This is a genomic window from Fusibacter sp. 3D3 (assembly GCF_001748365.1).
In the GTDB taxonomy this organism is placed as follows: Bacteria; Bacillota; Clostridia; order Peptostreptococcales; family Acidaminobacteraceae; genus Fusibacter_A.
Map to the genome: position 1 here is coordinate 1 of NZ_BDHH01000028.1, position 51108 is coordinate 51108.

Annotated in this window: 44 protein-coding genes, 1 pseudogene and 1 other annotated feature; of the genes and pseudogenes, 4 read left to right on the forward strand and 41 right to left on the reverse strand. The window is 37.1% G+C overall.

Features of this window, described 5'->3' with window-relative positions:
* Positions 1-10: 10 nt before the first annotated feature.
* The 21 genes and pseudogenes from F3D3_RS21120 to cysS form a co-directional block, all read right to left on the reverse strand.
* Positions 11-469, reverse strand: a pseudogene (locus F3D3_RS21120) (GTP-binding protein); the annotation flags it as partial.
* Positions 470-489: 20 nt separating this feature from the next.
* A complete protein-coding gene (gene fusA, locus F3D3_RS21125) occupies positions 490-2556 on the reverse strand; it encodes an elongation factor G (RefSeq protein ID WP_069876426.1) in 2067 nt (688 codons plus the stop codon).
* 52 nt (positions 2557-2608) lie between these two features.
* Complete coding sequence (gene rpsG / locus F3D3_RS21130; RefSeq protein WP_069876427.1) at positions 2609-3079, reverse strand: 30S ribosomal protein S7; 471 nt, start codon at positions 3077-3079, stop codon at positions 2609-2611.
* A gap of 145 nt (positions 3080-3224) precedes the next feature.
* On the reverse strand, positions 3225-3641 hold the full coding sequence (gene rpsL, locus F3D3_RS21135) for a 30S ribosomal protein S12 (protein WP_069876428.1): 417 nt from the start codon (positions 3639-3641) through the stop codon (positions 3225-3227).
* A 38-nt stretch (positions 3642-3679) separates the two neighbouring features.
* Complete coding sequence (locus F3D3_RS21140) at positions 3680-3928, reverse strand: ribosomal L7Ae/L30e/S12e/Gadd45 family protein (RefSeq protein WP_069876429.1); 249 nt, start codon at positions 3926-3928, stop codon at positions 3680-3682.
* Positions 3929-4027: 99 nt separating this feature from the next.
* Positions 4028-7531: a DNA-directed RNA polymerase subunit beta' gene (gene rpoC / locus F3D3_RS21145; RefSeq protein WP_069876430.1), complete on the reverse strand. Its 3504-nt coding sequence runs from the start codon at positions 7529-7531 to the stop codon at positions 4028-4030.
* A 32-nt stretch (positions 7532-7563) separates the two neighbouring features.
* Positions 7564-11241, reverse strand: coding sequence for a DNA-directed RNA polymerase subunit beta (gene rpoB, locus F3D3_RS21150; protein ID WP_069876431.1), 3678 nt, complete (start codon positions 11239-11241; stop codon positions 7564-7566).
* Between the two features lie 289 nt (positions 11242-11530).
* Positions 11531-11893 (reverse strand): 50S ribosomal protein L7/L12, encoded by a 363-nt coding sequence (gene rplL / locus F3D3_RS21155; protein ID WP_069876432.1) that lies wholly within the window; start codon positions 11891-11893, stop codon positions 11531-11533.
* Between the two features lie 36 nt (positions 11894-11929).
* Positions 11930-12427, reverse strand: a complete 498-nt coding sequence (rplJ, locus tag F3D3_RS21160) for a 50S ribosomal protein L10 (protein ID WP_069876433.1) — start codon at positions 12425-12427, stop codon at positions 11930-11932.
* A 17-nt stretch (positions 12428-12444) separates the two neighbouring features.
* Positions 12445-12575: a sequence feature (ribosomal protein L10 leader region), on the reverse strand.
* Between the two features lie 37 nt (positions 12576-12612).
* On the reverse strand, positions 12613-13305 hold the full coding sequence (rplA, locus tag F3D3_RS21165) for a 50S ribosomal protein L1 (protein ID WP_069876434.1): 693 nt from the start codon (positions 13303-13305) through the stop codon (positions 12613-12615).
* A gap of 67 nt (positions 13306-13372) precedes the next feature.
* Entirely contained in the window at positions 13373-13798 is a 426-nt protein-coding gene (rplK, locus tag F3D3_RS21170; protein WP_069876435.1) for a 50S ribosomal protein L11, read from the reverse strand.
* Between the two features lie 24 nt (positions 13799-13822).
* Positions 13823-14347, reverse strand: a complete 525-nt coding sequence (gene nusG, locus F3D3_RS21175; protein ID WP_069876436.1) for a transcription termination/antitermination protein NusG — start codon at positions 14345-14347, stop codon at positions 13823-13825.
* Positions 14348-14398: 51 nt separating this feature from the next.
* Positions 14399-14605: a preprotein translocase subunit SecE gene (secE, locus tag F3D3_RS21180; protein WP_069876437.1), complete on the reverse strand. Its 207-nt coding sequence runs from the start codon at positions 14603-14605 to the stop codon at positions 14399-14401.
* Between the two features lie 30 nt (positions 14606-14635).
* A complete protein-coding gene (rpmG, locus tag F3D3_RS21185; RefSeq protein ID WP_069876438.1) occupies positions 14636-14785 on the reverse strand; it encodes a 50S ribosomal protein L33 in 150 nt (49 codons plus the stop codon).
* 311 nt (positions 14786-15096) lie between these two features.
* Positions 15097-16287 carry an elongation factor Tu gene (tuf, locus tag F3D3_RS21190; RefSeq protein WP_069876439.1) on the reverse strand — a complete coding sequence of 397 codons (1191 nt, stop codon included), beginning with the start codon at positions 16285-16287 and terminating at the stop codon, positions 15097-15099.
* 215 nt (positions 16288-16502) lie between these two features.
* Complete coding sequence (gene sigH, locus F3D3_RS21195; RefSeq protein ID WP_069876440.1) at positions 16503-17141, reverse strand: RNA polymerase sporulation sigma factor SigH; 639 nt, start codon at positions 17139-17141, stop codon at positions 16503-16505.
* A gap of 107 nt (positions 17142-17248) precedes the next feature.
* Positions 17249-17989, reverse strand: coding sequence for a 23S rRNA (guanosine(2251)-2'-O)-methyltransferase RlmB (gene rlmB, locus F3D3_RS21200; RefSeq protein WP_069876441.1), 741 nt, complete (start codon positions 17987-17989; stop codon positions 17249-17251).
* A 51-nt stretch (positions 17990-18040) separates the two neighbouring features.
* Positions 18041-18799, reverse strand: coding sequence for an FAD-dependent thymidylate synthase (gene thyX, locus F3D3_RS21205; RefSeq protein ID WP_069876442.1), 759 nt, complete (start codon positions 18797-18799; stop codon positions 18041-18043).
* Positions 18800-18811: 12 nt separating this feature from the next.
* A complete protein-coding gene (locus tag F3D3_RS21210) occupies positions 18812-19114 on the reverse strand; it encodes a hypothetical protein (RefSeq protein ID WP_069876443.1) in 303 nt (100 codons plus the stop codon).
* Between the two features lie 60 nt (positions 19115-19174).
* Positions 19175-19624 carry a Mini-ribonuclease 3 gene (locus tag F3D3_RS21215; RefSeq protein WP_069876444.1) on the reverse strand — a complete coding sequence of 150 codons (450 nt, stop codon included), beginning with the start codon at positions 19622-19624 and terminating at the stop codon, positions 19175-19177.
* 9 nt (positions 19625-19633) lie between these two features.
* Entirely contained in the window at positions 19634-21031 is a 1398-nt protein-coding gene (gene cysS / locus F3D3_RS21220; protein WP_069876445.1) for a cysteine--tRNA ligase, read from the reverse strand.
* A 506-nt stretch (positions 21032-21537) separates the two neighbouring features.
* Between cysS and F3D3_RS21225 the strand changes: the two genes are divergently transcribed.
* Positions 21538-22077 carry an accessory gene regulator B family protein gene (locus F3D3_RS21225; RefSeq protein WP_175438443.1) on the forward strand — a complete coding sequence of 180 codons (540 nt, stop codon included), beginning with the start codon at positions 21538-21540 and terminating at the stop codon, positions 22075-22077.
* A gap of 85 nt (positions 22078-22162) precedes the next feature.
* Here the strand turns inward: F3D3_RS21225 and F3D3_RS21230 are convergent, their stop codons facing one another.
* From F3D3_RS21230 to F3D3_RS21245, 4 genes are all read right to left on the reverse strand, one after another.
* Positions 22163-23428, reverse strand: coding sequence for a sensor histidine kinase (locus F3D3_RS21230; RefSeq protein ID WP_069876447.1), 1266 nt, complete (start codon positions 23426-23428; stop codon positions 22163-22165).
* Positions 23429-23432: 4 nt separating this feature from the next.
* Positions 23433-24179 (reverse strand): LytTR family DNA-binding domain-containing protein, encoded by a 747-nt coding sequence (locus F3D3_RS21235; RefSeq protein WP_069876448.1) that lies wholly within the window; start codon positions 24177-24179, stop codon positions 23433-23435.
* A 226-nt stretch (positions 24180-24405) separates the two neighbouring features.
* A complete protein-coding gene (gltX, locus tag F3D3_RS21240; RefSeq protein ID WP_069876449.1) occupies positions 24406-25890 on the reverse strand; it encodes a glutamate--tRNA ligase in 1485 nt (494 codons plus the stop codon).
* 46 nt (positions 25891-25936) lie between these two features.
* On the reverse strand, positions 25937-26194 hold the full coding sequence (locus F3D3_RS21245; protein ID WP_069876450.1) for a cysteine-rich small domain-containing protein: 258 nt from the start codon (positions 26192-26194) through the stop codon (positions 25937-25939).
* 127 nt (positions 26195-26321) lie between these two features.
* Between F3D3_RS21245 and F3D3_RS21250 the strand changes: the two genes are divergently transcribed.
* Positions 26322-26651 (forward strand): hypothetical protein, encoded by a 330-nt coding sequence (locus tag F3D3_RS21250; RefSeq protein WP_069876451.1) that lies wholly within the window; start codon positions 26322-26324, stop codon positions 26649-26651.
* On the opposite strand, the gene ispF is transcribed toward F3D3_RS21250, so the two are convergent.
* The 4 genes from ispF to F3D3_RS21270 form a co-directional block, all read right to left on the reverse strand.
* On the reverse strand, positions 26646-27125 hold the full coding sequence (gene ispF, locus F3D3_RS21255; protein WP_069876452.1) for a 2-C-methyl-D-erythritol 2,4-cyclodiphosphate synthase: 480 nt from the start codon (positions 27123-27125) through the stop codon (positions 26646-26648). The genes F3D3_RS21250 and ispF overlap by 6 nt on opposite strands.
* Positions 27126-27164: 39 nt before the next feature.
* On the reverse strand, positions 27165-27878 hold the full coding sequence (gene ispD, locus F3D3_RS21260; protein ID WP_069876453.1) for a 2-C-methyl-D-erythritol 4-phosphate cytidylyltransferase: 714 nt from the start codon (positions 27876-27878) through the stop codon (positions 27165-27167).
* 188 nt (positions 27879-28066) lie between these two features.
* Positions 28067-29161 carry a PIN/TRAM domain-containing protein gene (locus F3D3_RS21265; protein WP_069876454.1) on the reverse strand — a complete coding sequence of 365 codons (1095 nt, stop codon included), beginning with the start codon at positions 29159-29161 and terminating at the stop codon, positions 28067-28069.
* Between the two features lie 201 nt (positions 29162-29362).
* Complete coding sequence (locus F3D3_RS21270; RefSeq protein WP_069876455.1) at positions 29363-29845, reverse strand: CarD family transcriptional regulator; 483 nt, start codon at positions 29843-29845, stop codon at positions 29363-29365.
* Between the two features lie 246 nt (positions 29846-30091).
* On the opposite strand from F3D3_RS21270, the gene F3D3_RS21275 reads away from it, so the two are divergent.
* Positions 30092-30487, forward strand: coding sequence for a DUF1573 domain-containing protein (locus F3D3_RS21275; protein ID WP_069876456.1), 396 nt, complete (start codon positions 30092-30094; stop codon positions 30485-30487).
* Positions 30488-30570: 83 nt separating this feature from the next.
* Here the strand turns inward: F3D3_RS21275 and radA are convergent, their stop codons facing one another.
* From radA to F3D3_RS21335, 12 genes are all read right to left on the reverse strand, one after another.
* Positions 30571-31929, reverse strand: a complete 1359-nt coding sequence (gene radA, locus F3D3_RS21280; protein ID WP_069876457.1) for a DNA repair protein RadA — start codon at positions 31927-31929, stop codon at positions 30571-30573.
* A gap of 10 nt (positions 31930-31939) precedes the next feature.
* Entirely contained in the window at positions 31940-34390 is a 2451-nt protein-coding gene (locus F3D3_RS21285; RefSeq protein WP_084389222.1) for an ATP-dependent Clp protease ATP-binding subunit, read from the reverse strand.
* Between the two features lie 227 nt (positions 34391-34617).
* The gene (fusA, locus tag F3D3_RS21290; RefSeq protein WP_069876459.1) at positions 34618-36696 is read right to left on the reverse strand and encodes an elongation factor G; all 2079 of its coding nucleotides are present in this window, start codon (positions 36694-36696) and stop codon (positions 34618-34620) included.
* Between the two features lie 165 nt (positions 36697-36861).
* Positions 36862-37680 (reverse strand): hypothetical protein, encoded by an 819-nt coding sequence (locus F3D3_RS21295; protein ID WP_069876460.1) that lies wholly within the window; start codon positions 37678-37680, stop codon positions 36862-36864.
* A gap of 113 nt (positions 37681-37793) precedes the next feature.
* On the reverse strand, positions 37794-40142 hold the full coding sequence (nrdJ, locus tag F3D3_RS21300) for a ribonucleoside-triphosphate reductase, adenosylcobalamin-dependent (RefSeq protein WP_069876461.1): 2349 nt from the start codon (positions 40140-40142) through the stop codon (positions 37794-37796).
* Positions 40143-40321: 179 nt separating this feature from the next.
* Positions 40322-41623 (reverse strand): glucose-6-phosphate isomerase, encoded by a 1302-nt coding sequence (locus F3D3_RS21305; RefSeq protein ID WP_069876462.1) that lies wholly within the window; start codon positions 41621-41623, stop codon positions 40322-40324.
* A 66-nt stretch (positions 41624-41689) separates the two neighbouring features.
* Positions 41690-42631, reverse strand: coding sequence for an ROK family protein (locus tag F3D3_RS21310; protein WP_069876463.1), 942 nt, complete (start codon positions 42629-42631; stop codon positions 41690-41692).
* Positions 42632-42664: 33 nt separating this feature from the next.
* Complete coding sequence (locus F3D3_RS21315) at positions 42665-45031, reverse strand: glycogen/starch/alpha-glucan phosphorylase (protein ID WP_069876464.1); 2367 nt, start codon at positions 45029-45031, stop codon at positions 42665-42667.
* A gap of 21 nt (positions 45032-45052) precedes the next feature.
* The gene (locus tag F3D3_RS21320) at positions 45053-47158 is read right to left on the reverse strand and encodes a TIM-barrel domain-containing protein (protein WP_069876465.1); all 2106 of its coding nucleotides are present in this window, start codon (positions 47156-47158) and stop codon (positions 45053-45055) included.
* Positions 47145-48233: a LacI family DNA-binding transcriptional regulator gene (locus F3D3_RS21325; RefSeq protein ID WP_069876466.1), complete on the reverse strand. Its 1089-nt coding sequence runs from the start codon at positions 48231-48233 to the stop codon at positions 47145-47147. The genes F3D3_RS21320 and F3D3_RS21325 overlap by 14 nt, the downstream gene beginning before the upstream one ends.
* A gap of 365 nt (positions 48234-48598) precedes the next feature.
* Positions 48599-49660, reverse strand: a complete 1062-nt coding sequence (locus F3D3_RS21330) for a DNA polymerase IV (RefSeq protein ID WP_069876467.1) — start codon at positions 49658-49660, stop codon at positions 48599-48601.
* Positions 49661-49985: 325 nt separating this feature from the next.
* Positions 49986-50219 carry a hypothetical protein gene (locus F3D3_RS21335; RefSeq protein WP_069876468.1) on the reverse strand — a complete coding sequence of 78 codons (234 nt, stop codon included), beginning with the start codon at positions 50217-50219 and terminating at the stop codon, positions 49986-49988.
* A 220-nt stretch (positions 50220-50439) separates the two neighbouring features.
* Between F3D3_RS21335 and F3D3_RS24315 the strand changes: the two genes are divergently transcribed.
* Positions 50440-50961, forward strand: coding sequence for a DUF6431 domain-containing protein (locus F3D3_RS24315; protein ID WP_175438246.1), 522 nt, complete (start codon positions 50440-50442; stop codon positions 50959-50961).
* The last annotated feature ends 147 nt before the right edge of the window (positions 50962-51108 follow it).

Below are 51108 nucleotides of genomic sequence, written 5' to 3' on the forward strand. Positions count from 1 at the left end.
CTCTTACTTACATCTCTACTAACTCTAAGAATTCGTCGTCGTCTGCCATATCACAGTTGTTTAAGAAAACAACGATGTAAGGAACGCCTACTTGTCGTGATAAGAGGATATGCTCTCTTGTTTGTGGCATTGGAGCATCTGCTGCGGATACAACTAAGATGGATCCGTCCGTTTGTGCTGCGCCTGTGATCATGTTTTTAACATAGTCGGCATGACCTGGACAGTCTACGTGAGCATAATGTCTCGCTGGTGTTTCATACTCAACGTGTGCTGTAGAGATTGTGATACCTCTTTCTCTCTCTTCTGGTGCTTTATCGATATTATCAAAATCTACTTTTGCGCCTAATCCGTATTTTTCGAATAATACTTTTGTAATTGCCGCTGTTAATGTTGTTTTACCGTGGTCTACGTGACCGATTGTTCCGATATTACAATGCGGTTTATTTCTTTCAAATTTTTGCTTTGCCATTTTAAATATTCCTCCTCGGGTTATTTTTTACCTAATACATCTTCAGCAATACTCTTCGGAACTTGTTCATAATGGTTAAATACCATTGAATAAGTGCCACGACCTTGTGTATTTGAACGAAGGTCAGTTGCATAACCAAACATTTGTGATAAAGGGACATAAGATCTAATGATCTGAACGCCATTTACCATTTCCATACCTTCTAAACGACCACGTCTAGAGTTTACGTCACCCATTACGTCTCCAAGATATTCTTCTGGAACAGTAATTTCGACTTTCATATAGGGTTCAAGTAAAATAGCATCACCTTTTCTCATAGCTTCTTTGAAAGCCATTGAAGCAGCAAGTTTAAACGCCATCTCGTTAGAGTCGACTTCATGATAAGATCCATCATGTAAATCTGCACTTACATCGACAACTTCATAACCACCCAAGATACCAGCTTTCATAGCGCCAGCAACACCCTCTTCGATCGCTTTAAAGTATTCTCTAGGAACGCTACCACCCGTAACGGTTGATACAAATGAAAATCCTTTTCCGGCTTCAACTGGTGCAAATCTAATCTTAACGTGACCATATTGACCTTTACCACCTGATTGCTTAGCGTATTTATAATCAATATCTGTAGCTTTCGTAATCGTTTCTTTATAAGCTACTTGAGGTGCCCCAACATTTGCTTCCACTTTGAATTCTCTTAAAAGTCTATCGACAATGATTTCAAGGTGAAGTTCACCCATACCTGCGATAATAACCTGTCCAGTTTCTTCATCCGTGTAAGTTCTAAAAGTTGGATCCTCTTCTGCAAGTTTAGAAAGCGCAATACCCATTTTTTCTTGTCCAGCTCTTGTTTTAGGCTCAATCGCCACATGAATAACTGGATCTGGAAATTCCATTCTTTCAAGAATGATAAGGTGATCTGGATCACACAAAGTATCTCCAGTAGTCGTAAATTTTAAACCTACAGCCGCTGCTATATCACCAGAATAAACTTTTGAAATTTCTTCTCGCTTATTAGCATGCATTTGAAGGATACGGCCAACTCTTTCTTTTTTATCTTTAGTCGAGTTTTGAACATAAGAACCCGCATCTAAAGTACCTGAGTAAACTCTAAAGAAAGTCAATTTTCCAACATAAGGATCCGTCATAATTTTGAATGCAAGCGATGAGAACGGAAGGCTATCATCAGCTGGTCTTTCAATTTCAACGCCATCTTCATCCACACCCTTAATTGCAACTACATCTGTAGGCGCTGGCATGTAATCCAAAACAGCATCAAGCATCAATTGAACGCCTTTGTTCTTATACGCTGATCCACAAAGTACTGGAACGATTTCATTGTTGATTGTTGCTCTTCTAAGCGCTGCTTTAAGCTCATCAATCCCCATTTCTTCGCCTTCCAAATATTTCATCATCAAATCTTCATCAGTAGTTGCAATTGCCTCTACCATTTTTTCTCTATATTCTTCTACTAATTCAGCGAATTCTTCTGGAATTGCAATTCTTTCGACTTTTTCGCCTAAATCATCTCTATAATATACAGCTTCCCTAGTGATTAAATCAATAAGGCCTTCGTAGTGATCTTCTGCTCCAATTGGTAATTGGATCGGAACTGCATTTGCTTTCAAACGATCTTTCATCATTCTGACAACTCTGAAGAAATCAGCACCAGTGATATCCATTTTATTTACAAAAGCCATTCTTGGTACATTGTATTTATCAGCTTGTCTCCAAACCGTCTCAGATTGAGGTTCAACCCCACCCTTTGCACAAAATACAGCTACTGAACCGTCTAATACACGAAGTGATCTTTCAACTTCAACTGTAAAGTCAACGTGACCTGGCGTGTCAATGATGTTAATTCTCTTACCTTTCCAGACACAAGTTGTCGCAGCAGAAGTAATCGTAATCCCTCTCTCTTGCTCTTGCTCCATCCAGTCCATTGTCGCGGCGCCTTCATGTACTTCACCAATTTTATAGTTGATACCTGTATAATAGAGGATTCTTTCTGTAGTAGTCGTCTTACCGGCATCAATATGAGCCATGATACCAATATTTCTAGTATTCTCTAAAGTATAATCTCTACTCATATCCATCCTCCTTTCACACTCTTCTTATTGTTTTTTTTAAAAAAAGAATAACTTACCATCTATAGTGAGCAAACGCTTTATTCGCATCAGCCATTTTATGTGTATCTTCTCTTTTCTTAACAGATGCACCCGTACTGTTCGCTGCATCCATGATTTCTTTAGCTAATCTGTCTTGCATTGTTCTTTCGCCTCTTTTGCGAGAGTACGTAATTAACCATCTAAGACCAAGCGTTTGTCTTCTTTCAGTTCTTACTTCCATAGGGACTTGATAGTTTGTACCACCAACTCTTCTCGCTTTAACTTCAAGAACAGGCATGATGTTATTCAATGCTTCTTCGAAAACTTCAAGTGCATTCTTGCCTGTTTTTTCTGCGATTTGGTCAAACGCACCGTATACGATACTTTGAGCTACACCCTTCTTACCGTCATACATGATTTGATTTACTAATTTTGATACTACCACACTTCCGTACATCGGATCTGGTAATACACTTCTTTTAGGTACATTTCCTTTTCTAGGCACTTTTCTTCCCTCCTTATAATACGTTTAGGTCATTCATCGGTACTCGACAAGCAAATGTCGTCTGTGCGATTTACTTATTGAATTTTCAATTGATAATATATTACTATATAAAGCCCCTCCCTTTCGGAAGAGGCTGATTAACTAACTACTTTTTCTTTGGTCTCTTAGCACCGTATTTTGATCTCGATTGCATTCTGTTATTTACACCAGCAGAATCAAGTACTCCCCTAACGATGTGATATCTACATCCAGGTAAGTCTTTTACTCTACCGCCTCTTATTAAAACAACACTATGCTCTTGTAGATTATGACCAACACCTGGGATGTAAGCAGTTACCTCTAAGCCATTCGTTAATCTCACCCTAGCAACTTTTCTTAAAGCTGAGTTAGGTTTTTTAGGAGTTACAGTTTTAACGCTCGTACAAACTCCTCTTTTTTGAGGTGAACTCATTTTAACTGGCTTTCTCTTTAAAGTATTCATGCTTCTTTGTAATGCAGGTGCAGTTGATTTTTCTTCAATTGCAAGTCTTCCTTTTCGTACTAACTGATTTATAGTAGGCATTCCTTTACAGCACCTCCTTTCTTTTATTTTATTTTCATCTATTTTTCAATAACCGCTGTCGCAGCACCAACGTCAATATTACAAGCCCTTCCAAGTTCTTTCATTGTTTCAACAAAAATAATTTCAACTTCCTGTTCTGTGGCGAGTTGAATAATCCGCCTCACAACATGTTGCTCAGCATCTTTCGCAATAAAAACAACTTTTGCATGACCACTGGTTAATATTTTGGTAGTTTGTTTCACACCAATGACCAATTTCGGGTTGTTAGATAGTTCATTTATTTGCATACGGTGTCCCTCCTTTTGAAGTCGCCAATATGCACTTCATCATTTTAACACCATAAATTTTGGCTGTCAACAAAATTTATGTTAAATACTCTTAAAGGATTATTCTATTTCCAATGAGAAAGTGTCTTTTGACCTGACTGCTATATCACGATAATATCGCATACCTGTTCCCGCTGGGATCAGTTTACCAATAATAACGTTCTCTTTAAGTCCAAGTAATCGATCTTCTTTTCCATTGATTGCAGCTTCCGTTAAAACTCTAGTCGTTTCTTGGAAAGATGCAGCCGATAAGAAGGATTCAGTTGCCAATGATGCCTTCGTAATCCCCAATAATGACCTTGAACCCGTGGCAAGAACACCACCGTCTTCTTCAATCTGATTATTGAGTCTGTTAAACTCTTTTAAACTAATGACACTGCCAGGTAGTACAAGCGAATCCCCTGACTCGTCAACTTTAACTTTAGAAAGCATTTGCTTTACGATAATTTCAATGTGTTTATCATTGATATCAACGCCTTGTAATCGGTATACTTTTTGCACTTCTTTAATAATGTACTCTCTTACACCTTTTACACCAACCACTCTAAGCAAATCGTGTGGACTAATAGACCCCTCTGTAAGCGGTTGCCCCGAATGTACTCTTTCATCTTCTTTAACTTTTAATTTAGAGCCAAAGACGACTTGAGCAGCAAATTGCTCTCCAGAATCCGCCGTAATAACAACTTCTTTCTTCTTTTTTGTTTCTTTGAATGAAATAACACCATCCATTTCAGCAATAACTGCAAGTCCTTTAGGTTTTCTCGCTTCGAAAAGCTCTTCAACCCTTGGAAGACCTTGCGTGATATCACCACCGGCTACCCCGCCTGTATGGAATGTTCTCATTGTAAGCTGTGTTCCAGGTTCGCCTATGGACTGTGCCGCAATAATGCCAACTGCTTCACCAATATGAACTGCTTTTCCAGTCGCAAGGTTCAGTCCATAACATTTAGAGCACACACCATATTGCGTTTCGCAGGTCAATACAGATCTAATTCTAAGCTTATCGTAACCTGATTTTACAATTTTTTCTGCAACTCTTACCGAAATAATTTTATCTTTTGAACAAAGAAGCTCTCCCGTTTCCGGATGCAAAACATCTTCAACTGGATAACGGCCTAAAATTCTTTCCTCCAACGGTTCAATAACTTCATTGCCATCACGGAACTCTACAACTTCAATTCCAGATTCGCTAGAACAATCCATCTCTCTAACGATCACTTCCTGACTGACGTCAACAAGTCTTCTCGTCAAATAACCTGAATCAGCTGTACGAAGTGCTGTATCGGCAAGACCTTTACGAGCACCTGTAGTCGAAATAAAGTATTCGAGAACGGATAGACCTTCACGGAAATTTGAGATAATCGGAATTTCAACCGTTTTACCCAGTGCGTTGGCCATCAGACCACGCATACCCGCAAGCTGTCTTATTTGGTTCTTAGAACCCCTCGCTCCAGAATCCGCCATGATTTTAATATTATTTAGTGTAGAAAGGTTTGCCATCAAGGCATCTGTAACTTCATCAGTGGTTTTTGTCCAAGTTTGAATGATTTTTTCATATCGATCTTCATCGGAGATTAAACCTCTTCTGTAGGCAACTTGATACTTACCCACTATTTCTCTTGCTTTTTCTATAAGCGCTTTCTTTTCTTCAGGTACAACCATATCCGATACGGATACCGTTATTGCTGCTTTTGTTGAATACTTGAACCCCATATCCTTTAAATGATCCAGAAGTTCAGCCGTTTTTGTATTGCCATGTTCGCTGAAACATCTTGCTATGATTTCTTCAAGATTTGTTTTTTTACACAAGAAGTCTACTTCAAGCGCGTAAGGGTTATTGTCTCTCTCAACAAAGCCTAAGTCCTGTGGGATGTTCTCATTGAATATAAATCGTCCAACGGTACTTTCCACAATCACATTTTTATTTTCGGTTTTGATAAATGCGCGCATTTTAACTCTTGTATGAAGGTCAACAGCACCGTTAAAATAGGCAAGTTGTAATTCTTCATAGTCTTTGAACGCCATCATTTTTTCAGGTTGATCTTCTTTTTCATAAGTTAAATAATACGCTCCAAGAACCATATCCTGAGATGGGGTCGTAATTGGGCGACCATCTTTTGGTGCTAATATATTGTTTACAGAGAGCATTAAAAATCTCGCTTCTGCTTGTGCTTCTACTGAAAGTGGTACATGGACTGCCATCTGGTCACCGTCGAAGTCAGCGTTGTAAGCTGTACATACAAGTGGATGTAGCCTAATTGCTTTACCTTCAACAAGTACGGGTTCAAATGCTTGTATACCAAGTCTGTGCAGTGTTGGTGCACGGTTTAGAAGCACTGGATGTTCTTTAATGACATCTTCAACAATAGCCCAAACTTCTGGTTTTACACGTTCAACCATTCTTTTAGCACTCTTTATATTGTGCACATAGCCATCTCTGACAAGACGCTTCATGACAAAAGGTTTAAAGAGTTCAAGTGCCATTTTCTTTGGTAAACCACATTGGTAAAATTTAAGTTCAGGTCCAACTACGATAACTGAACGACCTGAGTAGTCAACCCTTTTACCCAGTAAGTTTTGTCTGAAACGCCCTTGTTTACCTTTTAATAGATCTGATAAAGACTTAAGCGGTCTATTTCCAGGTCCCGTAACAGGACGTCCCCTTCTGCCATTATCGATAAGCGCATCCACTGCTTCTTGAAGCATACGCTTTTCATTTCTTACAATAATATCGGGTGCACCGAGTTCTAAAAGTCTTTTCAATCGGTTATTTCTATTGATCACTCTTCTATAGAGGTCATTTAAATCTGCTGTGGCAAAACGGCCACCATCTAATTGAACCATAGGTCTGAGATCTGGCGGAATAACCGGTACCACATCCAAAATCATCCATTCAGGATCATTGCCGGAATGTCTAAAAGCTTCAACAACTTCAAGTCTTCTTACAATTCTCACTTTTTTCTGTCCAGAACTATCCTTTAATTGAGCTTTTAGTTCCGTTGCAAGCGTATCAAGGTTCACTTGCTGTAAAATTTCTTTAACAGCCTCAGCGCCCATCATCGCTCTAAAAGTGTTCCCATATTTTTCTCGATATTGTCCGTATTCACTTTCAGTTAACAATTGTTTTCTTTCAAGGCTAGTTTCACCTGGTTCAATTACAATATACGAAGCAAAGTACAGTACTTTTTCCAAAGATCTTGGAGACAAATCAAGCAAAATACCCATTTTTGAAGGAATCCCCTTGAAATACCAAATATGAGATACAGGTGCAGCAAGTTCTATATGGCCCATGCGCTCACGTCTAACTTTAGACTTTGTGACTTCAACACCACATCTGTCACACACAACACCCTTATATCTTACTTTCTTATATTTACCACAATGACACTCCCAGTCCTTTGTTGGACCAAAGATCTTTTCACAGAAAAGACCCTCCTTTTCAGGCTTAAGTGTTCTGTAATTGATCGTTTCCGGTTTTTTCACTTCACCTTTTGACCAAGATCTGATTTTATTTGGTGAAGCTAAGCCTATTCTAATGGAATCAAAATTATTGAATTCTATCAAGGGCTACATCTCCCTTCTAATAATAATCACTATTATTCTTCATAGTCGTCGTCATCATCCGCCAAGAAAATTTCATCTGGTTCTTCTTCTATTGTTTCTTCTTCCCCAGGTGTTTCTTCAATAAATGCGCCTGAATCTACATCATTGGATATTTTTGCTTCTCTAAGAGCTGCATTGTAGTCAAGTGCATCATCATCATCTTCATCCGCAAGTTCAATCTCAATTTCACCTGCATCATCTCTTAAAACTTTGACATCAAGTGCTAGCGCTTGTAATTCTTTGATTAATACTTTAAAGGATTCAGGAATACCAGGTTCAGGAATATTTTCGCCCTTAACAATGGCTTCGTATGCCTTAACACGACCAACAACATCATCCGACTTAACGGTCAAGATTTCTTGAAGCGTATGCGCTGCTCCATATGCTTCGAGCGCCCAAACTTCCATCTCTCCAAAACGCTGACCACCAAATTGTGCTTTACCACCAAGAGGCTGTTGCGTTACAAGAGAATAAGGTCCAGTACTCCTTGCATGAATCTTATCATCGACAAGATGATGCAGTTTCAACATATACATATAACCCACTGTAACTTGGTTATCAAAACTTTCACCTGAGCGACCATCTCTTACTGTAAGCTTACCATTTGCTGGATAACCTGCTTTGGCAAGAATCTCCATAATTTGAGACTCTTTTGCACCGTCAAATACTGGCGTTGCAACTTTCCAACCGTTTTTCTTAGCCGCAAGTCCTAAATGGACTTCAAGAACCTGACCAATGTTCATACGCGAAGGTACACCCAGTGGGTTGAGTACAATTTGAAGCGGCGTTCCATCATCTAGGAAAGGCATATCTTCAACTGGTAATATTCTAGAGATAACCCCTTTGTTTCCATGACGTCCAGCCATCTTATCGCCAACACTGATTTTTTTCTTTTTAGCGATATAAACTCTGATCAGTTTGTTGACACCAGGTGATAACTCATCGCCATTTTCACGTTCAAATTTCTTGACATCTACGATGATCCCAGATTCGCCATGTGGCACTCTAAGCGAAGTATCTCTGACCTCTCTTGCCTTTTCTCCAAAGATTGCTCTTAAGAGTCTTTCTTCTGCAGTCAGCTCAGTTTCACCTTTAGGCGTTACTTTTCCGACTAATATGTCTCCAGCGTTTACTTCCGCGCCAATTCGAATAATCCCCTCAGCATCTAGATCTTTTAGAGCCTCTTCGCCGACATTCGGAATATCCCTAGTGATTTCTTCTGGCCCGAGTTTTGTGTCTCTCGCTTCGGACTCATATTCTTCAATATGAATTGAACTCAGCTTATCTTCCATAACAAGTTCTTCACTTAAAAGAATGGCATCCTCGTAGTTATACCCTTCCCAAGTCATGAACCCAATGAGCAAGTTCGTTCCAAGTGCGATTTCGCCGTTATCTGTAGAAGGTCCATCCGCAATTATATCATCAAATTTAACCGCCTCGCCTTTTTTGACAAGTGGTTTCTGATTAATACAAGTCCCTTGATTGGATCTTTTAAACTTTAACAGTTTATGTCTGTATTTTTTCTTATCTTCTTTGCCTCTGATGACAATTTCATCAGCTGAAACATATTCAACAATACCATCAACTAGTGCTTTGATTACAACGCCAGAATCTTTTGCCGCAATATGTTCTATACCAGTTCCAATGATAGGTGCTTCCGCTCTAACGAGTGGTACCGCCTGACGTTGCATGTTTGATCCCATAAGTGCGCGGTTTGCATCATCGTTCTCAAGGAACGGAATCATTGCCGTGGCAACAGAGACCATTTGCAGAGCCGAAACTTCAAATAAGTCTACTTCATTCGCTGGAAATTCTTTGATATCGGATCTTCTACGCGCTACAATTCTAGAACTGACAAATTTATTGTCTTCTGTTAAAGGTTCATTTGCAGGTGCAACAATATACTTTTCTTCGACGTCAGCTGTGATATAAATAATATCATTTGATATAACACCTGTTTTTTTATTAATTTTTCTATATGGAGATTCAATAAAACCGTATTCATTAATTCGAGCAAATGTACTCAACGAACCAATAAGGCCGATATTCGGACCCTCTGGCGTTTCAATTGGACACATTCTACCATAGTGAGAATGATGCACGTCTCGAACCTCAAAACCAGCTCTTTCTCTAGAAAGACCCCCTGGTCCAAGTGCGGATAATCTTCTCTTGTGTGTTAACTCTGCAAGCGGATTGGTTTGGTCCATAAATTGCGAAAGCTGTGAACTGCCAAAAAACTCTTTAATCGCAGAGACAACAGGCTTAATATTGATAAGTGCTTGCGGCGTAATAGCCTCCATATCCTGAATCGTCATTCTTTCACGAACAACTCTCTCCATTCTCGAAAGACCAATTCTAAATTGATTTTGTAAGAGTTCTCCTACAGATCGAATTCTACGGTTTCCCAAATGGTCAATATCATCCACAAGACCAACGCTTAAATTCAAATTCAAGATATAACTAAATGAAGCAATAATATCTGCATGCGTAATATGTCTTGGCACAAGTTCAGACATACGATCTTCAATTGCAACTAAACGCTCTTCATCAGAGTCATAAGTGTCTAATATTTCCTTTAAGACAGGGTAATACACTTTTTCTTTAACTTTAAGTTTCGGGTGTGTGAAATGAACATTCAAATCAACAAAATGATTGCCAATTACACGAACCATTTTGTCTTCATCACCATATACATCAACACGACAAACACCAGCGTTTTCAATTACACTTGCCATTTCAATTGTAATTTTCTCATCTTTTTCAACTAGAATTTCGCCTGTTTCTGGGTTGACAATGTTTTCAGCAGCCACTTTTTCTTCAATACGATCGGAAACACCTAATTTTTTATTGAATTTGTAACGGCCAACCTTTGCAAGATCATATCTTTTTTCATCAAAGAACAAAGAGTTGATTAAATTGCTTGCACTTTCCACCGTAGGCGGTTCACCAGGTCTCAATTTCTTGTAAATTTCAATAAGACCTTCTTCATAATTAGAAGTACTATCTTTATCAAGCGTTTTGATCAACTTTTCATCTTCACCAAATAAATTTAAAATTTCAGTATTGGTTTGATAACCGAGTGCTCTGATCAAGGTTGTTGCAGGTAATTTTCTTGTACGGTCAATTCTAACAGAAACAATATCATTTGAATCTGTTTCATACTCCAGCCATGCACCACGATTGGGAATAATTGTACTTGAGTAAAGTTTAGTTCCTACCTTGTCAATTTTTACATCGTAATAGGGTCCTGGTGATCCAACCAATTGGCTTACAATAACTCTTTCGGCACCATTTATAATAAAGGTTCCTTTTTCAGTCATCAATGGGAAATCACCCATGAAAACTTTTTGTTCTTTGATTTCGCCTGTTTCCTTATTAATGAAACGAACTTGCACTCTTAATGGTGCTGCATAATTGACATCTCGTTCTTTACATTCTTCGACATCATACTTAGCTTCTTCATCGAGTTCATAATCAATAAACTCAAGTCTTAGATTACCAGTATAGTCTTCAATTGGAGAAATGTCCTTGAAAGCTTCTTTTAAGCCTTCGTCTAGAAACCATTCATAAGATTTGCGTTGAATCTCAATTAAATTGGGTTTCTCAAGTAGCTCATTAATTCTAGCGAAACTCATTCTTTCCGTTTTTCCGAGCATTACAGGTTGTGGCATTAAAATTTTCACCCCTTGTGTAATAAAAATATTGTATCATAAAAGGAACAAATCCTTTTTTACCTTCTCTACTACAAAAGTTTTAAAACGCAAAAACTCCATTTTAAACATACTTATAGCATTATAGAATAATATCACACATTGAATCACGTGTCAACATCATTTTATAGGTTTGTTTAAAATAGAGTTTTTCATTTTTGTCATATTTAACTTTTAGTAGTCTGATCTTTGCTTCTCTTAAATTAAATAGCCACCAAACTTTTGGTGGCTATTTATATGCAGTTCAAAATTATTTTAATTCTACAGCTGCACCAGCTTCTTCTAATTTAGCTTTTACTGCTTCTGCTTCATCTTTAGAAACGCCTGATTTAACAGGTTGTGGAGCGCCATCTACTAAATCTTTAGCTTCTTTTAAGCCAAGACCAGTGATTTCTCTAACTACTTTGATTACGCCGATTTTTTTAGCGCCAGCATTAGCTAGTATTACATCAAACTCAGTTTTTTCTTCTACTGCTTCTGCAGCAACTGCTACAGCAGCTCCAGCTGGAGCAGATGCAGATACACCAAACTCAGCTTCACAAGCTTCTACTAATTCTTTAATTTCTAAAATACTCATGCCTTTAATAGCTTCAATAATTTGCTCTTTAGTCATTGTTTTACACCTCCGGATTTTTAACAAGCCTTTAATTTATGCTTGTGCTTCTTTTTCATTAATAAGATTTGATAAGAAATAAGCGAAGTTTGAAATTGGTGCCTTGACACTGCCAAGGAATCTGCCAATAAGAACTTCTTTTGATGGTAAATCTGCAATTTGAATAATCTGTTCGAGATTACAATAGCTGCCGTCAACTACACCTGATTTTAATTCAAGGTTTTTATGTGTTTTAGCAAACTCTTTAACAATTTTAGCTGGTATAACTGCATCTTCGATACCGAAAGCAATTGCATTTGGACCAGTCAAATCTTGAGATAATGGTTCGAATGCTGTATCTTTAATCGCCAATTTCACTAAGTTGTTTTTATAAACTTTGTAATCAACGCCAGCGTCTCTAAACTTACTTCTAAGTTCAGTTGACTCTTCAACAGTTAAACCTCTGTAATCTACAAGAACAGCAGACTTAGCAGATGAAAATTTCTCTTTGATTTCTTCAACAACAATCTTTTTGTTTTCAAGATTTTGTGACATTTGTCCACCTCCTTGTTAATATTAAATAAAAAGCCTCTCTTCCGTAGACAAGAGAGGCTATAATTTATCGAAATAAACTATTTATCCTTACCTCGGTAGGAAATTAAGCATAAGCACCTACTGTCTACGGTTTACATTCATTTTTACAACAAAGTAATTCTATCAGAAAAATCACTTATTGTCAATTATAATTTTGCTGCATTAACTTTGATACCAGGACCCATTGTTGTTGCTAAAGTTACGCTTCTTAAGTAAGTTCCTTTAGCAGCAGCTGGTTTAGCTTTAACTACGGCCTCAACTAAACTATTCATATTTTCCTCTAGTTGAGCTTCTGTAAAAGAGGCTTTACCAATAGAAACGTGAATAATGTTCGTTTTGTCCAATCTGTATTCTACTTTACCTGCTTTAATTTCATTAACAGCTTTTTCGATATCAAAAGTTACAGTTCCTGATTTAGGGTTTGGCATTAACCCTTTTGGACCCAATACTCTACCAAGTCGTCCAAGTTGTCCCATCATGTCTGGTGTTGCAACGATTACATCGTAATCAAACCAGTTTTCATTTTGGATTTTAGCGATGATATCTTCTGCACCAAAGTAATCTGCGCCAGCTTTTTCAGCCTCAGCTGCTTTTTCACCTTTTGCAATGACAAGTACTTTTTTCGTATTACCAGTACCATGCGGCAATACAATCGCACCTCTTACTTGTTGATCAGCATGTCTACCATCGACACCTAACTTAATGTGTAATTCTACAGTTTCATCAAACTTAGCTTTCGCAGTTTGCTTTGCTAATTTTATCGCTTCATCAAGTTCATAGAATTTATCTTTTTCTACAAGATTAACGGATTCTTGATAACGCTTACCTCTTTTCGGCATTTTATTTCCTCCTTCGTGGTTTTAACGGTGATTCCTCCCACTACAAAAAACAATTTACAACGATATGTTAGTCTTCAATTACGAAGCCCATACTTCTTGCTGTACCCTCAATCATACTCATAGCCGCTTCAACACTACCAGCATTTAAATCAGGCATTTTAAGTTCTGCAATTTCTCTAATTTTAGCTCTTTTAACAGTAGCTACCTTTTTCTTGTTTGGTTCACTAGATCCGCTTTCTATACCAGCTGCTTTTTTCAATAAATTCGCCGCTGGAGGCGTTTTAGTGATGAATGTGTAAGATCTGTCTTGATATACAGTAATTACTACTGGAATTACCATACCCGCTTGATCTGCTGTTTTTGCGTTGAATTCTTTACAAAATTGCATAATATTCACACCCTGTTGACCAAGAGCTGGACCAACTGGTGGCGCTGGTGTAGCTTTTCCTGCAGGAATTTGTAATTTAACTAGACCTGTAACTTTTTTAGCCATTTACAGTGCACCTCCTTGATTTATTTAATCTCTTTGTATTTGATCGAATCCTAATTCGACTGGGGTTTCTCTACCAAACATTGAAATCAATGCCTTAATAGATTGTCTTTCCAAATGAATTTCTTCAACGGTTCCAATGAAGCTCTCAAAAGGCCCAGAAATGACCGTAATTGTATCGCCAACTTCAAAGTCAACTTGAATACTTCTCTTTTCTAATCCCATTGTTAAGACTTCTTCCTCAGTTAAAGGAATCGGTTTGGAACCTGGACCTACGAAACCTGTAACGCCACGCGTATTTCTCACAACGTACCAAGATTCATCTGTCATAATCATTTTTACCAACGCATAACCTGGGAAGATTTTTTTAGATTTATCTTTTCTTTTGCCGTTTTTGATCTCAACTACGATTTCAGTTGGAACGACAACTTCTAAGATAACATCCTCCATGCCTCTATTTTCAACGATTTTCTCGATATTTGCCTTCACTTTATTCTCATGTCCTGAATAAGTGTGAACAACATACCATCTCGCTTGATCAGTATCCGCCATGTTCTCTCGGTTTTAGAACCTCAAACCTCCTCCCATTGCTATTTGATTAGTTTAAGTCAATAAGTTAAATAAGAACCTGAAGACTACGTCTAGAACGCCGATTGTAACCGCAGAAATTAAGCACATCGCTAATACTACAAGTGTGTATTGCCATACGTCTTTTCTTGTTGGCCAAGTTACTTTTTTAATCTCACTTCTTACACCTTTAATAAACTTGCCTACGCCTGGTTTCTTTTCTTTTACATTGCTAGAAGCCATTTATCTCAACCCCTTATTTTAAATTTGAAACTACTTAGTTTCTTTATGAAGCGTGTGTTTCTTACAGAATTTGCAATATTTGTTCATCTCAATTCTGTCTGGGTTGTTTTTTTTGTTTTTTGTAGTGTTGTAATTTCTGTTTTTGCACTCAGTACATGCTAATGTGATATTAACTCTCATTTTGACACCTCCTACAACGACTATTGTCCGTGCCTGGCAATGCACACTATACTCCACTATAACATTACTAATTAAACCTATCACAAAACGATTCTGTTGTCAACAATGCTTTTACCTGTTTTTAAGGTTTAAATTTTGTTAACATTATCGTATTATTCTAAGTTAAATAAGGACTAGTTGCCACTAGTCCTTATCTTCTAATTGAGTTGTTAGAAAATATAGTTTAGTCAGATTAAGTTTTAATTACCTATAGTATTTTATACTACTTCTCATTTTTTTTCAATAAAAGTTTTTAAAAGAGAAGATTTATTTTATTGAGTGATCTTATTAACGTTACCAGAACCTACTGTTCTACCACCTTCACGAATTGAGAATTTTACACCCTCTTCTATCGCGATTGGTGAAATAAGTTCGATGTTCATTTCAATGTTGTCACCAGGCATACACATTTCTACGCCATCTGGTAAGCTTACAGAACCTGTTACATCTGTTGTTCTGAAGAAGAACTGTGGTCTATAGCCTTTGAAGAACGGCGTATGTCTTCCACCCTCTTCTTTTGTAAGAACGTATACTTGCGCTTCAAATTTAGTATGTGGCTTRATTGTACCTGGCTTAGCAAGTACTTGGCCTCTTTGAATTTCTGTTCTTTGTACGCCTCTTAAAAGYAAACCAACGTTATCGCCCGCTTGACCTTGATCGAGTAATTTCTTGAACATTTCCACGCCTGTTACGACTACTTTTCTTGGYGCTTCTGTCAAGCCTACGATTTCTACTTCTTCTTGAACTTTTACGATACCTCTGTCTATTCTACCTGTCGCTACCGTTCCTCTTCCTGTGATAGAGAACACGTCTTCTACTGGCATTAAGAAAGGTTTGTCYGTTGCTCTTTCTGGTTGTGGAATRTAAGTGTCTATTACATCGAATAATTCAATGATTTTTTCTGCCCATTCTGCATCGCCTTCAAGTGCTTTTAGTGCTGATCCTCTGATGATTGGTGTATCATCGCCTGGGAAGTCGTATTCTGTAAGTAAATCTCTTACTTCCATCTCTACTAACTCTAATAATTCTTCGTCGTCTACCATATCACATTTGTTTAAGAAAACAACGATGTACGGAACGCCTACTTGTCTTGATAAGAGGATATGCTCTCTTGTTTGTGGCATTGGACCATCTGCTGCKGATACAACTAAGATGGATCCGTCCATTTGTGCTGCGCCTGTGATCATGTTTTTAACATAGTCGGCATGACCTGGACAGTCTACGTGAGCATAATGTCTCGCTGGTGTTTCATACTCAACGTGTGCTGTAGAGATTGTGATACCTCTTTCTCTCTCTTCTGGTGCTTTATCGATATTATCAAAATCTACTTTTGCGCCTAATCCGTATTTTTCGAATAATACTTTTGTAATTGCCGCTGTTAATGTTGTTTTACCGTGGTCTACGTGACCGATTGTTCCGATATTACAATGCGGTTTATTTCTTTCAAATTTTTGCTTTGCCATTTTAAATAATCCTCCCTTATCTTAATAGTATGCCTTGAAATTGTTTGTAGCTTAAAAACGATTTCACTCAATCCCATTTAAGGATTATGTATCACACTTAAGACGACCAAACAATTTCTAATATTTATCAAATAAATGCCATGCATTTATTCAAGAACAAATAAAACTTTTAACTTTATGCTTTGACAAAATTAACTTGCCTTTAAAAACAGCATTCAATTTTTATCTTCTAAGAATTTTTCGAGTTTCTTTTTTACACGCTGAAGTGCGTTATCGACGGATTTAACATGTCGATTCATCTGCACCGAGATCTCTTGATAGGACCGTCCATCTAAATAGGCATTCAGTACTTGCCATTCTAAATCGCTGAGCACCTCACCCATTTTCGTCTCAATCATATCGAGTTCTTCACGTCTTATAACCAAGTGTTCGGGGTCAAGCTCTTTGCTGTTCGTCACCATTTCATACATAGATCGATCCGATTCTTCATCAAATATGGGTTTATTGAGCGAAACATATGAATTAAGCGGAATATGTTTTTGCCTCGTGGCCGTCTTAATGGCTGTGATCATCTGCCTTTTAATACACAATTCTGCAAACGTTCGAAAAGAAGATATCCGATCAGGTTTGTAGTCCCTAATAGCCTTAAATAGACCTATCATGCCCTCCTGTATGATATCTTCGCGATCAGCACCTATTAAGAAATACGTTCTCGCTTTTGATCTTACAAAGTTCTTATACTTTTTAATGAGTTCCTCTTGTGCTTTAGAGTCTCCTTTTTTTGCAAGTTCTACTAGAATTTCTTCATTTGAAAAATCATAACTGGGTCTGTCCGTATTTATTAGTCGCTCCATTCAGAAATCCTCCACTACTTACAAATGCATTCTATTCTATTTTATAATAAAACTCATCCAAACTTACAAATTATTATATATTATTAATATTCCCATCGTCAAGCAGTTTACTTTTTAGCGGCCGTTCTCTGTCTTAATACTTCATACATAACAATTCCCGACGCCACCGATGCATTTAACGAATCTACGTGACCTCGCATGGGAATCGAAACGACAAAATCACATTTTTCTTTTACGAGTCTGCTCATCCCTTTGCCTTCATTTCCAACCACGACGCCTATACTCCCTGTTAAGTTAGCCTCATAATAAGTTTGATTTGACATATCTGTGCCAACAATCCAAAACCCCATTGCCTTAAGCTGATCAATTGCCACTGCAATGTTCGTCACTCTTGCAACTTTAACATATTCAATTGCACCACAAGAAGTCTTTGCCACCGTTTGATTAAGCGCCGCACTTCTTCTTTTCGGTATAATAACGCCATGCGCACCCACTGCATCCGCCGTTCTTATAATGCTCCCTAAATTGTGCGGGTCATTAATTTCATCACAGATGATTACAAAAGGAGGCTCTCCCTTTGCCTTTGCCTCTTCCAAGATTTCTTCTATTTCAAAATATTGATAAGCAGCTACATAAGCCACTACACCTTGATGCGTTTCACCTTCAACCACTCTATCCAAGATTTTTCTTTCAGAAAATTGAATGACAATCCGCTTAGCTTTCGCTTCATTGATTATCTTTTGAAGGGTTTTATCTCTTGAACCTTCTAAAATAATTAATTTATTAATATCGCGGCCCGCTTCTAAAGCTTCCAATACCGGATTGCGTCCAAAAATAATATCTTCCATTCTCTAGATCCTTTCTATATTAACTCGATCTCTATCAATCCTGCTACGTGATTACAAACCGCTAAAAAACACTCTTGTTTCAACCGCTTTCCCACAAGTCATTTTCCCCTCTTTACAAGCCCCTTTTACACACGATGGTCCACTTTTCTCAAAGAGTGTCGGCGCAACCGCTTTAACTTGTCTAAGCATCTCTATTGCAAGCGCTCTAATTTCCCATTGTGCACGTTCACAGCACCTGTGCTCAAAAAAATTATGAAGCGATCTGAGATTCATCGTCAAAACGATTTTGGTTTCGCAAGCATTCGGGAAAACAAAGCGTGCATCTTCTATTGCTTTTTTTTCAGCTGCTGCACGTGCTTTCTTTTCGCCCATTCCCATATGCATATAGTTTTCCATCAGTGTGGCTTCTAGCAGCGCTGTCAATTGATTATAAGTTTCTTGATCCGATTGCATCGCTTTAACAAATAACGCTTTAGCGGCTTCATTTGCTTCAATTGCAGGGGGCATGATATATTCAAATTGATCTAATTTTACATATCTTTGCGATTGTTGTGAATAAGAAGCTATTCTATGCCTTACAAGCTGATGTGTTAAAACCCGACTAACCCCTTCAACTGCAAATGTAAAACTCGCATGTTCAAGAGGCGAATAATGGCCAAAAGTCATCAATTTTTCTAAGAAAGCATTCGCCTGCTCCATCTCCATCGCCTGAGAAAGTTCTTCAACACCGACTTGAGAATAACAAAGCTTCGCTGCTGAAGCAATTACTTTTTCAATATCGGGTGTATGGGCAATTATCGCAACCTTCATCGTTTCCTCCTTCTATTCTACAGCCTCATATTCATCTCCAAACGGAAACAAAAAAACCACATATTTGCGATAATGGACTTTCGTTAAATCGGCCTCTGTTTTGGCCACTTCAATAATCCGAGTGGATAGTAAATGCGCATTATATAAGACGCCATTATGCTTTTTCTCAATAAAAGACTGTGCCTCATTGACCATTGCCTTTTCAATTTCCGTGCTCGGTTTAAAGGTATCGAAAATAACAGACTTCACCCCAATAGCCATCAATAATATCGACACTGAAATAAGTAATATCTTTTCTCTAGTATTTATTTTCATTAAATCACACTTTCCTTAATCTATAAAACAGTCTCATTTAATTGCTTCTACAGGTTCTATCTAAGGCTGTATTTCCTGAGTTTCCTCAGGGGTTTCAATAATCTCAATAGCCCTTCCAATAATCTCATAAATTCTTTTCTTTTCTCCTACAAGATACAGATAGCCGATGAGTGCTTCAAACCCAGTTGCATATTTGTAATCGCTTAGGACCGCATTTTTGGGAACACTACCCGATTTTTGATTTCTGCCTCGCTTAATGAGTGTCCACTCAGGCTCAGATAATTCACCTTGCAAATGCATTGCGATTTTCGCTTGCGCCGATGCCTTCACATATTTAACCGCTAATTTAGACATTTCATTTGGCGTCATTGTGTATTTAGAGATGAGGTAAGTTCTTATATAGGCTTCATAAACTGCATCGCCTAAATACGCCAATTTAAGCGGATTGAGCATTTGAACATCCATCTGTTTCAATGCGTCCAATTTAAGGGTTTCTAAAAATTCATTCATCTACAACTCCTATACTTCTCTATGCCATTTAACACCTTGAGGTGTATCTTCAAGTATAATCCCTTGTTGTTTTAATTCATCTCTAATTTGATCCGACAATGCAAAGTCTTTATTCTTCCTGGCAAGCTGTCTTTTTTCAATCAAAGCTTCAATCTGATCATCAATGGATTCTTTTTCTTTTTGCACAATGCCAAGTACATTTGTGAGCTCTTCAAATAGCATCTTTGATTGCGTTAAAAATTCTTTTGAAGAAGTTGCAGTCGCTTCTGTGTTCAAATATCGCGTCAGTTCAAAAATGGCTGAAATACCATCTGCAGTATTGAAATCATCATCCATCGCTTCGATAAATTTATCTTTATACGATTCTACCACCTTTAAAGTTTCAAGCTCCTCATCACGCAACTCTACAGCGCTAGAGTTCTCAATAAGATATTCTAAATTATCTCTAAGGTTATAGAGTCTTTCTAGGCCATTTTTGGCACTATCCAATAAAGTTCTGCTAAAATTGATTGGATTTCTGTAGTGTGCTGAGAGCATAAAAAACCGAACTACATCTGCATCAAACGCTTCTAAAATTTCTCTCGTGGTGAAAAAATTGTTAAGTGATTTCGACATCTTTTGATTCTCAATATTAATATAGCCGTTGTGCATCCAATAGTTTACATATTTCTTACCTGTCTTTGCTTCGCTCTGTGCAATTTCATTTTCATGGTGTGGGAAAATAAGATCCTGTCCGCCCGCATGAATATCAATCGTTTCGCCTAAATATTTGGTACTCATAACAGAACATTCGATATGCCATCCTGGTCTTCCGTCGCCCCAAGGACTTTTCCAAGCGGGTTCTCCCTCTTTTTTCTTCTTCCAGAGCGCGAAATCCATCGGATTTCTTTTTTCTTCGCTGATATCAATTCGAGCGCCTGCTTCCAAATCTTCAAGGGCTTGCCTTGAAAGTTTGCCATAGGCTTTAAATGAAGAAACCGCAAAATAGACATTGCCATCAATCTCATATGCAAATCCATTCGCCTCTAAATCTTTTATATAATCTATAATTTCATCCATAGTCTCCGTGACCTTTGGATGATAAGTCGCTCTATTGATACCAAGTGCATCTGCATCTTTAAAGTATTCAGCAATATATAATTCGCTTATTTCTGTACTTTCCACAGCATCTTCATTGGCTTTTTTTATAATTTTATCATCCACATCTGTGAAATTTTGAACATACGTGACCTCAAAACCTCTATATTCTAAGTACCGCCTAAATGCATCGAACATTAAAAAAGGTCTCGCATTACCAATATGAAAAAAATTGTAAACTGTCGGTCCGCACACATACATGCGCACCTTACCCGGTTCAATGGGTATAAATTCATCCTTTTGTTTTGTCATCGTATTGTACAGTTTCATATTGAGCCTCCATTCATAATTTATAACATAAAAAAAACCTCTCTGCAAAGGTGCACTCATGCACGGTCCCACTTTGCTCAGACAAGGTCCAACTCATACGATTATAACGCATCACCGGATTCCATACTTTTGTTCAGGTCTCACTCAAAGGCGCACTTCATCTGCTATCGACCAGTTCCTCTCAGCACTAGAACCTCTCTTTAGATCGCGTTTACAAATTACTTTTCCCTATCTTCGTTTTAAATTTTATTTATATACATCCAATTATATCAAATATAGCGATTATATCAAGCCCACAATTAAAGCGCAGATGCGCTTTCGTTACGTAAAAGCGCTCTTTCATTACAGAACACTTGCAATTTTATTGAATTATGTTAATCTGAATTCAATAAATTAAGATGATAAGTTTTTTTCCATAACCCACTTCTTCTCCTAGACAGTGAACCTTATCATCTTTGTTTTATTGGAAGGATGTGTGTTCAGTGTTGCATCAACTTTCACTAAAAATGTCAAAGCATATCGTAAGTCATGCAAGCATTTTGAAAGAGGATCAAGTCGATACAATACGCTATGCGATTGAAACACTTCTAGGCGAACTCTCTAAATTTGTTTTGCTATGGTCGTTTTTTTTCTCACTTCATTTAGATCATTTGTTTTTAATGGCCTTTATGATTTTTAGTTGCATACGTGTTGTTGCTGGTGGTTTCCATTTTTCGACATACCTATCATGCTTAATTGGATCGTTTGTTATGTACACAGTCATAATTATGTCAACCCAATTCATCCTACTCACTTCCTATAGCAAAATCCTACTAATAGTCCTCTCAGTGATTATACTCTACGTCTTTGCACCAGTCATCCCACTTAATCGATATGAACATAATAAAGGCTCTATCCTAAGGAAACGATTACAAACAGCAGTCATGGTAATGATCTTATTTGTTTTTGCACTTTACACAAATCAAATCCAACTCTTTACCCTGTCACTTTTTGTCTTTGCTCTACAATTGTTCATAGGAGGAATTAAACATGAAAAACTTTTATAACACTATTGGCATATTTTTCGTTGCGATTGCAGGCCTTGTAATTTCTACTTCTTCGTTTCTTTTTTTAGGAGAAGCTCAGCCACCTTCAAGAAAATAGTACTTTTATAACGATGTCCTCATTCTCGAAGTACAGTTCAAGATGTCCATTGTATTTTTTAGCGATGTTTTTAACTGTCCAAAGTCCAAATCCACGTGTCTTTTCCTTTTCGGATTTGGTAGAGAAATTCTTATCCGCTAGTTTTAGTAGATGCGCTGGTTCAACACTGTGACCAGCGTTTTTTGTTTGAAAATAAAAGGCATTTGCTTGCTTATCAAATCCAATTTCAAGCATCACCCATGGCTCATCATCGAGTTGAACCGCTTCAAAAGCATTGTTGATCAAATTATTGAGTACAAGAGACAGTTCGTAATCTAAAACAGACAAATCCACCAAGGAAACTTGACAATCGTATGAGAATTTAATACGGCGTTCATGCGCTTCTGCGCGTTTCATAAAAAGCACCGCTTTAACAATATCGCGATCAATTTGCAACAATTCACTATCAAAGGCATCGTGTACATAAACATCATTTAAGAAATCTGAAATTTTTGCACTGGCTTCTTCTGGCGAATTGGTTTCTAAAATGCCAATAATCGTCGTTAAATTATTTTTATACTCATGCTGTTTCGATCTTATTTCTATGATCATTTGCTCCAGTGTTTCTCTCATCTCTTCTTGCACCTCAAGCGCTTTATTCCGTTCGCTTATCGTTGCAACTTCACGATGAACAAAATAGTTTACAACCAATAACAGCAGCATTGCAATGCCAAAATAGAGCATGTTCTCTCTGACTATGGATTCATCATAATCCCAAAGTATTTTATAAATAAAGGCATACAAAAATAGATTGATTGCAATAAAATTGATATATCTATTCTCATATTTTTGAATATGTCCTTTAAGGGATTCTTTAAAATATCGAATCAATATAACGGTTACTATATTGGCCATTAAAAGCGAGATGATTGTAACCGTCACTTTTTCATGTGCAATCAACCCCACTAGAGGAATCAGCACAATTTCGAGCGAGAGCAGCGCAATCATGGATGACACAAATACAAAAAGGACTTTAAAAAGGCTTTCTTTAGTAAACCACTTTAACACAAAAATAAGCGTAAAAATATAAAGAAAAGCACCATATCCTAAAAAATAATGATTGGATATAACAACAAGCGATGACATCCCTATATAAATCAAAATGTATTTCAGCAGATCTGCTCTATCTAAATCTAACAATTTGTAAAATACATAAAAAAATATTGAAAGCTCTAGCAATGTACCTATGATCTCATTAGCCATGACACGGGTCATATCCTCATCTCCTAAATCCAATAATATTCTCTAAAGCTTCTTTTTGGGTCTTACTTAATAAGCTCTTCCCTTTACAATTATAGAAAGTAATTTCATACTGCCTCACACCTAATTTATGAATGGATTTGACATAATAAATATTGATTATATAGGATCTATGCACTTTAAAAAATGCATTCTCTTCTCTTAATGCTTCTTCGATACTTTTTAGAGACTTATACGGTAACTGATAATTGCCTCTAGTGGTATATACGATACTGCCTCTTCCTTTTGCCTCTACGAATACAATTTCAGAAGATTTGATTCTAATCAAGACTTGGTCGGACTCAGCAACAAGAAATTTACTCTGAGTTATCAATTCAGGGCTTTGAACACTTTCCAATAACTTCCTTACCATATTTTGAAGCTCTTCTTTAGGATACGGTTTATCCAAAAAGGCATGACACCTGACTTCTCTATACGCCTTGAGTTCATAGCTTCTTTCCACTGTCAAAAAAAGGATCCATGTGAGTTGATACTCAGGATGAGATCGCAGTCTCAAGGCAACTTCAAAACCATTAAGCTCAGACTTTAAGTCAATGTCCATCACAAAAAGATCAAAAGTCTCTTTCTCCGCAACCGAAAGCGCTTCTTGATCTGAACCCGCTGTGTAAACAATAATATTGGTCTCTATTTCATCGATCCATTTCTTTAACAAATGACGTTGAGAAGGATCATCCTCAACAATCAATACTTTCATCGTCCTCTCCATAATTTCTTCTCCTAGAATGATTATACCATCCTAGAACGATTTCATTCACGATTGTCATAAAAATCATTTCTCACCCGTTAACGCGTTACGCTGTGCTGCTAGAATGGTCTAAACTAGGATAAAGGAAAAATCCCTCATGATTTAGAATCAAGGGGATTTTTGTATTAAATCAAGCTTTAGTTACTTTTATCTTGTTGCATCAATTCTTTACTTTAAACCGTTAATCTTATAGATTACAAAAGGCAGTAAGACTATGCTCTATTCTTTCGATGGCATTGTGCTTACCTATGATTTCAATCAAAAGTGCAATATCTGGGCCGTGTACTTGACCTGTTATAGCAACTCTAATGGGCATGAATAAATCTTTCCCTTTGATCCCCAATTCTTTTTGAATCGCTTTAAATGACGCCTTTACATTTGCGACTTCAAGCGTTTCAAGTTCACTAAATTTAGTTTTAAGAGTTTCAAGGAGCACAGGAACATGCTCGAGCGCTATCATAGATTCTGCTTCTTGGTCTTCAAGTTTAAAATGATTGTTGCTCAAAAGATCAAAATAAGATTCAATCTCATCAAGTTTATTCAAGCGTTCTCTTAGACACTGAACCACCTTTTCAAACCATTGTTTGTTCGCCTCAAAGTTTGCTTCCGTGGTAAAGCCCGAATCAACAAAATAAGGTTTACAGAGTTCAGTTAACTTAACCAAATCGTATTGCTTAATATAATGATTGTTCATCCAATTCAATTTATCTACATCAAATACACCACTCGATTTTGAAACGCGATCAAATGAAAACTTCTCAATAAGTGCTTCCATTGACATGATTTCTTCACCGTCTTCTGGCGACCATCCCACAAGGGCAATAAAGTTAATAAGCGCTTCTGGTAGATATCCTTTTTTTCTAAAATCTTCCACAGAAACGTCGCCTTCTCTTTTGCTGAGCTTTTTCTTAGATTGGCTGAGTATAACCGGAAGATGCACAAACTGTGGCGCCTTCCAACCAAAAGCTTCATAGGTGTAAATATGCTTAGGTGTTGAAATAAGCCATTCATCCCCACGAACCACATGGGTAATTTTCATGTAGTGATCATCCACAACCACCGCCATATGATAAGTTGGAAACCCATCTGCTTTCATCAAGACTTGATCATCCATATCATTTGTATTCACCGCGATGTGTCCTTTGATGAGATCATCAAATTCTATTACACGATTCTCAGGTAATTTTAATCTCACCACATGTGATTCGCCAGCTGCAAGTTTTGTCTTAACTTCTTCTTTAGTAAGATGTCTACAGTGTCCATCGTACTTAGGCGTCTTGCCCTCTGCCTTCTGTGTTTCTCTCACATTTTCCATTCTCTCTTTTGAACAGAAACAATAGTAAGCATGGCCTTTCTCGATGAGTTCATCTGAATGTTTTTTATATATTTCAAGCCGATTGGACTGAACATAAGGTCCGTATTCGCCTATTTCAACGATTTTATCGCCCTCTAACACGGGACCTTCTTCATGCATAACACCTGCCCATGACATAGCCTTTATCATACCTTCAATGGCACCCTCTACGAGTCTTGTTTGATCCGTATCTTCAACGCGAAGAATATATTGCCCTTGCTCTTTTTTTGCATATAAATAATTGTATAACGCTGTTCTCAATCCTCCAATGTGTACATACCCCGTTGGACTCGGTGCAAATCTTAATCTAACACTCATTTGAATGCCTCCTCTTTCTTCTTCGCTATTCAAAGCGTATACGCCATTAAAAATCTGATCCTTTTTCAATGACCAGCTTAATCTTGCTCATGACGAAATCATAACTATCCCCTACATGAGGCTTTGTACAACCACTACAATCCTTAATCCCATGGTTCACTGCAAAATTACCACCACATTCATCTTTGAGCATATAAAGTGGACAATAGCAAAATAAGCAATTGAAAATTTCGGGATCAACCCCTTTGTGACATGGAAAATACTCGCATTTACGATTCTGTGTAAATTTATAATGCTCACTCATTTGAAGCCTCCTATGCTTTTATATTTCTTCAGATAATACAATCTATTAACAATAGTTGCTAAATTATTTTTTTTTGAATACAATATTATATAGCTCAAATAAACGATTCCAGTTCGAGGAGTTCAATATGAAAAAAAAAATTCAGGACATTGCACAAATTGTCCTATTTTCAAGCCTCTTTTCAGCACTACTATCCCTTTTCCCTCCAATAACACTTGAAGGTGCTTTTATATTTATGGGTTGTATGCTTTTTATCGCTTCCGGTTTCGCTGCCTCTTCGCATAAAAACCCCGATCGGCGCATATTCAAGTACATCGCCTCAGGGCGAAATCAAAAGTTTTTCGATGAAAGAGATCCGGTTAGAATCAATCGCAAAACATCCGAAGACGCATTTACGAAAATCGTTATCTCCGGTGTCATTCTGTTTTTTTTATCTTATATTGCATTCTATTTATAGCAGATTCTCTTTTAAAAGGACCACTGCTTGAGAGGAAATACCCTCTTCTCTGCCTTCAAATCCGAGCCACTCCGTCGTAGTGGCTTTAATGTTGACCAAATTCAAATCACAGTTTAAAACACGACCTATATTTTCTTGCATCAAGACAATGTGCGGTGCCATTTTAGGTTTTTGTGCTACAATAACAGCGTCGATATTACCGATTTCATAGCCTTCATCTTGCATCGTCTTTGCTATTTTTTCAAGTAAAATCAAACTTGAAATATCTTTAAACGTCATATCTTGTTCTGGAAAGTGTTTGCCTATATCTCCTTTTCCAAGAGCACCTAATATCGCATCCATAATTGCATGTAAAAGCACATCTGCATCCGAATGCCCCAGCAACCCTTTATCATTGGGTATATCAACCCCTCCAATAATTAATTTTCTCTCTTGAACGAGCTTATGCACATCATATCCAATTCCAATTTTCATTTAACACCTCTTTCTTTATCTGTAAACGAGACAATCTGCTCATAGATCACTTTTACGATTAAGAATCGCCTCTGCCACAATCAAATCAAAAGGGGTTGTTATTTTAATATTCTCATCTCCAAAATAGAGCAATTTAACTTTGCCCCCTTCTCTTTCAATTAAAGAAGCATCATCCGTACCACAATAATTGGTTTTCTCAGCATTGAGATGTGCTTCCAATAAATCCATATACAAAAACAATTGTGGCGTTTGAACAGACCAAAGAATATCTCTTTTTAATGTTTTCAGAACAATCTCTCCCGTTGTAATCTCTTTAAGCGTATCTGATACGGGTTTACCTACAGAAAGTCCCTTTATGCCAAAAGTCGCTTCCATGCATGCCATCATTTTTGGGAGCCATTCCTTCTTTGCAAAGGGTCTAACACCATCATGAACAAATACAAAATCTACTGTTTGAAGTGCATTTAAGCCCTTTTTAACAGATTCCTGTCGATTACTTCCACCCGAAATAATCTTGAGGTCTTTTGTGATTTGCCATTGATTTTTAACGACGTCTAGCAAGGAGTCAACCTCTTCTAATCCCACGACTAAAACAACCTCATCGCAAATAGAATCCTCAACCAAATGCTCCAGTGTTCTTCTCAATATAGCTTTACCACCAATTGATAGGAATTGTTTTTTTGTCGAACTCCCCATACGGCTTCCAATTCCAGCCGCAGGAATGATCATGCCAATTTTTTTGCCCTCATACATTGACTTTACCCTCTTTAAACTTAATCTTATGTAAATTATATCAAATCTATTGCGTTCTGAATACCTTATAAATGCAATTAAAGATTCATCACACGTCCACAAAACAATCTGTTTCAAGGTTCATCGAAGCGTAAAAAAGCACCTTCTTTAGTAGGATCACTTAAAAGGTGCTTTATTTGCATGGTTGCTTATTTGGGTTTTGCAAAGATCATTCGGCCAGCAGCGGTTTGCAGCACACTGGTGACGATGACGTAAATGGTTTCATTAATGCGTTTACGCCCTTCTTCAACCACAATCATTGTACCATCATCTAAGTAAGCAACCCCTTGATTGGACTCCTTACCTTCTTTGATGATTTGAATGTACATTTCTTCACCAGGAAGAACAACGGGTTTCACCGCATTAGCAAGTTCATTGATGTTCAATATTTGGATATCTTGAAGTTGGGCAACTTTGTTTAAATTATAATCATTCGTCACAATACTGCCATTAATCTTTTGAGCTAATTTAATCAATTTTAAGTCGACTTCTGATACCTCATCAAAATCTATATCCACTATTTTAACTTCAATAGGCATTTCTTTTTGGATTATTTTTAAAATATCCAACCCCCGACGTCCTCTATTGCGTTTCAGTCCATCGGAAGAATCTGCTATATGACGTAATTCTCTGAGAACAAATTCAGGTATTACAATTGTGCCTTCTACAAATCCAGTTTTACAGATATCAGAGATTCTGCCATCAATAATCACACTAGTATCTAAAATTTTAGGTTTTACAAATGCCTCAGTCACCGCATTTTTATTAGGCTTAGAGACATTGACTTTCTTAGCCCAATCCTGCAATTTCGTAGGATCTTTCATATTTTTCTGCGCAAGCGAAGATCCCAAATAGCCAAAAAAGATAAATGTCAATATTTTCAAAGCATTTGCAACCATGGGAATCGGAATAATTTCATAAAGACCACTGATTAGAAAGGCAATCACCAGCCCTAAAACCAAACCTAAAAGCCCAAAGAAAAAGTCCTGTGGTGGAATTTTCTCAAGCTCAGTTTGAGCATATTGAACCATTTTTTTACTTGTCTTAATCATGAAACTGGAAAAAAAGTAGGCTACAAAGCCAATTATAAGTCCTAATAAAGCAGGTGTTATAACAGTATAGACCATTTTGTCTACATTAAAAATACCTTTTAAATATAAAAGATCTGCAAGATAAATACCAAAGCCAATGCCAACGCAGAATCCCACAAACGTGATGATATATTTTATTATTTTTTCAATCATTCAACGCCTCCTTCCTTCTCTTTTTTTATAGCAACCATATTGATTGTAACACAGTGAGCAAAAAAGTCAAATTATGTGAATCACTTTTCTTAAAAAACTTGTTTTTTTAAACGCCCTTCATCCAACAAATTCTTTATCAGCTCACAGACTTAAAACACGCCAGAAAAAACTGATAATATCAAAAAAAAAAGGGCATCGCCCTCAATTACTGCCTATCGTCGCATTAACCAATGTAACCACTTCATCCTCTTTTAAATCCTTTGACAAAATAAGTTCACTCACAAGAATTTGTTTAGAATTATTCAACATTTTCCGTTCACCCGTCGACAATCCTTTTTCTCTATCAAGAATCTCTAAATTTCTTACAACAGTGGCAACTTCAAAAATATTGCCAGTTTTCACAAGTTCGAGATTTGAACGATACCTACGGTTCCAATTGTCCGGCATAATGCTTTTATCTTGAGCAAGAATATCCATAACTTGACCAAACGCTTTCATGTCAACCACTTTTCTAACACCTAAATTTTCAGCATTATCAATTGGTAACATCACTTTCATGTTTCTAATCGGAAGCTTCAAAATGTAAAATTCTCTCGTTTCTCCCATCAGTTCTTTTTCTTCAATGCCCTCAATAACCCCAGCGCCATGCATAGGGTACACTACTCTATCACCGATCTTAAACATAAGTAACCTCCATGCAATAATTTTAATGTTAATTTTATTATACACTAATTTTGAAGCTGTTTCAACAACAGTATATTTTACTATTTGTCTTAACCGTTGTCAACACCTTTGTTTCAGGGATTAAAAATATTTTTTTAGAACTTTATTCCTTTTTCTTTAAAATGATCTGTGGTAAAATGTAATTAATCTAAAAATTCTAATAACAACTCAATTGATGCCTAGCCATTAACGATATCGGAGGTTTTTATGAAAGATGTAATATATGACGAATTTCAAGATAAGGTTGATGAAGTCCTTATCAGACACGCTAGTTTATTGGATATCTTGAGCAAAATCAACGATGCAGAATCCAAGTCCAACAGAGCGGTTATAAAATCCATCACAAATTGTGGGTGTATAACACTCGATGCTTCTAAATCACCTCTTCCTGAGGGAACAGAGTACGAAGCACTGAAAGAATATCGTGCAGACCATATTAAGGGCACCTTGTGTCCAACTTGTCGCGAAAAAGTAGAGGAAGAACTTGGAAATCTTGAGTTTTATATTGCAGCGCTTTGCAATGCGCTTGATATCAGTTTATATGACGTCATGCTAAAAGAGTACAAAAAGATTAATACACTTGGCAAATTCAGTCTTTACTAAGCTGAAGCCGTTTTCTCAATAAATAGCCATGAAATCGCCACGATAAGAGTTCTATTATCGCTTGGTGTAAGTCTAATATCAGATTAAAAAAAGTATTTAAAAACCTCTTCAATATGTTGCATGCCAATAATCGTAAAATGATCTGGTCTTTGTATCCCCTCAAGATTACTTTTGGGGATAATTGCTTTTTTGAAACCCATTTTTGCAGCTTCATTAAGTCTTTGTTGAACTTGATTTACAGTTCGAATCTCTCCAGTCAAACCCACTTCCCCAAAGATAACCATATCACTTGGAATGCAAATTTCTCTAAAACTCGATGCAATTGCCATCACCACCGCTAAATCTGCCGCGGGTTCATCTATAGACATCCCCCCTACCACATTGAGGTAAATATCTTGATTATAAAGGGTCATACCGACCTTCTTTTCCAGAACAGCAGTTAATAATACCAATTTATTATAATCTATGCCTATTGCCATCCGTCTAGGCATGTTAAAGTTCGTCTGAGATGCTAAGCACTGAATTTCAACTAAAACGGTTCTCGTGCCCTCTAGGGTTGGTATAATAACAGAGCCTGCTTCCTTCTTTGATGAATTTGTCAAAAATATTTTTGAGGGATTATCCACTTCAATCAAGCCTAAATTCGTCATTTCAAAAATGCCGATTTCATTAGTTGACCCAAACCTATTTTTCACTGCCCTTAGGATTCTAAAAATACTCTGTCTTTCGCCTTCAAAATAGAGCACTGTGTCCACCATGTGTTCCAGAATTTTAGGCCCCGCTATTGCACCTTGCTTCGTCACATGTCCCACTATAAATGTGGTGACGCCAAATTTTTTCGCAATATTCATAAATTGGTTAGTTGCCTCTCTCACTTGACTTACAGTACCCGGTGCGCTTGAAATTTCAGGATTAAAGACAGTTTGAATTGAATCTACTATAAGCACATGTGGTTTCAATTGCTCCACATGATATTTGATACGCTCTATGTTGTTTTCTGCCATAATATAAAGTTCTTCAGTTGCCATGGATAGGCGCTCAGCTCTTAATTTCGTCTGCTTTATGGATTCTTCACCTGATACATAGAGTACAATTTTCTTATCCATGGAGAGATTATTGGCCACTTGAAGTAACAAAGTCGATTTCCCGATTCCAGGATCCCCACCGACTAACACCAACGATCCATTAACAAGACCTCCACCTAACACTATATCGAGTTCCCGCATTCTGGTGGACACTCTACTCTCATGATCATAGGCAATATCCTTTAATTTTTGCGGATGTGACTCGCTATTGATGTTAAGACTTGCCGTCTTTGTCTCTTTGATTTCGATATCCTCTACAAAACTATTCCATTCACCACATTCTAGGCATTTACCAAGCCATTTCGAAGAAATATAGCCACAATTTTGACAGACAAACTTTGTCTTTGATTTTGACATAAGTCCCCCTCTAGTTTACTTTAAATTTTAATTTCAAATCCGCCACGGTAATCTCAATTTTTTCCAGCCCATCTATTTTGTTAAGCATTAAATCTGCAATTTCATCCTTAATCAGACGATCTACAGCACGTTTTATAGGTCTTGCTCCATATTTTTCATCAAAATTCGTCTCTGCAATGAGCGTCGAAACAGCCGCATCGTAATCAATTTGAATGCCTTGTTCATGCATAAGCGCTTTAAAAAGCGCCAGTTCTATCTCCACAATCTTAATGATTTCTGGTAATTTAAGGGCATTAAAGACAATGATTTCATCAATCCGATTGATAAACTCTGGTTTAAAAAAGTTTTTAGCAGCCTCTCTTATCTTCTCTGCAGCAATTGATTTTGAGGTATTTTCACCAAAACCTACTGTTTTAATCGAAAGTGCTTCAACGCCAAGATTTGATGTCAATATCAAAAGTGTATTCTTAAAATCTACCTGTTTGCCCTTACCATCTTTAATCTGACCTTCGTCCATAATGGAAAGCAAAATATTGAGAACTTCAAGATCCGCTTTTTCAACTTCGTCAAAGACAACAACGCTGTAAGGCATTTTTTTTACGGCATTGGTTAAGATGCCACCTTCTTTATTGCCTTCATATCCAGGTGGCGATCCTATCAGTTTTGAAACTGAATATTTTTCCATATATTCTGACATGTCTAGCCGAATTAAATTGTTGACATCTCCATAAAAAACAGACGCAATTGATTTTGAAAGTTCTGTTTTTCCAACACCTGTTGGCCCAACGAATAAAAATGTACCCACTGGTTTTTTTTCGTCTTTTATGCCAAGTCTCGAACGTTTCAATGCGTTCGAAACCATATTAATGGCTTGTTCTTGTCCAAGAACCTTTTCTGAGAGGCGCTTTTCTAGTGATCTGAGTTTTTCCATCTCGTGCGTTTGAAGTTTAGTCACTGGAATATTGGTCCAATCCGAGACGGCTTGTTCAATATCCGCCACAGAAATAGTGAGTTTCCTCGACTGCATCAGATGCTTTGCCTTTTCATTTTTTTCTATATGAGTTAGTATGCGTTTCTCCTCGCTCTGTAGCTTAGAAGCGTTTTCGAAATCCATATCCAGTATAGCTTCTTCTTTATGCTCTTTGAGCAATTGCAAACGGTATTTGAGTTCATCCAAAATTTCAATAGTCTTTAGACTTTCAATCCTCTTTTTAGAACACGCCTCATCAATAATATCGATCGCTTTATCCGGCAACCTTCTATCCGTAATATATCTTTGTGACAATCTAATGGCTGCACCAATTGCTTCATCTGAGATAATCACCTCATGATGTTTTTCATACTGGTGTTTGGTGTGCTGTAAGATTATAAAAGTTTCTTCTACGGTCGGCTCTTCAATCTTTAAGGGAATAAGCCGCCTCATCATGGCTTCATCCATTTCTATATATTTTTGAAAATCAGAATAGGTGGTAGCCCCAATCATTTGAATTTCACCAGCAGTCAACAAAGGTTTAAGCATACTAATAGCATCTAATGATTTTTCTCCCGTGGCGCCTACACCAATTAAATTGTGAATCTCATCAAAAAAAGCAATATATTGCTTACGGTCTTTAAGCACTTCCATCAGCTCATTAAAGCGCTCTTCAAATTGGCCTCTGTACATAGTGCCAGATACTAAATGACTGATGTTAATTAAAATCACTTCTTTATCTTTTAGCCCCTCTGGAACTCTACCCGATGCAATCCGATTTGCAAGTCCATGAACAAGTGCTGTCTTGCCCACTCCAGGTTCACCTACAATACACGGATTATTCTTGGTCTTTCTACTCAATATTTGAATGAGGCGATTAATTTCTTTTTCTCGACCTACAATTTCCTGATAGGGAGAGTCTTTGGCAATTTCAGTGAGATTAATGCCCACACGATTAATAATATTTGGCGCTTCAATATCATAAGCTTCCTCAAAATCTACTAACTTAACTTGATAATTCAGTGCTGACTTTCCTTTAATAATCTTTGTAGTATCTTTTTTAGGGACTTCCTCTAAAATATTCAATAGCATCTTTTGAACATCTAAACTTCGTGTTGTCAACACTTTATAACCAATCGCATATTTATCTTGCATGATACTCATAAGCATATGTTCTGGTAGAATTTCATCACTATTGGTCTCAAGAGAGTATTGATAACTCCTCTCTATACAGGCTTTAGCTCTAGGTGTATAATCCTCAATCCCAGTGCTGTAATCCCCTTTTCCAATTCTTTTTACAAGTTCTAGCCTTAGTTCATCAGTGGTTATTTTATAGTAATCAAATACCGTGTGCACCTTAGAATTTTTTATGCTGGATAATCCCAAAATTAAATGCTCTGTACCCACAAACCGATGTCCAAGATCCCTTGCCTCCGCAAAGGCAAAATTGATGACATCATTTGCATTTTCATCAAAATTATATTTAAACACCAGTGGCCTCCTGTTCTAATTGTAGTACTTCATAAGCGTACAATTCACTAATACTAGTTTATCATTCATTTAGCATTCTGAAAACAAAGAATCACTCCAATCGGGATCTTATCAATCCAATTCGAGTGATTCTTTTCATAAATAATACGGTCAAAACTTTGTAGTACTTTTTTTAAATTTCCCTTATCCTATTTCTCTCTATGCGTCCACATCTTAAATGTGATCCTTTACTTTTCATGATCTTTTTTGGACTGTTCTATGACTTTAACCGCAATTTGCATCGGCACTTCTTCATAGCGATCCACCTTCATACTGAACCAGCCTCTGGCTTGAGTCATAGATCTTAAATCCGTTGCATATATGAACATTTCAGACTGTGGCGCCTCAGCAATTACTTTCTGATAGCCCATTTCATCTTGTTCCATACCTAAGATTCTGCCACGTCTTCTATTCATATCTCCCATGATATCTCCCATGAATTCATCAGGCACATAGATTTCAACATGCATCATGGGTTCTAATAAAACAGGTTGCGCCATTTCCATACCCTTTTTAAAGGCTTGATGTGCTGCTAACTTAAATGCCATTTCGGATGAATCCACTGGATGATATGAGCCATCTAGTAGTGTTGCCTTTAAATTTACCACTGGGAATCCTGCTAGAATACCTTTCTCGCAAGACTCTTGAAGTCCCTTTTCTACAGCTGGAATATATTGACGCGGCACTGATCCACCAAATATTTTCTCTTCAAATACAAAAGGCTCACTTGTCGGCTCAAATTTTACGTGAATATCTCCAAACTGTCCAGCACCACCTGATTGTTTTTTATGTTTACCTTGAACTGTTGCAACACCTTTAATGGCTTCTCTATAAGCCACTTTTGGATCTTCCAAGACCACTTCCACACTGAAGATATTCTTGAGCTTACTTGTGATCACCTGAATTTGCATGGTTCCTTGACCACCAATAAGGGTTTGTTTCGTCTCTATGTTGCGTTCAATACAAAAAGAAGGGTCTTCATCAATTAAGCGATGAAGCGATGCATTAATTTTCTCTTCATCTCCTTTGGACTTAGGTTCAACGGCTAAGAAAAGGGCCGGCTTAGGTAAATTAATACCTGCATACTTAATCGGGTGGTCTTTCTCACACAGAGTATCGCCAGTCTCTGTATATTGAAGTTTTGCTGTGGCACCAATATCACCTGCAACAACACGATCACATTCGAGTTGTTCCTTTCCTCTCAACAAGAATAAAGAACCAATCTTTTCTTTTTCATCTTTGTTCGCATTTAAAACTTCTATGTCTTTTTTCATGACGCCAGAATACACTTTAAAAATAGAAATTTTACCCACAAAAGGATCCACCATTGTTTTGAAAACAAGCGCCGATAGCGGATCTTCATCAGATACTTTTCTTTCAATTTCTGCTTCAGTGTTTGGTTCAACCCCTTTGTAAACACCTTCTTTTATCTCCATTGGTGTTGGCATATAATCAAAGATCATATTCATAAGGGTATGAATACCAATGCGCTTTTCAGCACTTCCCACGAGTACAGGTACAATTTCACCAGAGATTACACCCTTCCTAAGACCCTCGTGAATTTCCGCCGTTGTAAAGGCTTCGCCTTCAAAATATTTCATCATAAGCTCTTCATCGCTTTCGGCCACGGCTTCGATGAGCATATCCCTAATGGGCTTTACTCGAGGCAGCATGTCTTCTGGAATAGGAGCATCTACGCATTCTGTTCCATTAAATACCCTGCCAATTTCATCGACCACATTGACAAAGCCATTAAAATCAACACCATCTCCTATTGGAATACAAAATGGCGCTATTTTTTTACCAAATGTATCTTTTAACTCTTTAATCAATTTAACATACGAAACATTCTCTTTATCCATTTTATTGATAAAAATAATCTTGGGCATTTCTCTCTTTTCAGTAAAATTCCATGCCTTCTCTGTGCCTACTTCTATTCCTGATAATGCGTCAATCAGAATAACGGCTCCTCCCGAAACCCTTAGGGCACTAAATACATCTCCTACAAAATCAAAATAACCTGGTGTATCTAAAAAATTATATTTATGATCCTGCCATTCAATCGGAACCACAGATGCCCCAATACTGAACTTTCGGTTAATTTCTTCTTTATCATAATCTGAAACGGTATTGCCATCGTCAACCTTTCCCATTCTCTTTGTGACTTTAGTTGTATAAAGTAATGATTCAGTTAAAGTTGTTTTTCCACTTCCCCCGTGTCCTAAAAATGCAACATTTCTAATTTTGTCCACCGTGTAATTCTTCATAATAATCTTTCTCCTCTCATTATGCAGATTTATTCGAATTTTCGCATTATTTGTAATATTCTATAAACTTTCAAAAACTCCTTCTCTGAATAAAAAAAAAGTCTCAAAATATACAAAAGTTTATTTTGAGACTTTTTTTGAATTGCACCAGTAATCCTATAGGATTTACAAAATTCCAGACATTTTAGTGACTTCAAGACCTTTTTCTTGCCAAGCACTTATGATGGCGTTAAGACCAATAGAGTCACTTGGCATATGCCCTGCTACGATTATATTGCCGATATTTTGCTCCATTACCGCCTTAATCACATCTTCAGGCGCATGCATTGCAACAATTGTACCCACTCCAGCATCGAAGTACGCTTTATAAACGTCAGCCCCTCCATTTGTACCACCAGCAAAGAGCACCGCAATTTTACCCGCATAATCTTTGGCGGAACCACATCTGATGATCGGTGATGCCAAAGCATTTTTATAGATATTAAGTTCATTCAATGCCGCTATGACATCCTCTAATGTTTTTTTATTTTGGCTCTCAAATTTATCGTTTAAATACTTCTGAATAAATCTTTCACCGATGATATCCGCGGGCATGTGAATGTTCATAAACGGCATATCTGCCAACTTTGCAAACGAGGAAACGCGATCATAGTTGCCCACGTGATTGGATATACTCACGGCGTTAATTTTTTTACTCAGTGCTTTTTGAGCTCTATTTATTGGAACTCCAAATTCGACCATCTTATCGATCTGACGGTCCATAACCTTATGAAAATCAATCAATGACAAATCGGCCTTTGGATGATGGCTTACCACAAGATCATAACCAAGCTCCTTGGCAAGTAAAATTTCAGGATTCTCCATATCTATTCCAATGAGCACTTTCTGGATAGAATCTCCCTCAACATTGATCGATGTGTCACAAGGCATTTCTGAAAGTCCTGCCAATTTTAAAGCGATTTGCATAATTTCCTTTGTAGTCATTTGATAGCCTCCTCTACTTCCTAAACTAACTCTATGATACTACTATTTTATGCGTTTTAGGGGGAAAGTAATCAAATAATTTAGTGTTCCTAATTACTTTTTTGTAAGATTTATTATCTTACAGGGCATGCACCTGTTTCACAGCCGTCTGACCCAATATCAAAGCTTATTTCTTCTTTTTCATATTTAGTAATCAACGATGGTCTAAACGGTTTCATTTCTGCAACGCGTTTATGATATTCCTCTTCTTCGATTGACTCATAAGGCAACATTTGATAGAAACTGTCATCAAGAGGTAAGAAAGACAATGCCACTGTATCATCCCAATTTTCGTAAACCCACTCTTCAACCTGTTCCCACTCTTCTGGTCTTACGTGAACCGTGATTGAACAATTATGATCCACATAGTTTTCCATAAATAATTTATAGTTTTCAAGTTGATCAAGAGCAGTCACATCATACTTAGTTTTACCATATGGTGCTTTAACAGGAAATTCTACGACTTTTGTTGTACAGGTTTCCCATTCTTGGCCTACCTCTGGGAATACCGGATATCCAAGTTCTTCACAAACCTTAACGAGTGGATCGTGTGCATTTATTCTAACGCGTCTAATAAAATAAGGTGAATGAGAGTAGTGAACGCCACTCGATACACTTGGAAGTTGTGATAATGTGCCTTCTGGCTTGACAGTGGTCACTAGAATCGGTGCACTTGCGCCAAGTTCTGCTGCATAGACTTCCGCTTCTTTCTGAGCAGCATCTCTTAATTGTCTAAGAACAGTTGCTTGTTCTGTTTTTGACATAGCGGTTGCATTTACCATATCTTGCCACCCTGTGAGTGAGCATCCTAATAGCTTATCTCTCTGCTGAACGTTATTCCAAAGTGGTAATTCAAGTTCTACACAAGTCATTCTGTAACTTGATCGCGCTGACAAGCGCTGTGCTTTTAATAAACCCTTAATATCCAATTTGTCATTTTCTACAAAGGCAAAAACATTGATCGTTGTCAGATTGCAAAGACCTTTACTATCTAATAAAATCTCCCCACATGGATTGACCCCATTGAAATTGGGTCTTCTCTTCGCACCCGCAACTTCGTTAACCCAACCTGGTTCACCAGAATATCTCATTTTTTCAAGTTGCCACTTAATCATTTCTCTGCTTGGCTTTTCACGATAATAAATGGAGTTGTTACTCATTTGTCTATGAAGAATTTCTTCATTTACAACCCACTTACCCTCTTCCATGGTGTACAAATTGGATTTAGCTTCGATGCACTCTTTATCATCTGCATCCACTAAAACAATTTCAGCCGTTCTTCTTACACCCCCAACGACTACGTTTTCACCAATCACATTTGCGATATCTAAGCAATCAATAGGTCTGAGTTTCACTGTTTTAGTCTCGTGTAGGAGTCCTAATTTTTTAATAACACGGTCTATCTTATGGAACATATTTTTAAGACTGGTGTGCCCGCTTGCTGTGCCCCCAAATGTCTTTAATTTTTCACCTTTTGGTCTTACATGATCATAATCAATAATAATCGTTTTAATATTTCTATATTCGTTCGTATGAATTAATTTTAAGAAGAAATCTAAAGATTGTACCCAACCTTCTTTTGAATCTCCTATAGTGATCTTAACTGTGTTATTGTAGAAAAATTCCATGCTTGTATTATCTTCGCGCTCTGATCTTGGTAGCGGGGTATAATCTTTATGAACCACTTCAAAATCCGTTCTCACTTTAGGTAATAGTGCAACATCTTCTTTTAGAATTCTGACACCGACACCTGAGCCAATCATCAATAGGTAAAAGACATCCTTGAAGGCATCAAACGAATTGATAATTTGAAAACTACAATTATAATTCGCCATTGGATAATGTTTTGCAACTGGTGTCCCCCCTACCCAGAAAGTTCTTCCTGATAAAAATTGTCTCAAATAAAATATATTATCAAACAATTCCTCTGCTTCAGAGCGATTGGTTTCAGTAATATTGCAGTTGTATTCAACAGCGCGTCTTACGGTTTCCCACCAGTATTCTCTTCTCTTTTCATCTGGTAGCCACCTCGAATAAGTACGATAATAGACAAAATCACCGAGCTGCTCCATAGGCGAATTCATATGCTTGTATTTACTGATAAAATCATCTGTTAAGAGTCGGTGGTCTTCCTTTTTTCTCGAAGTTCTTGTTTTATCCTTCTCATTTCGATAAATGATGTATTTTTTTGCCGCATCTTTTCGAGGACTCTCCATGAGCAGATCTTCAACGAGATCTTGTATCTCATCAACAGAGATCGGAAGTTCTCTACCACCAGACGCTTCTAAAATGACATCTCCAATAGAGACACAAAGTGATTCATCTATACCCTCAGTCGTTTCCAACATTGCTTTCTCAATTGCTCTTACGATTTTACTGATTTCAAAATCGACGATAGTCCCATCTCTTTTTACTACTTTCATAGGTCTTCTCTCCCACCATTTCACAATATTTAGTATTTTTATTTGTCACTAACACTATATATTGTACCATCAGATATTTACACTGTAAACATAGAACATCAAAAAAACACAAAAAAACGGACCATACGATCCGCTTTTCGTTTTAATTTTTATGCTTTTCAAATCGTCTGATCACGTTTTTATTTTTTACCGAGTAGTCTAAACATGTTCTTTTTGTATGCTTCCACACCAGGTTGATCAAAAGGGTTTACACCTAAAACATACCCACTAATCCCACATGCTTTCATAAAGAAATAAAGTAGTTTTCCAAAGTGGTAAGCATCTTTTTTAGGAATTGTCACCACTAGATTGGGAACATTCCCATCTATATGTGCCTCTAAAGTCCCTTTAAAAGCATTTTCATTGACATAGCTCATCGTTTTACCCGCAAGGTAATTAAGACCGTCTAAATCTTGATCTTCTAACTGAAGTACGAGGTCCTTTTCAACAGATTCTACTCTGACAACTGTCTCAAACATAATTCTTGGTCCATCTTGAATCATCTGTCCCATTGAATGAAGGTCCGTTGTATTGTTCATTTTTGTTGGAAATAAACCCTTGCCGTCCTTGCCTTCACTCTCGCCGTAGAGTTGCATCCACCATTCTGCTAAAAATGCCATAGAAGGCTCATAATTGACCAATACTTCAATTGATTTTCCTTTATTATAGAGCACATTTCTCATGAGCGCATATTGATAACACGGATTTTCATCTATATTCGTTATTGAAAATTCTGTCTCGCCCTCTTTTGCACCTTGCATTAAGGCATCGATATCGATACCAGCCACAGCTATTGGTAAAAGACCGACTGGTGTGATTACTGAAAATCGGCCCCCTACATCGGCAGGAATGATAAAAGATTCATAACCCTCTTCGTTTGCAAGTGTTTTAAGCGCGCCTTTTTCTGCATCGGTGGTTGCAAAAATTCTTTCCTTTGAAGCTTCCTTACCATATTTTGCTTCTAACGCCTTCTTTAAAATTCTAAAAGCAATGGCGGGTTCTGTGGTCGTTCCAGACTTTGAAATGACATTAAGGCAAACCTCTTGAGATTCAATAATTTCTAATAGATCTGTCAGGTAAGTCCCACTAATGTGATTGCCAGCAAAATAAATCTTTGCACCTTTTCTCTTTTCTTTTGGTAATTCATTGTAGAAACTATGAGATAAGGCATCAATTACTGTTTTAGCGCCCAGATACGATCCGCCGATACCAATAACAATTAAAACATCCGCTTGATCATTGATTTTTTTTGCAGCTTTTTTGATGCGTTCAAATTCGGCTTGATCATAACGTGAAGGATAATGCAACCAACCCACAAAATCATTTCCAGGACCTTTTTCACTATGCAAAAGCTCATGTGCTGCCAGTATTTGCGGCTTAAAGTATTCATATTCATGTGTGTTTGTTAAACTATTCGAATAGTCAAATTTAATTTTACTCATGCTCTCATCTCCATTTTTAGGCATACATTTTTTTGATTTACTTAGGTGTACTGCAGTCATTACAGTTTATTGGTGCATTTTTGCATACATGGCAGCACCAATTATGCCAGCATCATTTTTAAGTTTTGCAATTTCAATTTTGGGAAGCGGCGAACTTTTATAATACTTTAGATCCTCTAAAGCAAGTTTGATCTTATCGACTAAGAAATCCCCCGCATGTGAGAGTCCACCACCCAGAACGATGATTTCAGGATCAATCATACAAACAACGTTGATAATACCTCTACTCAAGTATTTAACTAACCGATCAACCACCTTGTTTGCAAGATTGTCACCCTTTTTAGCAGCGTCAAATATGATTTGACCGTTGATATTGTTTAGGTCACCCTTTGCAGACGTCATTATCAGATCTGATATTTCGCCATTTTCTAATAAATACTTCGCGTATTTTATAATTGCAGTTGAAGAAGCAAAAGTCTCTAAACAGCCATTTCTGCCACAATTACAGTTATAAAAATTCTCGCCAATGATCATGTGACCGATTTCAGAGCCAATCCCATGATGTCCTGAAACAACTTCACCATTCACGAGAATACCGCCACCAATTCCAGTCCCTAGTGTCAACATCACAGCATTCGTGTATTGACCTTTTTGTGAAACTTGAAATTCAGCGACACCGGCCACTGTGGCATCATTATCTATAAATACAGAAATACCAATCAGGGCTTCAAGTTTCTCTCTAAGGGGCACATCATACCAGTTCAAATTAACGCAAGCGAGCACAGCACCCGTATGTGGATCCGCAATCCCTGGAATTCCGATTCCAACACTTTTAACGTCCGCCGAATGCTGCCTTAATGCTTGGATAACCTGAGCAATGTCCTCAATGATGGCATCGCTCCCACGCTCTACCCGTGTGGGTGTTGAAATACTCTTTACGATTTGACCTGATGCATCCACCAAGCCACCTGCGATATTGGTACCCCCTAAATCTATTCCAATGAACATATGAGCCTCCAAATTAGTTATAGTCACCCATAATTATACATCAATCTGAACGATATTCCAAATATCTTTTGCATACTGTAAGATTGTTCTGTCACTACTAAACTTACCAGCATTCGCAAGGTTTGAGAGACATTTTCTAGCCCACCCCTTTTCATCTTTATAGGCTTCATTTACCGCCTTTTGCGCCTCAACGTAAGCATCAAAATCATGTAAAATAAAGTAATTATCCGGTTGATGCCAAGATGCTCCGACTAATAAGCTATTATGAAGTTCCCTAAACATATCAGTCCCTTCATCATCGAATGTACCATCAATTAAAGTATCTATAATTTTCTTTAATCTTGGATGGCTCATATAAATTTCAACAGGATCATAGTCACCTTTCATAGCTTCTATCTCTTCTGACTTAGCGCCAAAAATAAAATTGTTTTCTAGACCTGCTTCTTCCACAATCTCTACATTTGCACCATCTAATGTGCCAATGGTTGGTGTTGCATTTAACATGAATTTCATATTCCCCGTACCAGAGGCTTCTTTGCCTGCTGTTGAGATCTGTTCAGATAAATCTGCCGCTGGAAAGAGTCTCTCACCATAGGATACCCTATAATTGGTCACAAAAACAACTTTTATTCTTCCCTTTATATCTTCATCATGATTCACAAGCTTTGCTATTTCATTGATAAATTTAATAATGCCCTTTGCACGTTTATAACCTGGTGCTGCTTTTGCTCCAAAGATAAAGGTTCTCGGCACGATCTCTATTTCTGGATTTTCTTTGATATCAAAATACAAATTTAGAATTTGAAATGCATTTAATAACTGTCGTTTGTATTCATGCAATCGCTTGATTTGGATATCAAAGATTGAGTCTGGATTGAGCTTGATGCCTTCTACAGCTTCAATATAATCAACCAATTGAAGTTTTTTAGTGCGCTTGATGGTCATAAGTCTATTGAGTACTGCATCATCATTTTCAAAACGTGTTAACGCTTTAAGCGTTTCAAGATCCTTTAACCACTCAGGATCATCGAGTAATTCTGTAATGAACGATGTCAACTCTGGATTACAAAGTGCCAACCATCTTCTTTGAGTAATCCCGTTGGTTTTATTTTGAAATTTATTTGGAAACAGAGCATACCAATCTTTTAGCTCTTGATGCTTGAGAATTTCTGTGTGGAGTTCAGCCACCCCATTGATTGCTTTAGAACCGTATATAGCAAGATAAGCCATGTGAATCATATGATCTGATATAATTCTCATTTTTTTAATAACACTTGGATCATAATTGAGAGCCTTGAGTTCGGCCACAAACATCTTGTCTATTTTCTCTATGATTTCATAAACACGAGGTAACAAACCTTTATAAAACCCTTCTTGCCATTTTTCAAGTGCTTCCATAAGAATGGTATGATTGGTATATGAAAAAGTACCATTTGCAATATGCCATGCTTTCTTAAAAGTCAAATGCTCTTCATCAATGAGAATTCTCATAAGTTCTGGTATTGCTACCACTGGATGCGTATCATTGAGCTGAACTGCGACATAATCCGGAAAGTGTTCAAAATCATTGCCGTGAGATTTCTTAAAGTTTTTTACCATATCTTGAATTGATGCCGATACAAAGAAATACTGTTGCTTTAATCTTAAAATTTTGCCTTGATCTTCAGAGTCATTTGGATAAAGCACTCTGGAGATGTCTTCAGCTCTATTTTTAGCCTTGACTGCTAAATCGTACTCTTGATCATTAAACTGCTTGAAATCAAAGGGCACAATTGCTTCTGCTTTCCACAATCTCAACGTATTGATATTTTTAACGTCATAGCCAATAATTGGCGTATCATATGGGACAGCCCTTACGTCACCATCTTCAAAGTGGACAATAACGGATTCATTATATCTTCTGATGGACCACGGATCGCCATATTTGAGCCATTCATCGGCTTCCTCTTTTTGGAAACCATTCTCAATAAGCTGCTTAAAAATACCATAATCATATCGGATGCCATAGCCATGAAGCGGAATTTTTGTAGACGCTGCCGAATCTAAAAAACAAGCTGCTAAACGTCCTAATCCTCCATTTCCAAGCCCTGCATCTTCTTCAATTTCTTCAATCTCATTCAAATTTAGATTTAAAGATTTTAGAAGCTCTGAAAAGGTTTCCGTTTTTCCTAAATTCAATAAATTATTGCCCAGTGCTCTTCCCATTAAAAATTCAGCGGACAGATAAAAAGCTTGCTTGCCCTTTGCATAAATCTTCGTAGAAGTCTCCCATTGATCGGTTAATGAAACCATCAACGTTTTAGAAAGTGCTTGATAAAGTTCTTGCTTTGTTGCAGTCTCAAGAGATTTGCTGTACTCAGACTTCAAAATAAATTTTATATCATTTAAATATGCATTCATAACGTTCTTCCTTCCTTCTCCTTAAAACAAAAAACTCGTTTTTATTATATGCCCATCGTTATTTGATGTTACGACTTGATTTTGATCTACTTCTAAAGTGCTTATGTTGTACTTACCTGCTTTGAAGTCAAAGGATTCCCCATCATCTTCATAAAGTGCATAATTTGCTTTTTCACTACCGTATCCAATGACGATGAATTCATTGGTCTTGAGTTTTGAGACCCTATCCATAGGTTCTACTAAAGGTAATAATTTACCAGGTCTGATGAAAATGAACAATTCGCTTAAGTCTGCTTTAATATAATGATAGCCTGCCTCTACTGCTTCAAATTGATCTGCCTTAATCGCCTCAAAAGTACTGGCTTTCCAAAGCAACATTTTTTCAGGTAAATAAACCATTCTGCCCTTTGCATTTTGTTCGTAAACAGGCGCGATCATCAACGCATCACCCACCAATAGCTGATCTTCAATCGCTTTGGATTCTGAATCTGCATATTCAAAACTAAGAGGTTTAAACATCATATTGAATTCGATTGATGCCTTCATAAACTCTGAATACAAATATGGAACAAAGGCATAACGCAATCTTATAACATCTCTCAATTGCTGTCTGATCTTTTTCTCAAAGCGCCAAGGTTCTTGCATTTTTGTACCCAGTGCACTGTGATTTCTTAAAAGTGGGGTAAAGAGACTAAATTGCATCCATCTCACCATGAGATCTGGACTTACATCATCTTGAAAACCACCTGTATCCGCACCTGCGTATAAGAACCCAACCATATTTAGCGACGGCATCATTTGAATATTCAATTTTAAGTGCTCCCACCAAGAGTGATTATCTCCAGTCCATATGCCTGAATGCTTCGCCATGCCAACGTGTGAGGCTCTTGTTATAAGCAATACTCTTTGATTATCATCATACTGCTTAAAGCCTTCATCCGCCGCTCTCGTCATGTTATACCCATATAGATTGTGAACATCATAATGATTTACGGGTTCGCCCTCTACTTTATGATATAAGCTTTTGTAATCTTCTACAGCATTGGATAAACCATTGACCTTTTCAATCATTTCAAAAAAAGAATAGATATCCAAGTTTTTATTTTCATGTGCTTTTAACCACTCGAAAGTCTCTTTTAATCTTTTTTCGGAATAGAAGATTGCAGGTTCATTCATATCATTCCAAAAGCCTTTGATCCCTTGATCTAATAAAAATTGATATTTACTGCCAAACCATTTTCTCGCATCAGGATTTAAAAAATCAGGAAAATGCACTTTTCCAGGCCAAACTGCTGCAACAAAAGGTTTTCCTTCTGAATCTGTGCAAAAATAGTCATTTTTTATACCTTCTTCATAAACATCATAATCCGCTTCTATTTTAACGCCTGCATCAATAATGGGAATAAGTTTGATGTCCTTCTCTAAAAAATGGCTTACAAAAGACTTAAAATGAGGAAACCGTTCATCACTAACCGTGAAATCTTTAAACCGTTCCATATAATCAATATCCAAATAAATAGCATCGCATGGTATATCGTATACTTCAAATCCACTTGCAATCTCGTTCACAATATCGGCATTTTCATAACTCCATCTGCTCTGTTGATAGCCAAAGCCCCACTTGGGTGGCACATAGTTCATACCTAAGCTGGTCCTAAACTGTTTAACAATTTCATTCAAAGACCCTTCATAGATATAAATATCAAAATCTTTACCTGCAACGAGAATACTCATTGCATCGGTACTAGAAAATCCAATATCATAGGTGATCTTTCCTGAAAAATCAATGTAAACGCCTAAATTGGTTTTGCCATGAATAATAAAGAAATTATGGGCTGCATATAAGGAAGTCTTCCCTGGCAAATGCTTGGATTCATCTGAACAGAAAGACTCATATTGATAACCTCTCTTATTAATGCCTCTTAAGTTCTCTCCCAATCCATATATACAATCATCCTCACTCAGCTCAAAGTTAAGCGAGAACTTTGTTTTCAAATCACTTATTTTTAAAATGGCTTCTACATTATACACCTCTTCAATAAATGAAGTTTCTAGAATCGTGTCTGTAGGAAAAAGCGTTCCTATGCTGATTTTTTTCACTTGATTTTCATTTTTAAAGGTCCTCATTTTCTTTTGCCTCCATTTCTTTATGAACACAACTTGAATCTCTGATCATGAGTTGTGTTGGAAATTGAACATGTTTATGACTTTCTCTCAACTCTAGCAGTTCCACCATAATTTCGCCTGTGGAGATTGCAATCTCACGAACAGGTTGTCTAACCGTCGTTAAAGAGGGATTAAAAAAAGCGGCATAATCGATATCATCAAATCCAATGATTGAAAGATCATCTGGAATTTTTAGGCCCCTGTCTAAGATTGCTTTACTCGCTCCTATCGCCATAATATCTGAAATTGCGAAAACTGCGGTAAGCTCTGGCGCCTTATCTAAAAGGCGATTCATCGCTTCATAGGCAGTTTCAAAAGTATAGGCCCCCATGTCAAAATAGAGCTCATTTTTATCGATATGATGTTCTCTAAGCGCATTCATATACCCACGCGTACGTGCTGTTCCAATGGATAAATCACCAGCACCAGTGGTTATGATCCCAATATGTTGATGTCCCTCATTGCAAAGATAAGATACCGCATCAAAAGCTGCACGTTCATTGTCTATAGCAACACTTGAATACAGATTTTTGTCAATCGATTCATCAATATTGGTAGATGCCACAATAAGCGGCACGCCCAACCGTAAAAGATCATGCTCTCTTACATCGTTAAAATCACCACCTAGGCAAATGAGCCCGCATAACTTTTTTTCCATAATAAACTCATACGCAATATCAATATCTCTCATATGCTCATTACCTTTTAAGATCTCTAGTTGACTTGCAGAATTATCACCGTTATAGTGACTGAGCAAGCCATATCCATTTTGAGAGAGGATATTTTCTATTAACCCAAGCATTTGAGCAAAAAATGGATTGTATAACCCTTTAATGAGTATGCCCACATCCGCCGTTTCTGTTCGCTTTAAATTTCGAGCACTATTATTAGGAATGTAATTGTATTCTTCAATAATTCTCAATACGTTTTCGCGCGTTTCTGCTTTTACATCTGGATGTTGATTCATTACCCTTGAAACTGTACTCACACCTACACCTGCAAGTCGTGCTATATCTTTAATATTGATATTTCTCATACTGCTCAACTCCTATAGTCTCTGTAAAACATCATTTTGCCGGATACGTTCTCGTCTAACCGCAAAGCGCAGGCTATACATTCCTGCTCTTTGCTGGACGAAAACTAATGATTTATCATTGTCTGTCAAAACTTCGTTTTACCTGACACGTTCTCGTCTAACCGCAAAGCGCAGGCTAAACATTCCTGCTCTTTGCTGGACGAAAACTAATGATTTATCTATTTTGGAAACGTTTTCGGTAACGTTTCCATTTAATTATACCATACTTTAGTTTTTCTGAAAACTATTATTAAATTCTGTGATGTGAACATTCGTCTAGACTAGTGATAAGGCACTTGACTCACATTAGAGGCGCTATAATGACCTCACATTTGTAGATTTTCCAATAAATTAAACTGTTTGTAATCTTGATCCTCAAAATTTGACAACGTAAGTCCAACAAGTCTAACCGGTTTTTCAAGTTTCAATGCTTCAAAAGTATTGTCAAGTGTTTCGCTCAATATTCTCATATTATTGGTATAGTATTCAAGGCTGAAACTTCTCGTAAATTGTTCGAAATCTTGATATTTGATCTTGATTGTCATGGTTTTTGCCATCAAAGAACGCTTTTCTAGAGCATCATGGATCCTTATTAAATATTGATCTAGTATATTCTTAATGATTTCTCGATCTGTGGTATCTTCTTCAAGTGTTGTCTCTTTTCCATATGACTTTCGATCATGATGTTCTTCAACAGGTCTAAAATCAATACCATGAATCCTATGAAAGATTTCAGTTGCATAAATTTCACCTAAAAAATCATTCAAAAAACTCTGTGGGTATCCATATAAATCTTCAATCGTAAAAATACCAATATTATTGAGTTTCTCACAGGTTTTCTTCCCAAGTCCGTGAATTCTTATAATAGGAAGTGGTAATAATAGGTTAGGAATATCTTCTTTTTTGATTACAAATACACCATTGGGCTTATTCCAATCTGAAGCCAGTTTTGCCAAAAATTTATTGTATGATATTCCCACAGAAACCGTTAAGCCAGTCATACGCGTAACAGTACTTTTTAAATCCATTGCAATTTCCATCGGCGTTTGATCACACGCTGTAATATCAATATAAGCTTCATCTATAGAGACAATCTCCACCTGTTCAAAATTAGTTTTTATAAAATTAAATATCTGTTTCGATATCTCTTGATATCTTTTCATATTCCCAGATACAAAGATACCATTTGGACAGAGTTTTTTAGCAACGACAGCACTCATTGCACTTCGAACGCCAAATTTTCTCGCCTCATAAGAACAGGTTGCCACAACACCTCTATCAGAATCACCACCTACAATTAAGGGCTTATTGCGATATTCTGGATGGTCTATCTGTTCTACGGAGGCAAAAAAAGCATCTATATCAAAATGAAGTATTTTTCTTTCCATTACTAAACCTTCTTCTTTAACTGCAGCCTATCTATTGCCTGTAAGCAGTATGTATTATAGATCTACACTGTTTATTATAGAACATTTGTTCTTGTAATGCAAGGCTCCATCTAGGCAACCTCACGGCTATCGCATGAAAATCTACCATAATCAAGGCTTTTATTCAAAGTCTTAAAAAAATAGCATTGCGCTATTGGATTATGTGGCATGACTTATGTTTTAATGCAGAGCTCAATCCTTTTTACAGTTTTGAGGGCACAACTAATAAACCGTTTGTATCACTACAGCCGACTTACCCTACGAATGGTATAACTCAGCCTTTTTTCTACAGCTCAGATACTACTTTCGTTAGAAAAGACTCATCTATTGATGCTTTATAACGCTTCAACTTTAAACTGGTCTTCTTTTTCGTGATGGTCTCTTGTTTTAAAATATTCATGGCTATCTTCTTCAACATGGATTGATTTGCAGCACCGTTATTCATTCTTACTCGGCTATGATCTTCTCTAAAAACAACATCAAGTATCCAATGACAACTTTCTACACTGTTATCCCGCACATTATTTACTTTTGAATAACCCTATCTCAGTCAAAATAAAAGAAGTTAGTGGACATTTTAATCTGTTGCATGATGCATCAAATTATTTTATTCGCTAACTTCTTATGTTATCATGAATACATTAAGTTTCATTCATACAACAGAAGTCTCCCCGACCAAAGTTTGACTTCTGCTGAAACTCATTACAGAGAGGAGATAGACCTCGTCTATAACAATTCATATGATAACGATTTTAACGGATAATTGCAATCCTATTTCTCAAATTTTATACGATAATGTCCTAAATAATCTTCAGAATCATCAGTTGGGATGTATTTGTGGCCATTCGGGATGCATGTCTATTCATGGTTACTATAACCGTGATATTAAGTATGAAGATGCTTCAGTAACCTTACGCATCAGACGTGTCATCTGTTCATTTTGTAAAACAACTCATGCCATTCTATTAGCCTCCATAGTCCCTTATTCTCAGATCTCTCTCCATGACCAAGTTCGTATTATAAACTGCCATAAACGCTCTGATGACTTTACGCCTATCATGGAAGACACGCCCTCTATCGATGAGAGCAATATTCGGTATGTTATTAAACAATATCTCTGTCATTGGTTAAACCGCCTCCTTGCTGCTTCTTTACCTCTTTGCCCTTCAAACAATTTAGTAAAGCGCTCTTTTTCAAACTTCAATCGCCAGTTTATGCAGATTAAACGAACGCCTAATCTCCTTTTTCTAAAACCCACATAACCTAACACGACCAACTTTATATTTGCTCCTATAATGAAGATAATTCTAAAGGAGGAACATACTATGACTAACGATCAAACTCATGCAATCGCTTTGACGCGATCTCCCATCATCCCTCCCCTTATTTCTGGTCTATCTGAGCAATAC

Bases quoted from the DNA above. Each gene is read 5' to 3' on its own strand.
- fusA (WP_069876426.1), bottom strand. From the start codon at position 2,556: ATGAGTAGAGATTATACTTTAGAGAATACTAGAAATATTGGTATCATG.
- rpsL (WP_069876428.1), bottom strand. From the start codon at position 3,641: ATGCCTACTATAAATCAGTTAGTACGAAAAGGAAGACTTGCAATTGAA.
- F3D3_RS21140 (WP_069876429.1), bottom strand. From the start codon at position 3,928: ATGCAAATAAATGAACTATCTAACAACCCGAAATTGGTCATTGGTGTG.
- rpoB (WP_069876431.1), bottom strand. From the start codon at position 11,241: ATGCCACAACCTGTAATGCTCGGAAAAACGGAAAGAATGAGTTTCGCT.
- rplL (WP_069876432.1), bottom strand. From the start codon at position 11,893: ATGACTAAAGAGCAAATTATTGAAGCTATTAAAGGCATGAGTATTTTA.
- rplJ (WP_069876433.1), bottom strand. From the start codon at position 12,427: ATGTCACAAAATCTTGAAAACAAAAAGATTGTTGTTGAAGAAATCAAA.
- rplA (WP_069876434.1), bottom strand. From the start codon at position 13,305: ATGCCGAAAAGAGGTAAGCGTTATCAAGAATCCGTTAATCTTGTAGAA.
- rplK (WP_069876435.1), bottom strand. From the start codon at position 13,798: ATGGCTAAAAAAGTTACAGGTCTAGTTAAATTACAAATTCCTGCAGGA.
- nusG (WP_069876436.1), bottom strand. From the start codon at position 14,347: ATGGCGGATACTGATCAAGCGAGATGGTATGTTGTTCACACTTATTCA.
- secE (WP_069876437.1), bottom strand. From the start codon at position 14,605: ATGGCTTCTAGCAATGTAAAAGAAAAGAAACCAGGCGTAGGCAAGTTT.
- rpmG (WP_069876438.1), bottom strand. From the start codon at position 14,785: ATGAGAGTTAATATCACATTAGCATGTACTGAGTGCAAAAACAGAAAT.
- sigH (WP_069876440.1), bottom strand. From the start codon at position 17,141: ATGGAGCGACTAATAAATACGGACAGACCCAGTTATGATTTTTCAAAT.
- rlmB (WP_069876441.1), bottom strand. From the start codon at position 17,989: ATGGAAGATATTATTTTTGGACGCAATCCGGTATTGGAAGCTTTAGAA.
- thyX (WP_069876442.1), bottom strand. From the start codon at position 18,799: ATGAAGGTTGCGATAATTGCCCATACACCCGATATTGAAAAAGTAATT.
- F3D3_RS21210 (WP_069876443.1), bottom strand. From the start codon at position 19,114: ATGAAAATAAATACTAGAGAAAAGATATTACTTATTTCAGTGTCGATA.
- F3D3_RS21215 (WP_069876444.1), bottom strand. From the start codon at position 19,624: ATGAATGAATTTTTAGAAACCCTTAAATTGGACGCATTGAAACAGATG.
- cysS (WP_069876445.1), bottom strand. From the start codon at position 21,031: ATGAAACTGTACAATACGATGACAAAACAAAAGGATGAATTTATACCC.
- F3D3_RS21225 (WP_175438443.1), top strand. From the start codon at position 21,538: ATGTCAAAGCATATCGTAAGTCATGCAAGCATTTTGAAAGAGGATCAA.
- F3D3_RS21230 (WP_069876447.1), bottom strand. From the start codon at position 23,428: ATGACCCGTGTCATGGCTAATGAGATCATAGGTACATTGCTAGAGCTT.
- F3D3_RS21235 (WP_069876448.1), bottom strand. From the start codon at position 24,179: ATGGAGAGGACGATGAAAGTATTGATTGTTGAGGATGATCCTTCTCAA.
- gltX (WP_069876449.1), bottom strand. From the start codon at position 25,890: ATGAGTGTTAGATTAAGATTTGCACCGAGTCCAACGGGGTATGTACAC.
- F3D3_RS21245 (WP_069876450.1), bottom strand. From the start codon at position 26,194: ATGAGTGAGCATTATAAATTTACACAGAATCGTAAATGCGAGTATTTT.
- F3D3_RS21250 (WP_069876451.1), top strand. From the start codon at position 26,322: ATGAAAAAAAAAATTCAGGACATTGCACAAATTGTCCTATTTTCAAGC.
- ispF (WP_069876452.1), bottom strand. From the start codon at position 27,125: ATGAAAATTGGAATTGGATATGATGTGCATAAGCTCGTTCAAGAGAGA.
- ispD (WP_069876453.1), bottom strand. From the start codon at position 27,878: ATGTATGAGGGCAAAAAAATTGGCATGATCATTCCTGCGGCTGGAATT.
- F3D3_RS21265 (WP_069876454.1), bottom strand. From the start codon at position 29,161: ATGATTGAAAAAATAATAAAATATATCATCACGTTTGTGGGATTCTGC.
- F3D3_RS21270 (WP_069876455.1), bottom strand. From the start codon at position 29,845: ATGTTTAAGATCGGTGATAGAGTAGTGTACCCTATGCATGGCGCTGGG.
- F3D3_RS21275 (WP_069876456.1), top strand. From the start codon at position 30,092: ATGAAAGATGTAATATATGACGAATTTCAAGATAAGGTTGATGAAGTC.
- radA (WP_069876457.1), bottom strand. From the start codon at position 31,929: ATGTCAAAATCAAAGACAAAGTTTGTCTGTCAAAATTGTGGCTATATT.
- fusA (WP_069876459.1), bottom strand. From the start codon at position 36,696: ATGAAGAATTACACGGTGGACAAAATTAGAAATGTTGCATTTTTAGGA.
- F3D3_RS21295 (WP_069876460.1), bottom strand. From the start codon at position 37,680: ATGACTACAAAGGAAATTATGCAAATCGCTTTAAAATTGGCAGGACTT.
- nrdJ (WP_069876461.1), bottom strand. From the start codon at position 40,142: ATGAAAGTAGTAAAAAGAGATGGGACTATCGTCGATTTTGAAATCAGT.
- F3D3_RS21305 (WP_069876462.1), bottom strand. From the start codon at position 41,623: ATGAGTAAAATTAAATTTGACTATTCGAATAGTTTAACAAACACACAT.
- F3D3_RS21310 (WP_069876463.1), bottom strand. From the start codon at position 42,631: ATGTTCATTGGAATAGATTTAGGGGGTACCAATATCGCAGGTGGCTTG.
- F3D3_RS21315 (WP_069876464.1), bottom strand. From the start codon at position 45,031: ATGAATGCATATTTAAATGATATAAAATTTATTTTGAAGTCTGAGTAC.
- F3D3_RS21320 (WP_069876465.1), bottom strand. From the start codon at position 47,158: ATGAGGACCTTTAAAAATGAAAATCAAGTGAAAAAAATCAGCATAGGA.
- F3D3_RS21325 (WP_069876466.1), bottom strand. From the start codon at position 48,233: ATGAGAAATATCAATATTAAAGATATAGCACGACTTGCAGGTGTAGGT.
- F3D3_RS21330 (WP_069876467.1), bottom strand. From the start codon at position 49,660: ATGGAAAGAAAAATACTTCATTTTGATATAGATGCTTTTTTTGCCTCC.
- F3D3_RS24315 (WP_175438246.1), top strand. From the start codon at position 50,440: ATGATAACGATTTTAACGGATAATTGCAATCCTATTTCTCAAATTTTA.